The following is a 55,407-nucleotide window of genomic DNA, read 5'->3' as shown; positions in this document are numbered from 1 at the left end:
CCCTCTGGCTTGACCGCATGCGAGATCCGCCAGGCCTCGAGAAAGCGGTATCGGATGTCGGCGCCGACTGGCGGGATCAGGTCGTGGAATTTGGCGCCCAGCAGCACCTTCATGGCATCGTCGTCGCTGGCGGCGACTGCCTCGCCAAAGGCGTTCATGGCGGCCTCGGGGGTTTTGAAGGGCTTCTGCGCGTGCGCGGCGTGCATGCCGGCAACGGTCAGCGCGAGCGCAAGCGCCACCGCGCAGGCCGGGCGGCCAGGCAGGGATCGGGCAAGGCTTAGTGGTGACGTCATGATCGAGACTCCCTGGTCCGCTAGCGCCTGCCACCGCGTCCGCCACCGCCACGGCCGCCGCCGAAGCCGCCGCCACCACGGCCCCCGCCGCCGCTGAAGCCGCCGCCTGCGCGGCCTCCGGCCGATTGCATGCTGGCGCGTCCGCGATCAAAGTCGCGCTGCGACGCCGCGCCGCCGCCCACGCCCTGGAAGGCGTTGTCCCGCCCGCCACCGCCGCCGCGGTCGGCTACGGTGGTGGCCCGTTCACCGCCGCCCCGCGACCGGTCGGCGGCCCCCGCGCGGTCCGATGCACCGGCCCGGTCAGATACGCCGCCTCGATCGGAGACTCCGGCCCGGTCAGAGACCCCGGCCCGATCACCGCCCCGTTCGCCAGCGAGATCACCGGCCCGGTCTCCCGCCCGGTCTCCGGCCCGATCCCCGGCACCCGGCCGGTCCTGCCCGCCTGCCCGGTCGCGCGCCGCGCGGTCGGACACGCCGGCACCGCCCTCGCGGCCGCGGAACTCATTGCGCCGGTCCCCGCCTGGCACATCGCGCGAGAATTTCTCGCGGGTGGCATTGTCGCGGTAGGCCACGCCCTGGCGGTGACTGGCGTCGTGCTGCCAGCGCCCGCCCGCCTGTACCTTGGTGCGGTCGAAGTTGCGGTCGATATTGGTGGCCCGGTTGACATTGATGTTCACGTCGCCGCCGCCCCAGTTGCAGTTGCCGAAGATCGCCCCGGCGGCGGCCAGCCCGATGCCCCAGGCAAAGCCCGTGGCCAGCGCGGCGCCCGGGTAGTAGGCGGGATAAGGCGGCCAGTAGTACGGCGGGTAGGACGGATAACCCCAGGAACCGTAGACCACGGTGGGGTTGTAGGCCGGGACGTAGATGACCTGCGGGTCGGCCGGTTCGATGCGCACCACGGTCTGCACGCCCGGCGCCGCCGTGGTCGCGGGCTCGACAATGACCTTCTGCTGTTCGGTGGTCTTGAGGTTGCCGGATTGCTGGGCCTTGTTGCGCAGCCGCTGGACCGCGGCCAGCACGTCTTTCTCCTGAGCCAGGAAGGCATCGCCCAGCTTCTGCGTCCAGTCGAGCTTGTCGTTCATCGGCTCAAGCACCTGCGGGAAGGCCACCAGCGACTTCACGCTGACATCCCAGGGCTGGTCGGCCACGGCCTTGACCGCGGCGTCGCCCTTGACCTTGGGATTGGCCTTGACCCAGCGTGCCGCGTGCACGATCTCCAGCGGATAGGTGGAGGCCATCAGCACCTGCGACAACACGGAATCGGGATAGAGCGCGATCGGTGCGACCAGCGCCTCTAGCTCTTCGGGCTTGAAGGTGGGTGGCGGGTTCTGTAAGTCTTGGGCAGCGGCGCCGCCCGCTCCCGCTACCAGCGCGACCAACAGCCATGCGCAGCCGGACCTGAGCAGCCGCCTGACCAGAAAGGCCATGTTCCCTCCTCGCAGCCGGTGACGGAACCATCCGAGGCGTACTGGGGCAGCGCGCCGGGCTGGAGGATGTTCTCCAGCCGCGCGCCATTGCCAGCCGGCATACGGAGCGGATATTGCTCCATACGCGCTACGAAGGTAGTACGGAAGACATTGAAATTCAACCGAATTCCGGTCGCCGCCCGGCAAGGGTTGCGACAGGAAAACGGACCGGCATGAGGATTTCCCCCGATTTTGTTCCTATCGTAGAAACGAGCCGCCAGCGCGCATGCAAGCGGTACGCCCAGGTTTGAAGGTGCATGACCGGACCCTCAAGGCACCGGTACGTCAGTGGAGGAAGATCATGGCCAAGCGAAAAGGAAAGCGCCACGGCGACAACGGGAGCCAGGCGGAGCCGCCGCGCGAACCAGGCCCGGCTGAACGCCTCGATGAAAATCCGGACCAGCAGCAGCGCGAGCGCATGTCGGAGAAGGAATACCAGAAGGCGCTCTTCACCCTTCATGTCGAGCTGGTCAAACTTCAGCAATGGGTGCAGGCCAGCGGCAGCAAGGTCTGCGTGGTGTTCGAAGGGCGCGACGGTGCCGGCAAGGGCGGCGCCATCAAGGCCATCACGGAACGCGTCAGCCCGCGCATTTTCCGCGTGATCGCCCTGCCCGCTCCGACCGACCGCGAAAAGAGCCAGATGTACGTGCAGCGCTACCTGCCGCACCTGCCCGCCGCGGGAGAAATCGTCATCTTCGACCGGAGCTGGTACAACCGCGCCGGCGTCGAACGCGTGATGGGATTCTGCTCCGAAGCGCAGGCCGACGAGTTTCTGCGCGCCGTCCCACTGGTCGAACGCGCCATCGTGCATTCCGGCATCATCCTGATCAAGTACTGGCTCGAGGTCAGCCCGGAGGAGCAGACCCGCCGCCTGCAGGGACGCATCAAGGACGGCCGCAAGCTCTGGAAGCTCACTGACATGGACTTGCGTTCGTACAGCCGCTGGTACGACTATTCACGCGCGCGCGACGCCATGTTTGCCGCATCCGATACCGACTATGCCCCATGGCATGTGGCCAATTCCAATGACAAGCGCCGGGCGCGCCTGAACATCATCACGCACCTGCTGGCACAGATCCCGTACCAGGCGATCGAACGCAAGCCAGTCAAGCTGCCTGCCAGGCAGAAGGCGGGTGGATACCGGGAGCCCGACTATCCCTATCGGTACGTCGAAGAGCGGTACTAGCTACTTCGGCAGCTTGCGCGACCTCCAGTTGCCGTCCTTCTCCTTGCAGTACCACCCGGTCCAGGCTTCGGTTTCGCCGGCCCGGCGGAATTCACTGCGCAGTTGCCGGCAGCGGTCGCCGTGGTCGCGCCGGGACTGCAATGGCGTGAAGGAACCTTCGACCTGCCGCTCGCGCGTGTCGGGCGGCAGCCTGAACGTCATGCGGGCGCCGTCGGCGCCCTGCTCCAGGGTCCTGCGGAAGACAGCCGTCAACGCCGTGAGCTGGTCCTGGGTAAGCGTGCCGACGATGGTGCCGCCCAGGTAGTGGTCAAAATAGGCAACGGCCGGCCCCGCCGACATTGCACCCGCCAGCATTGCGGCACTGCATGCCAGCGCGTGCAGGATCGTGTATCGCCTGCTCATCTTGCCTCCTCCGCCATGGCACGCCCCCAATCGGGCAAGCGCGGAAGCACCGGATCCACATGCCCGCCAGCCGCGGCAGCGGCCTATTCGAAGCGCTCGGTCAGCACCATCGCGTCCACCTTGCGCTGCTTCCAGAACAGGTGGTTGATGCGCGGCTGCAGCAGCCGCAGCGCGGCCCCATCGACCGAATTGAAATGCAGCGACACCGCCGGGCGGGTGCCGTCTCCCGGAACGCGTTCGATCTCATCGCAGGCCGGGAAGCCGTAGCGACCGATGAACTCCTGGATTTCCTCGTCGGTTGTCGCCGTATCGATATTCACAAGCATCAGCACACTCATTGACGTCTCCTGAAGTCTCGGGATGCCAGACAGCCCGGTTCCGATGCGGCCATGAATCCGCGGACCCATCTCCCCTTCCTATCTTTAAGCCAGGCCGGATCGGAAGGCAAACTTTGATTCCCGATAAGGAGTCCAGGGCAGATTCCGTCACCTGCGGCGGATTCGATCCGGCTGGCGCCGGACCGCGCCGACGCTAGCGCCCTGCCGCGCGGTAGCGCATCGCGAATTGCCACCCCAGTTCGGCCAGCGGCACCGCCTTCCTGCCTGTCTCCACGGCATCTGCCGCGGCGGCGTTGCCGCTCCTGGCACGCTGCCCGATGCCGTGCATGATCGCCGCGAGCCGGAAGAAGTTGTAGGCAAGGTAAAAGTCCCAGTGCTCGAGCGCGTGCGTGCCGTTGGTCTCGCCGTACCAGCGCAGGTAGGTTGCCTCGTCGGGAATGCCCAGCGCCTGCAGGTCGAGCACGCCGATGACGCGGGGCTCGGTGGGATCGCCGGCGACAGGCGGTCGTACGAGACGTACTGGTTGCACCACATGGTGTCACCGCCGGTGGGGATGGTGACCGCCGACAGGATCGAGATCTTCGGCGGCACCTCGGTATAGATCGAGTCGGAATGCCAGGCCTCGGTCGAGGCGGTTTCCTTCGGGATCCTGGTGACCTGAGCCAGTTCCGGGAACTCGGTCAGGCCCCTGAGCAGCGGGTTGCCCTGCACCGGCTTGCCCCAGCGCCGGGCGAACGCGACCTGTGCAGCCGGCTGTAGCTGCTGGCCGCGGAACACCAGCACGCCATGCTCCAGGAATGCCCGGTGCAGGATCTCGAAGCTGGCATCGTCGAGCGGCTGGTTCAGGTCGACACCGGTCACGGCTGCGGCCACGGAGCCGGTCAGCGGCTTGATCTGGATTGTCATTCATCATGTCTCCTCTTATCTATCGCTTCTCTGTGGAATCAGTCGACCAGCAACACGATCTTGCCGACGTGCTGGTCTTGCTTCATGTACGCATGCGCGGCGTCGATGTCGGTCATGGCAAAGGTCCGGTCGATCGGCAGCCGCACGCGGCCCGCGCGCAAAAAAGGGCAGCATGTCGCACGCGCAGGCCTGGATGCATTCCAGCCGCTCCTGTTCCGTGCGGGTGCGGAAGATCACGCCGATCAGCTGCAGGCGCTTGAGCCAGAGCTGCGCCAGGTCGATCTGGGCGGTCGCCGAGCCCAGCCGCGCGATATTCACCAGGCGGCCCTTGACCGCGAGGCTCTTCATGTTGGCCTCGAACACCGGGCCGCCGACGGTATCGATGATGATGTCGACGCCCTTGTTGTCGGTGGCCTGCAAGACCGCCTCGACCTGGTCGTCCCGCGAGGCATCGATGCCGACATCCACGCCGAACTGGCTGATCTTGTCCAGCTTGGCCGCCGAGCGCGAGGACGCGATCACGGGCCTGGCGCCCATCAGCGGGGCTGATGGCAAGCTCGCCGTACATGCTGGTGGTCAACCCGTCCGTGGGCGGCTCGGTCAAGGAACTGGTGGCACGGGCCAAGGCGGAGCCCGGCAAGCTCAGCTATGCCTCGCCCGGCCCGGGCACCCAGCAGAACGTGATCAGCGAGGTGTTCAAGGAAACCGCGCATATCAACGTCGTGCACGCGCCGTACAAGGGCGGACCCCAGGCGCTGACCGACATGGTGAGCGGCCATATCCACATGATGTTCCACGGCGTGCCGGCGGTGATGCCGTTCGTCAAGGGCGGCCAGCTCAAGGGCATCGCCGTGGCCGGCAAGCAGCGGCTGCCGTTGTTCCCCGATGTGCCGACCATGGCGGAAGCAGGCTTTCCGGGCATCGAGGCCAGCGAATGGTATGGCCTGGTCGCGCCTGCCGGCACGCCCAGGGAGATCGTTGCGCTGCTGAGCAAGGAAATCGACAAGGCGCTGAATGCGCCAGGTGTGCGCCAGCAGCTTGCCAGCAAGGGCTATGAGCCAGCCAGCCAGAGTTCTCCGGACCAGTTTGCGACATTCATGGCGGCAGAGCTGAAGAAATGGGCGCTCGCCATCAAGCAGACCGGGTTCCGGCTGGAGTAGCCGGCGCGCGGCGCAACCAGCCTGGACCGTAACGGTTCAGGCTGGCTTGCCGACGTAATCATCCACCGCACTGCCCACCGTGGGGTGGAAGTTCTTGTCGCCAATCGCCTCCATCAGCTCGAAGCGCTTGAGCTTGTCGCGCACCGGGTCCTTCATCTCGGCAAAATGCAGCGCGATGCCGCGCTCGCGCAGGATGCCGCTCAGTTCACGCAGCATGTCGGCCGAGGTGACGTCGACGCTGGTCACCGGTTCGGCCGCCACCACCACCCTGCGCACGGGTGTCGGCGATTCGTCGATCGCTTCCATCAGGCGCGCCTGGAACAGCTCGGCATTGGCGAAGAACAGCGGCGCATCCCAGCGGAACAGCAGCAGCCCGTCGATGCGCTCGGCATCCGGGTAGCGCTTGGTGTCGTGGTAGCCGCGCAGGCCCTCGACACGGCCGAGCACGGCATAGTGCGGCCGCCAGCCGTCCCACAGGAATTCGATCACTGCAAGGACCACCGCCAGGATGATCCCCGGGATCGCCCCGAACACGGCGACCGCGGCAAAGCAGACCATCGACAGCCAGAACTCCCACTGCTGGATGCGGTAGATGCGCTTCAGGTCCGCGAACTCGAACAGGCCGATCGCCGCTGCGATCACGACCGCAGCCAGCGCGCTGTTGGGCAGGTACTGCAGCAGGTTGGGCGCGAACATCAGCAGCACCGCCACGGCCAGCGCGCCGACCACACCGGTGAGCTGGGTCTTCGCGCCCGCGGCTTCGGCCACCGGCGTGCGCGATGCGCTGCTGCTGATCGGAAAGCCCTGGAAGAATCCCGCAGCCAGGTTGGCGGCGCCCAGGCCGACCATCTCCTGGTTCGGGTCGACGCGGGTGTTGGTGCGCGCGGCAAAGGTGCGCGACAGCACGCTGGTATCGGCGAACGAGATCAGCGCGACAGCAATGCTTCCCAGCAGGATCGCAACCAGGTCCGCGCCACTGACCCAGGGTACGACAAAGCCCGGCAGCCCTTGCGGGGTCTTGCCCAGCACTTTCACCCCGTGCTGGTCGAGATCGAACATGCTGACGGCCAGCGTCGCGACGATCACGGCAATCAGGATGCCGGGCACGCGCTCGAAGCGCTTCAGCAACAGGATCAGCACCAGGCTGCCCGCGCCGACCGCAAAGCTGTACCAGTTGGTCTCGCCGGCCAGGATCGCCTGGCCGAGGCTGACCATCTCCCGCAGCGGGCCGGCGTCTTCGATCGAGATGGCGAACAGCTTGGGCAACTGGCTGACCAGCACCGTGAGCGCGATCCCGTTCATATAGCCGTAGCGGATCGGCTTGGACAGCAATTCGGTAATGAATCCCAGCCGCAACAGCCCCATCACGATGCAGACCACGCCCGACACGATCGCCATCATGCTGGCCACCATGACCGCTCGCCCCGGATCGCCACCGGAGACCTGCAACACCACCGCCAGGATTGGCGCCGCCAGCGCCGAATCCGGCCCCAGCACGAGGATCCGGCTCGGGCCAAGCAGGGCATACACCAGCAGCGGGACCATGGTGGCGTAGAGCCCGTAGACACCGGGCACGCCGGAAGCCTCGGCGTAGGCGATGCCGACCGGCACCAGCATGGTCGTGAGCACCAGACCGGCGGCGAGGTCTTTCGGCAGCCAGGCCGGCTGATAGTTCTTCAACACCAGCAGTCCCGGGAGCCAGCGCAACCATCCGGGTGCCTTGTCGACTTCGCGCTGCGCGGCGGGGGTCAGGTTCTGGGGCTGCATGGGTCGGGTTCTGCCCTGGGCAGGCAAGGAGTATGCATCGACTATAGGAGGTCGCGCTTCGACAAATGTGCGTCGAAGCAAAGAAAAAAAGGATTTTGGATTGCGCTGGCGGCGCCAGGCCGAGGCCCCCGCGAGCCGCTCCGATGCTGCATCGCAACACCTCCTCGTGCTGCCATGCTGCCTGCGCAGGTCTCCGCGCTGTCGACAACCATCAGTTTCTGACAATCCCGCGACGGGCACATATGATGGTTGTCTGGCGGGCATGCCCCGTTTATCCATCACCGGGGAGAGAACGATGCCGATATCCAAGAGATGCCTGGTAGCCGGCCTGGTGGCACTGGGCTGCGCCTCGGCGGCGCTGGCGCAGCGCGCATCGACCGAGGGTGCCGCGAGCGCCATATCGGATGCCGTTCAGGGCGGGACCAATCCCTATCGCCCCCCGTCGGCCGCCACCCAGGATCCCGAAGAGGCCGCACGCGCGAAGTGCGAGGAGCTGAAGGAGCAGTACAACGCCACATCAAAAAGGCGTTCGTACCATTCCGCCCCGGGCACGCAGAACGCGCAGGGCCGGACCATCCCCAAGATCGAACGCGACAAGACGCGCAAGCAACTGCAGCAGGCGTACCGCGACAATTGCACGTAGCCTGGATCTGTCTGAACGGCGTGGTGGAAGTGGCGGACGGTTCGCTGCAGGATGCAAATCGGAGCCTGCGCCCTGCCGGCCAACGTCAGCCCTTCAGTTCGATCAGCAGATCCTTCGCCGCCACGCGATCCCCCTGCTGAACATGGACTGCGGCGATTTCGCAGTCCCGCTCGGCCGCGATATGGGTCTCCATCTTCATCGCCTCCAGCGCCAGCAGCGTCGTGCCCGCGGCCACGCGCTGCCCCGGCTGCACCGCCACCGTCACGATCGAGCCGGGCATAGGCGCGGCCACATGCAGCGGGTTGTCGGGCTCGGCAACCGGACGGCTATGGCGCGCTGCCGCCGCTTGCGTGGGGCTGCGCTGCTCGACCAGCGTGGTGCGCGACTGCCCGTTCAGCTCGAACTGGACCTTGATGACACCCTCTTCGGCATCGGGGTGCGTGCCTTGCAGCGAGACCAGCAGGGTCTTGCCGGCGGCGATGTCGATCGCCACTTCTTCCTGCGGCTGCAGGCCGTACAGGTATGCCGGCGTGGGTACCACCGAGGTGTCGCTGTAGTTGCGCACATGCGCGTGGTACTCGCCGGCCTGCTTCGGATACATCAGGTACGAAGCCAGCTGGCGGTCGTCGAGCGGCTGCTCGCACGCCGCTTCGGCCGCGGCGCGCGCCGCGTCGAGGTCGACCGGCGGGATCTGGTCGCCGGGCCGGTATGGCACCGGCGGCTCGCCGCGCAGCACCTTGCGCGACAGTTCCGCGGGGAAGCCGTCGGGCGGAAAGCCCAGCTCGCCCTTGAACAGCGACACCACCGATTCAGGGAAGGCGGTTTCCTTGGCGGGATCGCACACATCGGCGGCGCTCAGGTCGTTGGCCACCATCATCAGTGCCAGGTCGCCGACCACCTTGGACGTCGGCGTCACCTTGACGATGTCGCCGAACATCTGGTTGACCTCGGCATAGGCGCGCGACACCTCGGTCCAGCGATGCTCGATGCCGAGCGAGCGCGCCTGCTCGCGCAGGTTGGTGTACTGGCCGCCGGGCATCTCGTGGCGGTACACGTCGGCGGTGCCGGCGCGGATTTCGGATTCGAACGGCGCGTAGTAGCGGCGCACCCCTTCCCAGTACATCGACGCTTCGTGCAGGCGCTCCAGGCTGAGGCCGGGATCGCGCTCGCTGCCGGCCAGGGCCGCGGCGATGCTCGACAGGTTGGGTTGCGAGGTCAGCCCGCTCATGGCGTCGAGCGCGCCGTCGACCGCATCGCAGCCGGCCTCGATCGCGGCCAGCGCCGAAGCGGCCGAGATGCCGCTGGTGTCGTGGGTATGGAAATGGACCGGCAGCCCGGTCTCTTCCTTGAGCGCCCTGACCAGTGCCGCCGCGGCCTGCGGACGGCAGATGCCGGCCATGTCCTTGATGCCCAGCACATGCACGCCGGCCTGCTTCAGCTCGCGCGCGATGCCGACGTAATACTTCAGGTCGTACTTGGCACGCGACTTGTCGAACAGGTCGCCGGTATAGCAGATCGCGCCCTCGCACAGCGCACCGCTCTCGCCAACGGCATCGATCGCCACGCGCATGTTGCGCACCCAGTTCAGCGAATCGAACACGCGGAACACATCCACGCCGGCACTGGCCGCCTGGCGCACGAAGAAGCGCACCACGTTGTCCGCATAATTGGTGTAGCCGACCGCGTTGGAGCCGCGCAGCAGCATCTGGAACAGCACGTTGGGAACGCGCTCGCGCAGTTGCTCAAGGCGCTGCCACGGGTCTTCCTTGAGGAAGCGCAGCGCCACGTCGAAGGTGGCGCCACCCCAGCACTCCAGCGAGAACAGCTGCGACAGTTCGCGCGCATAGAACGGCGCGATCGGCAGCATGTCGGCGGTGCGCATGCGCGTGGCGAACAGCGACTGGTGCGCGTCGCGCATGGTGGTGTCGGTCAGCAGCACCTGCTTCTGCTCCAGCATCCAGCGCGAGAACTTCTCCGCGCCCAGCTCGCGCAGCCGGTCGCGCGTACCGTAGGGCAACGCGCCGCTGGTGTCGAAGGCGGGCAGGACCGGTGCGGGCAGCGGCAGCGATGGCAGCGTGCGGCCGCTCATCTCCGGGTGCCCGTTGACGCTGACCTCGCCCAGGTAGCGCAGCAGCTTGGTGGCGCGATCCAGGCGCTTGGTGAACGCCAGCAGTTCCGGCGTCAGGTCGATAAAGCGCGTGGTGACGTCGCCGGACCGGAACGCGGGATGGTTGATGACGTTCTCGAGGAACTGCAGGTTGGACGCGACGCCGCGGATGCGGAACTCGCGCAGCGCACGGTCCATGCGCCGGATCGATTCGGGCGCGGTCGGCGCCCAGGTGGTGACCTTGACCAGCAGCGAATCGTAGTACGGCGTGATCACCGCGCCGCCGTAGGCGGTGCCGGCGTCCAGGCGCACGCCGAAGCCGGCCGCGCTGCGGTAGGCGGTGAGGCGGCCATAGTCCGGCAGGAAACCGTTCTCCGGGTCCTCGGTGGTGATCCGGCATTGCAGCGCATGACCGTTGAGCGAAATCGCTTCCTGCACCGGCACGCCCGCGGCGCGCACGACGATCTCGCCGTTTTCATTGCGCGTGTTCTCGGTCATGCCGATATGGCCGCCTTCGGTCACGCGGATCTGCGCCTTGACGATATCGATCCCGGTGACCATCTCCGTGACCGTGTGTTCGACCTGGATGCGCGGATTGACCTCGATGAAGTAGAACTGGCCGGAGTCGGCATCCATCAGGAACTCGACCGTACCGGCATGGGTGTAGCCGACTGCGCGCATCAGCCGCAGGGCCGATTCGCACAGCGCGGCCCGGCCGGCATCGTCGAGGTATGGCGCGGGCGCCCGCTCCACCACCTTCTGGTTGCGCCGCTGCACGGTACAGTCGCGCTCATAGAGATGCACGAGGTTGCCGTGCGTGTCGCCGAGCACCTGCACTTCGACATGGCGCGCGTTGCGCACCAGCTTCTCGACATACACCTCGTCGTTGCCGAACGCAGCCAGCGCCTCGCGCCGCGCCGCGGCCAGCGCCCCCTCAAGGTCCTGCTCGCGTTCCAGGACCCGCATGCCGCGGCCGCCACCGCCCCAGCTTGCCTTGAGCATCAGCGGATAGCCGATGCCGGCAGCCAGGCGTTTGCACGTATCCAGGTCATGCGGCAGCGGATCGGTTGCCGGCATCACCGGCACGCCCGCGTCGATTGCCGCGTTGCGCGCCGCCACCTTGTTGCCAAGCTTGCGCATGACCTCGGGCGACGGGCCGATCCAGCGGATACCCGCGTCGATCACGGCCTGCGCGAAGTCCGGGTTCTCTGAAAGGAAGCCATAGCCCGGATGAATGGCATCGACCTTCGCCTGCCTGGCAATGCGCAGGATATCGTCGATGTCGAGGTAAGCCGCCAGCGGCTTCTTGCCCTCGCCGACCAGGTAGCTCTCATCGGCCTTGAAGCGATGGAGCGCGAGGCGGTCTTCCTTCGAATAGATTGCCACCGTGCGCACGTTCATCTCGGCGGCCGCGCGCATCACGCGGATCGCGATCTCGGAACGGTTGGCAATCAGCAGGGAGCGGATAGGGGCGTAGTCCATGGGATGCAGGGAAGCGAACCAGCCGCGCGCAACCGCCGCGGCAGGGTCAGGTGATCGGGGATGCAGCACGGGCGCAAGGCTTGCCCGGGCTGCTAGTCGTATTGGGCAAATGGGGCGTGCGAGTCCATCCAGTCATAGTGCGCCGATGCAGCGGCCCACGCCCAGTTGGCACGCTTTGGCAATGGCTGGTTCCGATCGCCATGCTCGCTTCGGTTCTGGCCGGCAAGTGGCTGATCGCCGTCCCCGGCAAGCTCGCGGCTGTGCGCGCGGGCTCCGATTCTTCCGTAGTACATCGTGGTGCCTTCCTCATCAAGACCAGGTTCGCCTGCCCACGACGCAGCGCGATGCAGGGCGACGGCAGGTTTGCAGGCACGATGAAATACGCGCCCGTCCCGTCCTGCTGCCGCAAGAACCGGGCCACGGCCGGTTCAGGCACCATCCCATTGATTTGGCGGAGGATTTTCTTCCGAGGCCGGCCTAACGAATTTCAGAAATGAAATTTTTCATTTCATGGATGCCGCGGCCAATGCGCGATGCAGCACCTGTGGCGCGCGGCAACCGGGAGTGCCGGCGTGGGCAACGTGGCCAGGCTGACGACGCCCGCCCGGCCACGAATGCAGGCCTTCAGCAGGCAGCGGCCTGGGGCGCCGCCAGTGCGCAGTATGCGGGGGCGCCGGCCGTGGCAAGGCGGGCACAGTACGCCGGTTCTTCCGTCCTGGCGATGCGTGCGCAATACGCGGGCTCTTCCGCCCTGGCCATGCGCGCGCAGTACGCGGGCTCGTCCGTCCTGGCGATGCGCGCACAGTACGCGGCCTCTTCCGCCTTGGCCATGCGTGCGCAGTATGCCGGCTCCTCCGTCCTGGCGATGCGTGCACAGTACGCGGCCTCTTCCTCCTTGCCCATGCGTGCGCAGTATGCCGGCTCCTCGGTCCTGGCGATGCGTGCACAGTACGCGGCCTCTTCCGCCTTGGCCATGCGTGCGCAGTAAGCGGCCTCGTCGGCCGCCGCCCGGGCGCAATATGCCGCAGACGTCAGCGGGCTGCCGAATTCGCGCATGCTCAGCGCATCGCTCGCAGCGGCCATTTGCAGGAGGCGGGCCTCGTCTTCCGGACCGTCGATGCCGACGTAGGGGTCGTGGTGAAGGACATAGCCGAAGATGCGCTCGCAATCGCTGGCATAGCGCCTGGTGTCCAGGATGTGGGCATGCCAGAAGGCATCCACCTGCTCGCTGGGGACGGCGGGCGTGTCCGGATGCTTCGCCGCCAGCTTGAGGAATTGCCGGTAGCCGCTCTCCGCCTGCTCCAGCGATTCCGGCGACCAATGCGCATGCTTCTGATGCAGCAGCTTGGCCTTCATCCTGGAAAAGTCCAGGGCGTCGATGGCCTGCCACATGATTTCAATAGTACGGTCCTGCATGATCTAGCTCCCTGTTATTGGACTGCTTAAGCACGCACCGGACTGACGGGCAGTCAGGCGCGCATCGGTTGCGGTCCATGCTCGAGAGCGGGACCGTTCTCCATGCGGCTGGCCAGGAAGGCAGTGATCTTCGCTGGCGGCAGCGGATGGCTGAAGTAGTAGCCCTGCACTTCGTCGCAGCCTTCGCGGCGCAGGAATTCGAGTTGCACCTCGTTCTCCACGCCTTCGGCGACCACTTCGAGGCCAAGCCGGTGGCCAAGGCCGATCACCGCGCTGGTAATCTGCGTGTCGCTGCGGCTTTCCGGTATGTAGCGGACGAAGCTGCCGTCGATCTTGACCGTATCGATCGGGAAGCGGCTCAGGTACGCGAGCGAGGAGTAGCCGGTGCCGAAGTCGTCGATTGCCAGCCGGACACCGGTGCGCTTCAGGCGCGAGAGCCAGCTGGACGCCTGTTCGGCATCGCGCATGACCATGCTCTCGGTGAGTTCAAGCTCCAGCAGGTTGCCGGGCAGCCCGGCTTGCCGCAGGGCATCGATGATGGTCAGCCTGAGCGACTTGTCGGCGAACTGCCGTGCCGAAAGATTGACTGAAACACGCACCGGCGGCAGTCCCTGCGCGCGCCATGCGGCATTCTGCCGGCACGCTTCGCGCAGGGCCCAGGCACCGATCTCGACAATGGCGCCGCTCTGCTCCGCGAAGGGAATGAAATCTCCGGGCATGACCAGGCCGAGTTCCGGGTGGCGCCAGCGGATCAGTGCCTCGACCGCCGTGCACGCCCCCGACGCGAGCGCAATGCGCGGCTGGTAGTAGAGGATGAATTCGTCCTGCTCGAGCGCGCGGTGCAGGTGCGACTCCATGTCGATGCGCCGCTGCAGCGACGCGCTCATGCCCCGGCAGTAGAACTGGTAGCCGTTCTTGCCGAGCTGCTTGGCACCGTACATGGCCAGGTCGGCATGCTTGAGCAGGGTCTGCCAGTCGCTGCCGTCCTCGGGGAAGGAGCTGATGCCGATGCTTGCCGTCATGCGCAGTTCCGACTCGTTGACGACGAAGCCTGGCGCGAGCGCAGCCTGGATCCGGGCGATGGTCCGGTCCAGGATCGTCGAATCTCCCTTGGGGTCCAGCAGCACGACGAATTCATCGCCGCCGAAGCGGGTGATCAGCTCCACCTCATCCAGGCTGCCGCGCAAGCGGTCGGCCATCTCGCGCAGCACGATGTCGCCGGCGTTGTGGCCGATGGTGTCGTTCACGACCTTGAATTCGTCCAGGTCCACGAAAATGACATGCAGGGCCTGGCCGCTGGCGCGGGCACGGGTCAGCGCCTGCTCGAACTCGGCCTTGAACATGAGGCGGTTGGGCAGCCCGGTAAGGGCATCGTGATTGGCGATGAAGCGCAGGTTTTCCTCGGCCTGGCGCCGCAACAGGAAATGCCCGGTCTGATTGGCAATGCCGCTCGCCATCGCGAGCGCATGCGTATCGGGGCTGCGCTTGCTGCGGGAATAAAGTTCGACCACGCCGAGCGTCACGTGGCCCCGGCTCAGCGGGAAGGCGAACACCGTCCGGATGCCGCCGGCGTCGAGCCACCTGGCTTGCGGATGCCGGGCCATCGCGCTCCGGCTTGCATACCATTGCGGCGCCTGCAAGACCACGGCGCCGGCCGGCAATGCGGGGCGCTCGGCGAGCCAGGGCTGCAGCGTCTTGACGCGGGCCAGGTAGACCGGCGGCAGCTTCAGCCCCTGGCTGTCATCGCCAGGCCAGAAGGCACCGGCCTCCCAGTCCATGCCTTCGAGCAGCGTGTGGACGATCTCCTCCAGCACCTCGATCTCGCTGGTGGCGGTGGCCAGGTGCAGGGCAATCTGGTGTTCCTGCGTCCTGGCCTGCTCGGCGGACCTGCGCTGGCTGATGTCCTGCGCGGTGCCCCGCAGCACGGCGCTGTCCGCCGCCCCATGCGCGTGGCCGATCAGGTGCAGCCAGCCCCGGCGTCCGCGCCGCGACCGGTAGGGGCACTCGAACTCGAACGGCTGGCGATCCTGCAGGGCTGTCCGCATCCTTTCCCGCAGCACGGCGCGATGGCCGGCGTCGATCGCCTGGAACAGCGCTTCCGGAGTCGGCTTGTCGCCGCGCAAGCCTAGCAGGCGCGCCATCTCCTGGGAAAAGTGCGCGCTGTCCTGGTCCAGGTCGATGCGCCAGTCGCCCAGGTGGGCAATCTGCTGTGCCTCGGCAAGCGCGGCCTGGCTGTCGCGCAGGCTGTGCGTCATCTGGTCGGCCACGGCCACGGCGCGAGCGCGCGAACTCGACAACGCGTAGGCCAGCCACCCCAGCAGCACGCTGATGATCGCGCCGGAAATCACCACCAGCCCCGGCAGGTAGCGCTGCGGACCACTGATGGCCTTGGCATCGGCAGCAAATGCAATCACCCAGCGCCGTCCGCCGAAATTCCGCACCACGCTCTTGGCCAGGTCATGCTGGCCCGGGGCCGCCTGGCCGTCCGCCAGTACTGTCGCGCCATGCGCGGCACTGGCGTGGACGGCGCTGCCGCCGGCAACCCGGCTGCGTTCCCTGGCCGCCAGGCCGGTCACGCTGTCATAGAGCAGGTTGGCTGCGGAAGGCGGAACCGCAGCCTGCGCGAAGTCTCCGGCATCATGCACGCGGAACCGGATCCGGCGCAGGTTCTCATTGCTGACCAGGTCCTTCAGCAGGTCATCCACCCGGATCCCCGCGCCAACCGAGCCGACATAGGCGCGCCGGCGCGCTTCCACGGAATCCAGCTCGGGCACCTTGCGGTACACCGGCAGGCGCAGGGCGATGCCCACATGCGGGTTCTTTGCCTCGCTGAAGATCAGGCGCCCGCTGCTGACTGACTGCCCGGTATCGCGCGCGCGTTCCAGCGCGGCCAGGCGGCGTGGCTCGGCGCCCATGTCGATGCCGATCGACGCCAGGTTGAGGGCGAGCGGTTCGACATAGGTCAGCACGAAATGCCCCGGCCGCTGGCCGGGAGGGCGGACGTTGAACGTCACGCCCGCCTCGCGCAGGATCGGATCGCTGCGCTGCCGGGCGACAAAGGCGTCGATCTCGGCCGCCGGCACGTAGGGCGCGTAGTTCAGCGTCTGGAAACCGGGATAGCGCTGCGGCAGGTTCAAGCCGCTGACGAAATCGCGAAACTCGCCGCGCGAGACATGGTCGCTGGCGCCGAACAGCGCCTGCATGGTCACCAGTACATCGGTATAGAGGCGGATCCGTGTATCGATCTGCTGGATCACGTCGCCGGTATCGTTCTCAAAACGCAGGCGGACGTCCTTCTCAAGCAGGTCGGTGCAGAACGCATAGACGACAGCCGTCGTCATCAAGCCAAGCAGCAAGGTGCCCGCGGTGATGGTGCGCGACCCAAGCCGTCCAAGCGGGCGCAGCGCGCGCGCAAGCGTCTGGCGCAAGATTGTTTCCCCCCGGATGTCGATGGCAACCATGCGGCCGAACGTCCGTCACCAACGACTGATGCTAATAGTGCACTTATTGGCTGGGGTTTCTATTCGAAACCCGCGCTCTTATATGTCTTAACAATCTATAACAAGCGGGGAAAAACGGGCCCTGATTATCGCGACGTAAACACCCGACTTAAGTGGGGTTGCAGTTTTGCGAGATGCGGATCAGGACGACGGCTGCGGCACGGCGTGGCCCAGCGCCACCGCCAGCAGGAACTGCTCCTGCGATGGATCAAGCCCGAGGACGTCGTTCAGAAGCGTGTCGAAGACGCCGCCGAACGGGCGCGCGCTCAGCCCCAGCGCGGTGGCGGCAAGAATCAGGTTCTGCGACAGATGGCCGGACTCAGCCACCAGCATGCGATAGCCCCCCTCGCCATACTTGTACTCGTGCCGGGGAAAGTACCCGGTCAGGCAGATCAGCGCGGCACAGCCCGAGATCATTTCCCGTTCCGCCGGCAACATGGCTTCGATCAGGCGCTCGCGGGGCAGCGGCCGCACGCATTCCAGTTCCCCCTCATCCGGGCAGAGGTGATAGATGGCTGGGGGGAGCCCTTCCACATTGAGTATGACCGGGTAGATTTCGACCGCGTAGAGCCCTCCGCTTGACGGATAGGCGCGTAGCGTGGCGTCGCGCGAGGCTCCGCTCAGGATGCCGGTCGCGCCACAAGCGATCTGGAGCAGCGCGTCGAACGGCTGGCGGGAAACCGGCAGGCCGGTATAGGCGCGCTGCGAACGCCGGGCCCGCGTGATGGCATGGAAGGCCTCGAGCTCTGCGGGGACGGATCGCCCGAGCGTCGTTCTTGGCGCGCCAGGATAAGCGCGATGCCCACCGTCAGTTGCCAGATGCAGGACGGCATCGCGGTCCAGGCCGCCGCCGGCAAGCACACCCTTTTTTGTGAGGGTATGCGGATGCCGCGCTGATGTATGACGACAAGTCGGTCACGGGCCTGCAGGTGCAGGCCCTGCTCGACGAGCAGCTGTACCTGGTGGGGCGGCCAGGCACGCTGCCACAGGCCGGGCCGCTTTCCGTCATGGACCTGGAGGGACTGGCGCTGGTGCTGCCGAATCCGCCGCATGGCCTTCGCAATGTGGTGGAGCATGCTTATGCCGTTTCCGGTATTGACCTCGTTATTGCCGCCGAAACCAATTCGCTCAGCATGCAGAAGTCGCTGGTAGCGAAAGGCTTCGCCCATACCATCCTGCCAAGTTCCGCCATCTCCGACGACCTGGCGCGTGGCACCCTGGCCGCCGCGCCCATTGCCTCGCCGGCCCTGTCTCGCCGCATCCTTCTTGCGCGGCTTGCCACACGCACCCAATCCACCGCCGCCTCCTGTGCGACCGCCGCGCTCGTGTCGCTGATGAAGCGCCTGGTGCAGGACGGCATCTGGCGCGGTGCGACATGGATCGGCGCGTAAAAAAAATCGCCATGGCATCGCGGCTGCTCACGGGGTGCCAGCGGATCGCGAACGGATTGGCCGGCGGCGCCTCCGTAATGATCCAGACACTCCTGGCCTGCCTGGCAAGAGGTTCGGACCTGGATTTGTCATCGAAAAATGCAAGGCATTCGCTTCGGTGGATCAGTGGTCATGATGTTAGAACTGATACTCATCGAAGGTGAAATTCAACTTGCTGATCTGAAGGATCAGTTAACGTGATACCGGGCGCCGCGACGCAATCCGGTATGTCAGGGACGATTTGGCAAGAAGGCCGGATCGCCGCACCAGGACAGCGCGGTTCAGCGCTTGGATGTCGTCGTCGGACCAGCCGCGGCCAATGCCTTCAGCTCGCGGGTGTTGAAGAAGTGCTCGCGCACACAGGCGCCGTCCCTCGACGTCGAGGTCTGGTGGTCGGCGTCGATGCATTCCATCGTCCGCCGCGCCAGGATGCCGGCCTTGTCGCCATTCACCGCATGATCCATGCCCCGCATCACGCCAGGCGCGCCCGGGCATCAAGCCGGATCCAGGACGTCCGACCTCGGCTGGAACCGGTGGATATGAATCGTCTGCCAGACGCCGGCCTGATAGAACGGATCGGACCGGTTAAAGGCGATCACGTCCTCCTTGCTCCTTGCCCGGACCAGGAACAAGCTACCGATCATGTGCTCACCCCCGTCGGACATCAGCGGGCCGCGCAGCACGCATTCGACAGGCGCCGCGGCCAGGTAGGCACGGTGCGCGTCATGGCTTGCCAGCCGGCGCGGCAGCGCGTCGGCATGGTCCAGGCAATGGATGATGAAGTACGTGTCGTCCGGGTCCATCGGTGCTGCTCCGCATGCTGCCATCAGGAGACTCCTGGCACGGGCGGCGCGCTCGCGGCCGGCATCGGCGTCGAGGCCCAGGCCAGCATCTGCCATGCGCCCTGATGGCGCCTCCACACGCTGAGAAAGCGGTTGTCGAGCGTGCGCTCCGCCCCGTCCACCACGGCCCTGAGCAGGGCCTTGCCCTGCATCACGGCCAGGTCGCCGTAGATCGCCTGCCCCACCTCCGCCAGGCTCGCATGCAGGTAGCGCACCCGCCCGCTGCGGATCGAGCCAAGGTACTCCGCCTTGCTCTCGCGCAATGCCGAGGAGTGCGTATAGGAAAGCTCGTCAGCCAGCAGGGCATCGAGCGCAGCCAGGTCGCCGGACAGCATGGCGCGATACCGCGCCTGATCGGCTTGCGTGAGTGCGGCAAGGTCCGCGGGTTCGCCCAATGCCATCGTCGTGGTCTCCAGGTCAGCCATGAAGGTAAGCCTTCACCAGGGTCTTGTCGTTCAGCAGCGCCTGCCATTCGCCGCGCCGGACTTCATGGATCACGCGCCCCACTGACAGCACGTAGGCGCGATCCGTCATGTCCGCGGCGATCGCCACGCTTTGTTCGACCAGCAAGATGCTCAGCCCACGCGCGCGCAGCTGGTTCAGCACCGCCAGAATCTCCTTGACGATGCGGGGCGCCAGGCCGGTGGTGAGTTCATCCATGATCAGGAGGTCGGGCTGGAGCAACAGTGCGCGCGCGATCGCCACCATCTGCTGCTGCCCGCCGGACAGCAGCCCGACCGCGCTGTCGGCACGTTCGCGCAGCAGCGCAAACAGATCGCATACATCGTCATAGGTGTAGCGCAGCGCGCCGCCGCGGGCGCGCTTGCCGGCATGCTCGGCCAGGCGCAGGTTGTCGCGCACCGACAGCTCGGCGAACAGGTTGCGGTTTTCCAGCACTACGCCGATGCCATGCCTGAAGCGGCGATGCCCGGGGACATGGCCGATCTCCGCCCCGTCCTTGACGATGCTGCCGGCCATCGGCCGGATCAGGCCGGCCAGCGTGCGCACCAGCGCGGTCTTGCCGGCGCCGTTGGCGCCCACCACCGCCACCGCCTCGCCCGGCGCGACCGTCATGTCGACATCGTGCAGCACCGGCACCGCGCCGTAACCGGCGCGCAGGCCTTTCACGTTCAGCATGGTCAGACTCCCAGATAGGCTTCACGCACGCGCGGATCGGCCTGCACCTCGTGCAGCGCCCCGCTGGCGATGATTTCACCGTAATAGAGGACATGGGCCGTGCCGCAGATCGTCATCAGCCCCATGTCGTGCGAGACCAGCAGGATGGTCATGCCCTCCTGGTGCAGACGCACGATCCATGCGCGCAGCAGTTCGATCTCTTCGCTGTTCAGCCCCGACGACGGCTCGTCCAGCAACAGCAGTCCCGGATTGCCGATACAGGCACGCGCCAGTTCGACGATGCGCCGCTGGCCGGCCGGGAGGGTGCCGGCCCGGAGCTGCAGCAAGCGCTCCAGCCCGAATTTCCCGGCACATGCCAGCGCCGCATCGTGCATGGCCGCCAGCTCGCGGCGCGACGCCGGCGTGCGCAGCATCGCCTGCAGCACGCCCGCGTGGGTGGCCTTGTGGCAGCCTGCCATCAGGTTCTCGAGCACGGTCATGTGCTCGAACACCTGCGGCGTCTGGAAGGTGCGCACCAGGCCGGCGCGGCTGCGCTGCTGGACGGTGTCGGCGGTGATGTCCCGCCCCGCGAGCGACACCTTGCCCCCCTTCGGGCGCAGGAAGCCGGAGACGATATTGAAGCAGGTGGTCTTGCCGCTGCCGTTCGGGCCGATCAGGCCGACGATATGGCCGGCCGGCACGTCGAAGCTGACATTGCGCAGCACCTCCAGCCCGCCGAAGCTGTGCGCGACCGCGTCGAGGCGCAGCAATGCCTGCGCCGGGCGCACGGCTTGTGGCGCCGTGCCAAAAGCAGGAACGGGATGGTTCATCTTGCCTCCTTCAGTCCAAGCATGCGCTGCAGCGCACCAGCGATGCCGCCCATCATCCCGCCGGGCATCAGCGTGACCACCAGCACCAGCACCGTGCCGAACAGCACCTGGTGGAAATCCCCCAGCCCGCTCAGCAGTTCCGGTACGAGCGAGACGAACAGCGCGCCAAGGATCACGCCATAGGTCGAGCGGGCCCCCGCCACCACCGGCACCAGCAGGAACACGATGGAACGCTCCGCCGTAAAGCTCTGCACGCTGACGAACGACACGTAGTGGGCAAACAAGGTTCCGGCCAGCGAGCCCAGCATGGCCGACAGCACGAACATCGAGGTCTTCAGCCGGTGCATGTCCACGCCCAGCACCTGCGCCGCCGGCGCGGCATCGCGCATCGCCCGCATGGCCAGGCCCGGGCGGCCCTTGACCAGGTTGTCGACCAGCCACAGCAGCACCGCGAGCAGCGGCCAGACGAAGTAGTAGTAGCGCTCCGGGGTGTCCAGCACATAGCCGAACCAGGACAGCTTGGGAATGCCGCCGATTCCCAGCGTGCCGCCGGTCAGCCAGTCCCACTCGAAGAACAGCACGTTGGCGATGCTTCCCACCGCCAGCGTCGCCAGCGCCAGGAAGAAGCCGCCCAGGCGCAGCACCGGCACGCCGATGGCCGCAGCCAGCGCGGCGCTGATGACCAGTCCGGCAGCCGCACCGGCCAACGCCGGCCAGCCCAGCGCCGTGGTGCAGTACGCCGAGGCGTATGCGCCGATGCCGTAGAACGAGGCCTGCGCCAGATTGACGATGCCGCACTGCCCCAGCAGCAGGCCCACGCCAAGGCCGCCCACGGCCAGGATGGCGGCGAAGTTGAGCAGATCGACGTGATGCCGCGACAGCAGCTGCCCGGCCGCCACCCACAGCAACACGCCAGCCAGGATGAACGCGCGTGACGGGTTCATGGTTATCCTCCCTTGCGCCCGGCCCGGCCCAGCACGCCGTTGGGCAGCAGAATCATGATGACGATCAGGATCGACAGCGCGATCACGTCGCGATAGCCAGACGGGAAACCCACCACCGCCAGCGATTCGGCCAGGCCGAGCAGCAGGCCGCCCGCCACGGCCCCGAGCGGATTGCCCAGGCCGCCGAGAATGGCCGCGGCGAAGCCCTTCAGCGTGAGGCCGATGCCCATCTGGTAGTTCATCGACAGCAGCGGCGTGACCAGCACGCCGGCGATCGCGCCGAACCCGCCGCCGAGCAGGAACGTGTACGTGCGCATGCGGCGCACGTTGATGCCGGTGGTGGTGGCGCCATCCGGATCGAGCGAGGCAGCGGTCATGGCCAGGCCCGCCAGGGTCCTGGTGTAGAACAGGCGCAGCGCACCGACCAGCAGCACCGCAATGCCGGTCAGCGCCAGCGCATGCACGGGCGTGGTGGCGCCGAACAGCTCCACCACCCCCTCCCCGCCAATCGCCGGCAGCAGGTGCGAATCCCGGCCGCCGAAGTAGAGCGCCGCGGCCGACAGCGCAAAGGCCAGGCCAATGGTCAGCAGCAGGAAGCTCTCTTCGCCGGCGCCGCGGCGCAGCATCGGCCGCACGAACAGCACGTCGATGGCCAGGCCGCTGGCGGCACCGGCGGCAATGCCGCCGGCAATCGCCAACGCATATGGCAGGCCCAGCGCCTTCAGCGCGAACACCGCCACCAGCGCGCCGATCACCGCGAACTCGCCCTGCATCGCATTGACGATGCGCGTGCCCTTGAAGATGATGGCCATGCCCACGCCGATCAGCGCGTAGACAAAGCCATTGGTGATCCCGGACAGGATCGCCTGGAATACGAGGGTGGTGGACATACCAGCTCCTTTCCCGCGACCGTCGCAGGCTATGGTTTGGCCTTGTAGGGCAGCCGCTCGAACTGGCCCTTCTGCAGCTTCGAGTACGTGAAGCCGGCCAGCGTCATGCCGCCCATATCGGGCGCGGCGAAGTCGTAGCCGCTGGTGACGCCCTGGTAAGGCCGGCGCAACGCGCTGCACAGCTTGTCGCCCGGCGCATCGGCACCGGCCGCCTTCAGGCCCGCGGCCAGGGCCATGACCGCATCCCAGCCCACCGCCGAGAAATGCTTGGGCAGCTTGCCGTACTCCTTGCGGAAGGTCTCGACAAATTCCTTCTGCCCGGGCAGCGGGTCTTCGGACACGATGAACTCGGGATGGATGATGTTGTCCGCGGCCTCGCCCATGGCCTTGACGGTCTCGTAGGTAGCCGTGCCATGCACGGAGATGATGGGAACGCCGACCTTCAGCTGGCGCACGTTGCGGAACGGCGCGGGCGAGGTCGAGATGACGATGATCGCATCCGGCGTGGCCGCCTTGATCTTGGCCGCCTGGGTGGTGACATCGGTGGCGGCGATCTCGAACTTCTCCACCTGTATGAAGCTGACGCCGTACTCGCGGTCCAGCGTCTTCAGGCTGGTCCATACCACCTGCCCGTAGCCCGAGTCATGCAGCACGCCGACGCGCTTCAGGCCGTTGTCGCGCGCATAGGCCAGCACGGCACGCGCGTTGAGCTCCTGCGACGGCGTCAGGTGGAACACACAGTGGCGTTCACGCTCCACCGCGGGCCCCAGTCCCGAGAACGAGAACAGGGGCACCTTCTGCGCCTGTGTGATGCCGCCGATTGCAACCGTCTGTGCAATGCCCGATGGCCCGACGATGGCGCGAACCTTGTGCGTATGGAGCAGCGCGTTCGCCTTGGCGACGGCGGAATCCGGGCTGGAGCCGTCGTCTTCGACAATCATTTCCAGCGGCCGCCCGCCAATGCCCCCACGGGCATTGACGACCTTCTGCGCCAGCAGCGCGCCTTCGCGCTCGGCCTGGCCCACGGCGGCAAGGCCGCCGGTGATCGAGAACAGGCCGCCGATGCGGACCGGTTCGGCGCCGGGCTTGCCCTGGGCCAGCACCGGCGGCATCGCCAGCGCCAGGGCAAGCCCGGCGGCGACGAACAGGGCGCGTGGCGCCCGGGTGATCGGGTTGTGTTTCATGTCTCCATCCTTTTTTATAGCTATCGGGTTGGCCCGATTACACTGCGCCGGGCTCGCCTGCCCACTCGAGCACATCGGCCAGCGCGGCGATGTCGAGATGGTCCTGCCGGCGCTGCTGCATCAGCGCCAGGTATTGCCGCACCAGCGACGACATCGGCAGCGCGACCACGTTGTCGCGGGCCACCGCCAATGCCAGGTCGAGGTCCTTCACCACCAGCGAGATCGGGCCGACGGCGGCGTAGTCGCGCTGCTTGAGCTGCTCTGCCTTGGTGCGGTAGTGGGCGCTGCCGACGATGCTGTCGTTGATCGCATCGACCATCAGCGCGCGGTCCAGCCCGGCGCGCGCGCCGAATGCCAGCCCTTCGCCGATCACCGCGGTGCTCATGAACACCATCATGTTGATCATCAGCTTGATGACGCGGGCCTCGTCCGCGCCGCCCACGTAGGACTGGCGCGCGGTCAGGCACGCCAGAATGGGCTGCACCGCGTCGAAGGCCGGCCGCGGCCCGGACACGAAGCAGCTCAGCTGCGCGCTGGCCGCCAGCGATACCGTGCCCGACACCGGCGCGCGCAGAAAAGCGGCGCCGCGCTGCACGAGCGCGGCGGCCACCTCGGCCGAGGCGTCGGGCGAGACCGTGCTCATGTCGACAAAGACCTTGTCCGCCGTTGCGGCCCCGGCAACGCCGCCAGGGGCCAGGAACAGGTCGCGCAGCCCGCCATCGTCGAAGATCGTCGAGAACACCACATCGGATTCCGCCACCAGTGCCTGCGCGGACGGCGCCACCGCGGCCCCGGCAGCGGCCACCGCCTCGCACTGCGCCGGCACACGGTCGAAGACCTTGAGCAGGTAGCCGGCTTTCAGCAGGTTCAGGCACATCGGCCGGCCCATGGCGCCAACGCCGATCCATCCAAGCCGCGGTGATTGCACCGTGTGTGCGTTGCTTGTGTTGGTCATGGCCCGCCCCCTACTCGACCCTGACGCCGGACAGCTCGACCAGCTTGCGGGTCTGGCGGGTCTGCGTCTCGATGTACTGCGAGAACTGCGCCGGGCTCAGCTTCATCGGCACCATCCCCTGCGCGGCGAAGTGCTTCTCGACGAAGTCCTTGTCGTCCAGGATCTCGCGGATGGTGGCATTCAGCTTGTCGACCACTGCGCGCGGCACCTTGGCCGGGGCCAGCACGCCGTAGACGGCCGAGATATCCATGTCCTTGTAGCCGGCTTCGGCAAAGGTCGGCACCTGCGGCAGCGCGCGCGTGCGCTTGTCGCCGCTGACGGCGAGCACCTTGAGCTTCTTTGCCGCAACAAAGCTCTGGATCGTCGGCAGCGCCGGGAAGGTCATCAGGATCTGGCCGCCGACGACGTCTGCCACCGCCGGCGCCGAGCCCTTGTACGGCACGTGGACCAGGTCGGTGCCGGCCAGCTTGTTGAACAGCGCGCCCATCAGGTGCGGCTGGCTGCCGCTGCCGAACGAGCCGTAGCTGAGGGCTTGCGGGCGGCCCTTGGCATACGCGGCCAGGTCCTTGACGCTGTCCACCGGCAGGCTGCCCGAGACGGCCATGACCAGCGGCACGTAGCCGATCGTTGCCACCGGGGCAAAGTCGCGCGCGACGTTGTACGACACCGACGGCAGCACCACCGGGTTGAGCACGAAGGTGGCATCGTTGGTGAGCAGCAGCGTGTAGCCGTCGGGCTGCGCCTTGGCCACCGCGTCGGCGCCGATCACGGTATTGGCACCGCTCTTGTTTTCCACCACCACCGGCTGGCCCAGCTTCTCAGACATGCGCTGCGCCAGTTGCCTGGCGATGATGTCGGTGGTTCCGCCCGGTGCGTAAGGCACCACCATGCGGATCGGCTGCGTGGGATAGGTCTGCGCCAGTGCGGCGCCCGTGCCTGCCAGGCAGGCCAGGCCGAAGGCTGCGGCACGCAGCGCGTGAATCGTATGAAATTGCCAGGACATAAGGTCTCCATCCATTGTCTGTGTCGACGGTGCCGGCTCGGACGGCCGGCTGCCGTCAGGGGATCATTCAGTCAAAGAGCCAGGGCTCCAATTGCCGCCGCGCCTGTTCGTAATCCCGGATCTGCCCGGCATGGCGCAGCGCCAGCGCGATATCGTCCAGGCCGTTCAGCAGGCAGTGCTGCTTGAACGGATCCAGCGTGAAGGCAATGGCCTCACCCGACGGCGTCACCACCTGCAGCGCGGCGAGGTCCACCTGCAGCCGGTAGCCCGGCGTGGCCGCGATCTCGGCGAACAGGCGCTCGACCACGTCCGGCGCCGCGACGATCGGCAGCAGGCCGTTCTTCAGGCAGTTGTTGTAGAAGATGTCAGCAAAGCTGGGCGCGATCAGCGCGCGCAGGCCGAAGTCCTCCAGCGCCCACGGCGCATGTTCGCGCGATGAGCCGCAACCGAAGTTCTCGCGCGCCAGCAGGATCGAGGCGCCGCGGTAGCGCGGCTGGTTCAGCACGAAATCCGGGTTGAGGGGCCGGCTGCTGCAGTCCTGTCCGGGCTCGCCGTGGTCGAGGTAGCGCCAGTCGTCGAACAGGTAGGGGCCGAAGCCGCTGCGCCGGATCGACTTCAGGAACTGCTTCGGCAGGATGGCGTCGGTATCGACATTGGCTCGGTCCAGCGGCGCCACCAGGCCGTCCAGCGTGGTAAAGGCTCTCATTGCTCGGTTTCCTCCGGTGGTCTACAGCGAGCGCACATCGATGAAGTGGCCCGCCACCGCGGCCGCGGCCGCCATCTGCGGGCTGACCAGGTGGGTGCGCCCGCCCGGCCCCTGCCTGCCTTCGAAGTTGCGGTTAGAAGTGGAAGCGCAGCGCTCGCCGGCCGCCAGGCGGTCATCGTTCATGCCCAGGCACATCGAACAGCCCGGTTCGCGCCATTCGAAGCCGGCGGCGATGAACACCTGGTCCAGCCCCTCGGCCTCGGCCTGCGACTTGACCAGCCCGGAGCCCGGCACCACCAGCGCCTGCCTGATGCGCGGCGAGACATGGCGCCCGCGCAGCACCGCCGCCGCGGCGCGCAGGTCTTCCAGGCGCGCATTGGTGCATGAGCCGATGAATACCTTGTCCAGCGCGACCGCCTCGATCGGCGTATTCGGCAGCAGGCCCATGTAGTCCAGCGCCTGCTCGATGCTCTTGCGCCGCACCGGGTCGCGCTCGTCGCGCGGATCGGGAATGCGCTCGCCGACGGCCACCACCATTTCCGGCGAGGTGCCCCAGGTCACATGCGGGCGGATCGCGGTGGCATCCAGCTCCACCACGGCATCGAAGGCGGCGCCCGGATCGCTGCGCAGCGTGCGCCAGTAGCCGGTGGCGGCGTCCCACATCGCACCGGCCGGTGCCTGCGGGCGACCGTCCAGGTAGGCCAGCGTGGTTTCATCCACCGCCACCATGCCGGCGCGCGCGCCCGCTTCGATCGCCATGTTGCACACGGTCATGCGCGCCTCCATGCTGAGGCCGCGGATCGTGCTGCCGGCAAACTCGATCACGTGACCGGTGGCGCCGGCGGTGCCGATGCGGCCGATCAGCGCCAGCGCGATGTCCTTGGCGGACACGCCACGGGGCAGCTCGCCCTCCACCCGCACCAGCATCGACCTGGGCTTCTTCATCCACAGGCATTGCGCAGCCAGCACCTGCTCGACTTCAGAGGTGCCGATGCCGAAAGCGAATGCCGCGAACGCGCCGTGCGTGGACGTGTGCGAGTCGCCGCAGGCAATGCTCATGCCGGGCAAGGTGGCGCCGCGCTCCGGACCGACCACGTGCAGGATGCCCTGGCGCGGATCGTCCATGCCGAAGTTGACGATGCCGGTGTCTGCGCAGTTCTGGTCCAGGGCCTCGACCTGCGCGCGGCTGACGGGATCGGCAATGCCCAGCTTGCGCGCGGTGGTCGGCACGTTGTGGTCGGCCGTTGCCAGCACGGAAGCGGCGCGCCACACCTTGCGCGCGTTCAGGCGCAGGCCTTCGAAGGCCTGCGGGCTGGTCACCTCGTTGACCAGGTGGCGGTCGATATAGATCAGCGCGGGTCCGTCCGGCTCCTGGTGGATCACGTGGCTGGCCCAGAGCTTGTCGAGCAGGCTCGCCGGGCGGTCGGGTTCAGTCATGGGGGTCTCTCCTTGTATTTCTCGTGGCGGATGCGGGTTACCTTGCGCCCACCCACTCAGGCACCGGATGCAGCTCGGTGCTCTTGCCGGCCTTGACCACCTGCCCGGAAATATCGTGTCCGACCAGCGCCGGCAGCTCGCGCGCCGCGCCAAGCAGCCGGTCCAGGTCGACACCGGTGTCGATGCCGGAAGACTCCAGCATGTGCACCAGGTCTTCCGTGCAGATATTGCCGGTCGCGCCCGGCGCAAAGGGGCAGCCGCCCAGCCCGCCCAGCGACGCATCGAAACTGTCCACGCCCGCCGCCAGACCGGCCAGCACATTGGCCAGGCCCATGCCGCGCGTGTTGTGGAAATGCAGGGTCAGCGGCACGCCCGGGAACCAGCGCAGGAACGCCTCGACCAGCTTGCTCACCTGGCGCGGGTCGGCCATGCCGGTGGTATCGGCCAGCGTGATGCTGTCCATGCCCAGTTCCAGGTAGCGGCCCGCGGCCCACTTCACCCGTTCCGGCGCGATCTCGCCTTCGAACGGGCAGCCGAACGCGGTCGCCACGCAGCCGCTGACAGCCAGATCGGCCGACTGAGCCAGCTGCATCACGCCGCGGAACTGCTCAAGCGACTGTTCGCAGGTCATGCGCATATTGGCCAGGTTGTGCGTCTCGCTGGCCGACATCACCAGGTTGATCTCGTCGAGATCGCACTCCAGTGCGCGCTCGCAGCCGCGCGCATTGGGCACCAGCGCGGTGTAGACCACGCCCGGATGGCGGCGGATGCCTTTCGCGACCGCCTCGGCATCGCGCAGGTTCGGGATCGCCTTGGGCGAGACAAAGGAGGTGATCTCGATCCTGGCCAGGCCGGTTTCCGAGAGGCGGTCGATCAGCGCGATCTTCTGTTCGGTGGGGACGAATTCAGGCTCGATCTGGAAGCCGTCGCGCACGGACACTTCATTGATGCGCACGCGCCGGGGGGCATTAGGAAGCCACATGGTTCTTTCCTTTCTTTCCTTTTCGTAGGGGGCGGGCCTCAGACCACGCCGGCGGCGCGCAGCGCGCGCAACTCGTCGCCGGCAATGCCGATGCCCGCCAGGATCTCTTCGGTGTGCTGGCCCAGTTCGGGGCCGATCCACCTGGTGCGCCCAGGCGTTGCGCTGAGCTTGGGCACGATGCCGGACAGCTCCAGCGGCGAGCCATCGGGCAACTGGTGCGGCTCGATCATGTCGCGCGCGCGGTAGTGCGCGTCGCTGCTGATCTCCGCCGCGGTGTAGATCTTTCCGCAGGGCACGGCCGCGGCTTCCAGCGTTGCCAGCACCGTGTCGAGGTCATGCGCGGAAGTCCACGCGGTGATGGCGTCGTCGAGCATGGCGTTGTGCTGCACGCGCCCGTCGTTGTGCGCCAGGCGCGGGTCTTGGCCCAGGTCGTCGCGGCCGATGGCGGCCATGAAGCGCCGGAAGATGGCGTCGCCGTTGCCGGCGATGATCACGTACTGGCCGTCCTGGCACGGATAGGTATTCGACGGCGAGATGCCCGGCAGGCTGGCGCCCGAACGCTCGCGCACGTGGCCGAACTTGGCGTACTCCGGCACCAGGCTCTCCATCACGGCAAACACCGACTCATAGAGCGCCACGTCGACAAACTGCCCTTCGCCCTGGTTGGCGCGCAGGTGGTGCATGGCCAGCAAGGCGCCGATGACGCCATACAGCGACGCCAGGGTGTCGCCGATGCTCACGCCCGAGCGCACCGGCGGCCGGTCGGGATAGCCGCTGACATAGCGCAGCCCGCCCATCGATTCGGCAATCGCGGCAAAGCCGGGGCGGTCCTTGTAGGGACCGGTCTGGCCGTAGCCGGAGATGCGCACCATGACCAGCGCGGGGTTCACCTTGCGCAGGTCTTCCCAGCCCAGGCCCCATTTCTCGAGCGTGCCGGGGCGGAAGTTCTCGATCACGATATCGGCTTCGGTGACCAGCTTGCGCACGATCTCCTGGCCCTGCGCCGAACGCAGGTCCAGCGTCAGCGACTTCTTGTTGCGGCTCTGGCTATACCACCAGAGCGAGGTGCCTTCATACAGCTTGCGCCACTTGCGCAGCGGGTCGCCGTCCTTGGGCGATTCGATCTTCAGCACTTCGGCGCCGAACTGCGCGAGCAGTCCGCCCGCATACGGGCCTGCGATCAGCGAGCCGAGTTCGATCACGCGGACGCCCTGCAGCGGCATCGTTCCGTTGTTCGCTTCGTTAGCCATGGCGGTTTGCTGCTCCTGTGGATACGGTGGTCTGTGATGCAAGATTGGAAGAACCCGCGCGCACGGTAAAGCAACCATTGGCGAGCCCGCCATCGCGAAAAACGATGGCAGCGCTGGCGCGCTATTCGTCCTCGCGCAGCCGGTCCACCAGCAGCCGCGCCACCGCGGACAGGCCCTCATACGCACGCACGCCGATTACCAGCTGGCGCGCGGCCCACGCTTCATCGAGCGCGACGGTGCGGATGCCAAGGGTCTGCTGGTAAGGCCCGGCGCTGGACCTGGGCAGGATCCCCAGGCCCAGTCCCGCCTGCACCATCAGGCACAGCGCGTCGTAGCCGGGCACGTGGATGCGCGGCTTGAACACGCGGCCCGCCTCGCTGGCGGCCTTGGCCAGCTGCAGGTGGATCTGGCTGCCTGCGTGCAGGCTGACAAAGTCGTAGTCGAAGGCCTCGCGGATGGTCACCGAGTGCCGCCCGGCCAGCGGATGCGCGCCGGGCACCACCACGACCAGTTCGTCGCGCCGGTAGGGGAACGTCTCCAGTTCCGCACCCACCGCACCCGCGGTGAAGATGCCGATGTCCGCGGCATTCTCGGCCACCGCGCGCACGATGGCGGTGCTGACGCGCTCTTCCAGGTGCACGTCGATCAGCGGGTACTCGGCCAGGAACGACTTGAGCTGCGCCGGCAGGAACTGCGTGATGGCCGAGATATTGGCCATCACCCTCACCTGCCCGCGCAAGCCGCCGCCGTAGTCGCGCATGCGCACCAGGATGTCATCCAGGTTGTGCAGCACGCCGCGCGCCAGGTGCGCCAGCTCCATCCCGGCCACGGTCGGCTGCACGCCCTTGTTGCTGCGCATCAGCAAGGCCGTGCCCAGCCCCTGCTCCAGTTCGCTCACGCGCTTGCTGACCGCGGCCGCGGCGAGGTGCGCGTGCTCCGCCGCCGCGGCGATGGAGCCGGTTTCGGCCACGGCGACAAACAGGCGCAGCGAAGTGGGGTCGAGTCTCATGATGCGGTGTCTCCCGGATCCGGTGGCCTGCGGTGGCCCCGGTCCTTGTGTTGCAGGCGGTCTGTTGCAGCTAAAATGCGGTCATGACCTCCGCCGCCAAACCATCCGCCCCCGTCGACAACGACACTCCGCCGAAGCTCGAGGAAGGCCACCGCGACTACGTCGCGGCGCTGGCGCGGGGCCTGGCGGTGATCCAGGCATTTACCGAGACCACGCCGGAACTGACGCTGAGCGAAGTGGCGCAGGCCACCGGCATGACGCCCGCGACCGCACGCCGCGCGCTGCTGACGCTGCAGGCGCTGGGCTATATCGGCGCCAACGGCCGCCGCTTCGTGCTGCTGCCCAAGGTGCTGTCGCTGGGCGCCGCCTTCCTCAGCTCGATGAACCTGCGCGACATCGTGCAGCCGTTCCTGCAGGAGGTGGCCGAGCGCTTCCGCGATTCGGTCTCGCTTGCCATCCTCGACGGCGACAGCGTGGTCTACCTGGCGCATGTGCCCAGCCGCAGGCGCATCGCCTTCCGCGCTTCGGTGGGTTACCGGCTGCCGGTCCATTGCACCTCCCTTGGCCTGGCCTTGCTGGCGCACGCGCCCAAGGCCCAGCAGAACAAGATCCTCGACAAGGCGCCATTCCAGAAATTCACCCCGCTGACGCTCAGCGATGCCGACGCGCTGCGCGCGGCGCTGGCACGCGCGCTCGAGCAGGGCTATGCCATCCAGGACAGCCAGCTGGAGCTGGGCGTGCTGTCGATCGCCGTGCCGGTGCGCGACCCGCAACAGCGCGTGATCGCCGCCATCAACTGCTCCACCGAAACCGAGCGCACCAGCCCCGACGAACTGGTCGCCACCCGGCTGCCGGCGCTGCGCGAAGCCGCCGCGTCGATCGAGGCGGCGATCCGGCGCGCGCCGGCGCTGGCGCACTCCATTACCGCCGCCTCCTGAACCGCCTCGCGCGCCGGCTTACTGCGCCGCTTCAGGCTGCAGCACGATATCCAGGTTGACCAGCTGGTAGCCGTCGCGCTCCGGGTGCGGCAGCGCGTCGACGATGTGGTCGTCGATGGTCGAGAAGATGCAGTCGACCGGATTGGCCGGATCACCGGCGAAATACAGCTGCGACGTCAGCGTCCGGTAGCCCGGCTGCATCACCCGGTAGTGGATGTGCGGCGCGCGCTGCCGGTTGCGGCCCAGCCGCTTCATCAACACGCCCACTTCGGTATCCTCGCGCCCGATGATGTAGCCACCCGGGCGGATGGTGAACACCTGGAAGCTGCCATCCGCCTCGCAACGCAGCTTGCCGCGCAGGTTGTCTTCGGACTGCGAGTCGTCTTCGTTCTCATAGCGGCCGAACTGGTTGGGCTGCCATACGATCATCATCGCGCCCGGTACCGGCGTGCCGGTGGCGGCATCCAGCACGCGGCCGCGCACCTCCAGCCGCTGGCCAGGCTCGTCGTCGGTGGCGATATGGCACGGGTTGGAGCCTTCGGCGATCTCGTCCTTGGGGAACGGGCCGGTCACGTTCTGCGGCGTGGCGTGGTCATCGGTGCGTGCCAGGTCCAGCGCGCGCATGGTCAGCCCCATCATGTCGCACAGCATGATCAACTCATCCTGCTGGGCCACCTTGCCCATCCAGGTGGCGATCCGGTAGAGCTGCTGGTCGGTCAGCTTGAGTTCGTCCAGCATGGCGTGGGAGTGCTTCAGCGCCACGCGGAACTGCGCCTGCAGGACCGGGTCCGCGCCGCGCGCATCGCTGCACATGGCATCGAAGGCGCGTTGCAGGGTGTAGTTGTCGGGGTTGTTCATCGTTGTCTCCGGTGATTCTGTGTCAGTGGCCGGCGGCGGCCATGTCGATGGCGCGGGCGAACAGGGTTCCATCCGCTTTCAGCTTGTGCTTGGCCGGCTTGTGCGTCGGGGTGTGCGGAATGGCATCCACGGCGACGACATAGCGCGGCAGCTTGTGCACGGCCAGCCGGTCCCGAGCCCAGGCGAGCAACTCGCCCGGCTCGACCGACTGCCCGGGACGGAACTGCACCGCCAGCAGGATCTCTTCTTCGCCCAGGTCCGCCGGCACGCCGATGGCCGCCGCTTCCTCGACTGCGGGGTGCTCGCCGAAGATCCGGTCGAGCTCGGCGCCGGACACGTTCTCGCCCTTGCGGCGGATCACGTCCTTCTTGCGTGCGACGAAGACGTAGTAGCCATCACTGTCCTGGCGCACCAGGTCGCCGGTGGCAAACCAGCCGTCGCGGAACGCGGCCTCGGTCTGCGCGGCGTCGCGGTAGTAGCCCTGCATCAGCGTCGGGGTGCGGATCAGCAGTTCGCCCGCGGCGCCGGGTGCCACGTCGTGGCCGTCGTCGTCGACGATGCGCGCCTCGGGCACCGGCACGGCCGGGTCCGGGTGCGGCGAGATCAGTCCCATGGTGCCGAGCTTGTGCGGGCCGTTGAACGGATTGGCGATGACGCCGGGGATTTCCGTCATGCCGTAGCACTCGATCAGGCGCGGCACGTGGAATTCCTGCTTCATCACCCGCACCATCTCCTGGGTCTGCGGCGCAATGAACATCTTGGTGATGCGATGGCCCGGCACGAATTCCGCGCGCGGGCGCCGCGCCAGGATGCTGCCGGCAGCAGCCACCAGATTGACCTCGGTCGCGCCGCTCTCGGCCGCGAAGCGCCAGAACGACGACGCCGAGAAGCGGCGCATCAGCACCAGGCAGCCGCCGCAGGCCAGCGCCCCGCCCACCGAATACATCAATGCATTGATATGGAACAGCGGCATCACGCACATCACGCGCTCGTCCGGCTGCAAGTGCAGGCGGCCGACAAAGGCCTCGGCCGTCAGCACGTAGCCGCGATGGCTGTGCATGGCGCCCTTGGGAAAGCCGGTGGTGCCTGAGGTGTAGATGATCAGGGCGGTACTGCGGTCGCTGTCGACGCCCGGCGCAGCGTTGGCCGGCTGCACCGCATGCGCCGCGATCGACGCGGCCAGCGTCGGCACGCCGTGATCGCCATCCTCGTTGGCGCGCAGCCAGACGTCACCGCCCAGGTCCGCGGCCACGGCCGCGCCGGTTGCGAGCGTGCCGGGCGCGCAGACCAGGCCGCAGACCTGCGCGTGCCGGAATACGTACAGCGCCTCGTCGAGCCGGTATTCGGGATTGGCCGGCACCATGGTCGCGCCGATACGGGCCAGCGCGAACATCAGCACCACGGTGGACGGATGGTTGGTCGAGAGCACGCCGACACGGTCGCCGGGGCGGACTTGCATCGCCTGCGCCAGCCAGTCCGCGGTGAGGGCGATCCGTTGGTCGAGCTGGCGATAGCTCCAGGTCTCGCCCTCGAACACAAGCGCCGGCTTGGCCGGGTGCGCCGCCACGCGGGCGGCAAGGAAACCAGTGAGTGTGGCATCGTGGGCGCGGTACTGCCTGAGCACATCGAGCGGCGCCACCAGCGCGTCGCCGGCAGGGAGTGCGGGCGGCTTCATGATGCTTGCGCCGGCGCGGCGCTGTAAGTGATGGCGTGTTCGGCGGCGTCGGCCAGGATAAAGCCGATGGGTTGCGCACGCTCTTCCTGCAGGTGGGCGATCAGGCTCGCCACGCGGGCCAGCATCGGCACACCCTTGAGCGCGCTGGCGGGATAGCCGGCATCGAGCAGCACCGCGGGGATCGCGCCCGACACATTGAGCGGCAAGGCCTTGCTGTAGTGCTCGGGAACCGCCGCGGCCACCGCCTCGAGCGCGGCGACGTGGTCGCCCGCGATGCCGAGTTCACGCGCGAACGCCAGCAGGCGGTGCGCACGCGGATCGCCCTGCTTGTGCGTGGGGTGGCCAAAGCCCGGCAGCGGCTGCCGTGCCTGCCGCAAGGCCCGCACCACCGCGTGCGCGCTGTCTGCCAGCGTGCCGGCGTCGCGGCCGGCCAGCACTTGCGCCAGCATCTGCCCGGCGGTTTCCGAGGCCCCCAGGATGACCGAGCCGCAGCCCAGCACGCCCGCGGCCACCGCGCCCTGCAGGGCGTCGGGGGCGGCGGCGAGCGTCATGCGCGCGGCCTGCACCGACGGCACCAGTCCGTGTTCGGCAATGGCGACCAGGCAGGCATCGGTGATGGCCACCAGCTTTTCGTCCGGCTGGCGGCCGGTAAGCAGGAACAGAAAGTAGGCCGTAAAGCCGATCTTGCCGATCAGTTCCTGGCTGAGATCCTTGCCATGCACCGACACCCCGTGGAGATTCACATGGGCAATGGCGGTGTGGCCGGTGCGTTTGGCATCCGTCACGTTGTCTCCTATTTTTGCGCTACGCGCAATCTAATGCGGTATACGAATTATTTTAGGGCGTGCCACGATGCATTGCAAGGTCGGGAATACCTGCACCGGGAGCCAGCCGGCACTGCGCCAGACGCAGCGCCGGCACATCATCAGGCACGGTCCGACGGATCGGTCTCCCCGATCCGGGCGAGCGCGCCATCGGTGAAGGGATCGACTTCGCGTACCGCGCCGTCCAGATACGGATCGACCTTGCGCGCTGCGACCTTGCGGAACTGCTCGTCCACCAGCCGGCCCGGCTGCGAACGCTGCGCCGACGCGGCCGAGGGGATCGAGCCATGTTCCGCACGCGCACCATCAGCATAGACATCGGGCGACCGCACCGCGGCCTGGGCCGCCGAAGCCATCACCAGCACGACTGCTGCGCCAAACATTGCCGTTTTCATCACTTGCTCCTGTTAAGCATCGAAGAGAAGAGCGCCGGTTCTGGCCGGGGTCTGGGTTCCAGTCCTTCAGTGCGTCGCTCATGGTGAGCAAATATAGTTAAAACCGTACCGTACGGTATTTTCCAATTCGAAATGAGTCGTTCTGATTTTTTGAAGCCATGAGCCTGTCACATTGGGAAACGCAGCAGCCTGCCGGCTTTTGGTAGACTGCGCAGAGTCTCCCCCGGCATGGGGCGCGACGCCACGCCTGCACCAGATGAGCTCTCCAGAAAGCGCTTCCCCCCCTGTGGTCCACCACCCGCCCGTGCGCATCACGCGCCGCGGCGAAGAGAAACGCGCGCTGATCCTCAGCACCGCCGCGGACATGTTCCTGGAACATGGCTATGACGGCGTCAGCCTGGATGACATCGTCAAGGCGTGCGGCGGCTCCAAGACCAACGTGTACAGCTATTTCGGCGGCAAGGATGGACTCTTCGTCGCGGTGGTGGAGCGGCTATGCGAGCGCTTCCTGGAGAAGACAGAGAAAGGACTGGACCTGTCGCGCTGCAACGCCGCGCAGGGCCTGCACAGGATTGCCCACAGCTTCCTGCATTCGCTGCTGGAAGAACGGCACCTGGCGTTCCTGCGGCTGATCTTTGCGGAGTCGCGGCGCTTTCCGGCGCTGGGCAATGCCTGGTACACGCGCGGCCCGGAGGCAACGTGCGCCTATATCGCGGCCTTCCTGTCCGCGCAGCAGGCCAACGGCATCCGTCTTGCGGCAAGTCCCGAGGCCAGCGCCCGGCTCTTCCACGGCATGGTGCTGGCCAGCGTGCTGCACCGGACGCTGGCCACCGGCATGCGGCCGGACGAAAGCGAGACCGGTGCGCTGGTCAACAACGCCATCGCGGTGATCGTGCCGAAGGACTGAAATCGCAGCGCGGATCGCTCATCGCGCCGGGATGTCCGAGATGCCTTGAATGCGCCATCCTCTGACACAAGGCATCTGATGGGCCAGAAAAACAAAAACCCCGGAAGACCGCGATCTTCCGGGGTTTCGCCGCCATGACTGGCGGAGACGGAGGGATTCGAACCCTCGATCCAGGTTTTGGCCCGGATGCTCCCTTAGCAGGGGAGTGCCTTCGACCTCTCGGCCACGTCTCCCAAACTTGCGTTGTGTGAGGGAGCCACACAACGAAGCGCGTATTCTAGCGGCGCCGCACGTGTTGGTCAACGAAAAATCGATCACTCAACACAAAAATCGCGACCCCGCCAGAAGTGTTCACGAACGGATCACGCCTGTTCCAGTTCGAAAGCCTTGTGCAGCGCGCGCACGGCCAGTTCCATGTACTTCTCGTCGATCAGCACCGAGATCTTGATTTCCGAGGTGGAGATCATCTGGATGTTGATGCCCTCTTCCGACAGGGTGCGGAACATCTTGCTGGCGATGCCAACGTGCGAGCGCATGCCCACGCCCACCACCGACACCTTCGACACCTTCGGGTCGCCCGACACGCTGCCGGCGCCGATATGCGACTTGACGCCGTCGTTCAGGATGGCCAGGGCGCGCTGGTACTCGCCGCGCGGCACGGTGAAGGTGAAGTCGGTCTTGCCGTCGACGGACTGGTTCTGGATGATCATGTCGACGTCGATGTTGGCGTCGGCGACCGGGCCCAGGATCTGGTAGGCGATGCCCGGCTTGTCCGGCACGCCCAGAACGGTGATCTTGGCTTCGTCACGGGCAAAGGCGATGCCGGAGATGACGGCTGCTTCCATGGTGGAGTCTTCCTCAAAAGTGATCAGCGTGCCCGAGTGCATTTCCTGCTCGAGCGGCATAAGCGGGTCGGTCAGCGACGACAGCACGCGGGTCTTCACGCGGTACTTGCCGGCGAACTCCACGGAGCGGATCTGCAGCACCTTGGAGCCGAGGCTGGCCATTTCCAGCATTTCTTCGAAGGTGATCTGGTCCAGGCGGCGGGCGTCTTCGACCACGCGCGGGTCGGTGGTGTACACGCCGTCGACGTCGGTGTAGATCAGGCACTCGTCGGCTTCGATCGCGGCGGCAATGGCCACGGCCGAGGTGTCCGAGCCGCCACGGCCGAGCGTGGTGATGTTGCCGTCGTCGTCGATGCCCTGGAAGCCGGTGATCACGACCACGCGGCCGGCGTCGAGGTCGCCGAGGATGCGCTCGTCGTCGATCGATTCGATACGGGCCTTGGTATAGGCCGAGTCGGTCTTCACCGGCACTTGCCAGCCGGTGTAGCTGACCGCGTCGATGTCTTGGCCGTGCAGCGCGATGGCCAGCAGTGCCACGCTGGCCTGTTCGCCGGTGGAGGCGAGCATGTCCAGTTCACGCGGATTGGGCTGCGGCGAAATTTCCTTGGCGAGTCCCAGCAGGCGATTGGTCTCGCCCGACATGGCCGAAGGCACCACGACTACGCGGTGACCGGCGCGGTGCCACTTGGCCACGCGCTTGGCGACATTCTTGATGCGTTCCGTGGAACCCATCGAAGTGCCGCCGTATTTGTGAACGATGAGAGCCATCTTCTTGTCGACGCCAGCGATTGTGCAAAGCCCTTGAAAATACACGAACAAGCCCTGTCAGGCAAGGCGGGAGCGGGGTTCTGGCTGCAGATCGGAAGTGATGCCGGCGCCGATCCGGGGGCTTCAGTGCGTCGGCGTCGCCACTGCCGCGGGCCGCGGATGCCATTCGACGCGCCAGCGCGGCGCCGCCGGGGCGTCCGGCCAGCGGCGGTGCATGCCCAGGCCGGCGGCCAGCACCAGGGTATCGCCAGACCACAGCAGCGGCAGCCAGGCGCGGCGCCAGGCCGGGATGCCGGCTTCCTGGCAGGCTTGCTTCAGGGCCCGGGCCGGGCCGCCCGGGCGCAGCACGATACGCTCGCCGCCGCTGCGGGCGGCCAGGCGCAAGGGCTGGCGCAGCGCCGCTTCGGGCACGCCGAAGGTGTCATCACGGAAGAAATGGAGTTCGCCGCGCCAGGCAGGCACGACGATACGGGCCTCGCCGCGCCAGTCCAGCGTCACGGGTGCCGGCGCGGCGATCGGTGGCGGCGTGCAGGCCAGCACGCGGTCGCGGAAGCGGCGCAGGACCAGCCCCTCATGCGCGATCGCGGGCTCGCCGCCAGCGTGGGCGACCAGTTGCTCGCGCATCGCCGCCAGCCTGGCAGTGGAAGGCGCGCGCACGCCGAGGTCGCGCAGCCAGAAGCGCAGCACGGCATCGGCATGTGCCACGGGCAAGGCGCGCAGCCCTGCCAGGTCGAGTTCGGCAAGCGTGTCGGCATCGCGGCCGGGGCGTGCCAGCGCCGCCAGCGAGGCGGCTGCCAGTTCATCGATCAGTGCGCCTGCCTGGGCGAAATGCGCTGCCGCCTGCACCACGTTGGCCGACAACGCCGGGAAGGCCGCGACCAGCGCCGGCAGGTGCGCGCGCAAGGCATTGCGCGCATAGCGTTCATCGGCATTGGACGGGTCGTCGACCCATTGCAGCGCGTTGGCCGCGCAGTAGGCCTCGATCTCGGCGCGGGCCACGTCCAGCCAGGGGCGCAGCAGCGTCACGCCGCTGCGCTCGTCGAGCGGGCGCAGCGCTGGCATGCCAGCCATGCCGGCCACGCCGGCGCCGCGGAACAGCCGCAGCAGCACGGTCTCGACCTGGTCGTCCTGGTGGTGGGCGAACAGCAGCAGGCGCGCGCCGCTGTCGGCGCACATCGCCGCCAGCGCGGCATAGCGCGCGCGGCGCGCGGCCGCTTCCACGCCCTCGCCCGCTTCGGGCTGCACCGACACCCGCCGCACGAAATAGCCGACCTGCCACTGCGCGCACTGCGCGGCGCAGAAACGGTCCCAGTCGTCGGCATCCGCCTGCAGGCCGTGGTGGACATGCAGCGCCACCACGCGCGCGCCAACGCCCCACTCCGCCGCGGCCGCGCGGGCGGCATGCAGCAGCGCGACCGAATCGCGCCCGCCCGACAGGGCCACCGCGATCGTCGCCGCGCCCGTGCCGCCGCCAGAAACAACAAAGGCCGCACCGGCCTGGAGGGCCTGTGCGACCTTGTCGGTCAGCCGGGCGGACGGGTCAGTCCTGGGTGCCGGTTTCCTTGAACTTGCCATAGGCGAGCAGGCGCTCATAGCGGCGAGCCTGCAGCTCCTTCACGCTCATGCCCTGGAACTGACGCAGCGACTCGGCCAGCGAGCGCTTGAGCATCGCCGCCATGCCCTTGTAGTCACGGTGCGCGCCGCCCAGGGGCTCGCTCACGATCTTGTCGATCAGGCCCAGCGCCTTCAGGCGGTGCGCGGTCAGGCCCAGCGCCTCGGCGGCTTCCGGTGCCTTCTCGGCGGTCTTCCACAAGATCGAGGCGCAGCCTTCCGGCGAAATCACCGCGTAGGTGGCGAACTGCAGCATCTGCACCACGTCGCCCACGGCAATCGCCAGCGCGCCGCCCGAACCGCCTTCACCGATGATGGTGGCGATCAGGGGCACCTTCAGGCCGGCCATCACGTACAGGTTGTGGCCGATGGCTTCGGACTGGCCGCGCTCTTCGGCGTCGATGCCGGGGAATGCGCCCGGGGTGTCAACGAAAGTGAAAATCGGCAGGCCGAACTTGTCCGCCAGCTCCATCAGGCGCTTGGCCTTGCGGTAGCCCTCGGGCTTGGGCATGCCGAAATTGCGCATGGCGCGCTCTTTCGTGTCACGGCCCTTCTGGTGGCCGATGACCATGCACGCCTGGCCGTTGAAGCGCGCCAGGCCGCCGATGATCGAAAGATCGTCGGCAAAGGTGCGGTCGCCGTGCAGCTCGTGGAAATCGGTAAAGATCTCGCGCACGTAGTCCAGCGTATAGGGACGCTGGGGGTGGCGGGCGATTTGCGCAACCTGCCACGGGGTCAGGTTGGCGTAGATGTCTTTGGTCAGCTGCTGGCTCTTGCCGGCCAGCCGCGAAATTTCTTCGGAAATATCAACAGCCGAATCGTCCTGCACAAAGCGCAGTTCTTCGATCTTTGCCTCGAGTTCGGCAATGGGCTGCTCAAAATCCAGGAAGGTGGTTTTCATAAAATCACACGTACCTGTCTGTGAAGGGGCGCATTCTACCGGAATTTGGTCGCTATCTTAGCGCCTGCCAGATAGCCCGGACTGCACCTGCCACTAAATTTTCTTGCTGTGATGCCTAATACGTCACTGGCAGCGGGTCGAGACTGCGCCACATATACCACGTGGCCACAGTTCGCCATGGCTCCCAGTTGGCCGCCACCTCGCGCGCCTCGCTGCGCGTGACCGGCTCGCCACTGAAGTAATTGGCGGAGATCGCGTTGATCAGGCCGATGTCATCGAGCGGCAGCACGTTGGGCCGCATCAGGTTGAACATCAGGAACATCTCGGCGGTCCAGCGGCCGATGCCGCGGATCTGCGTCAGCTCGGCGATCACCGCTTCGTCGTCCATCTGCGCCCATTCGCCGACATGCACCGTGCCCGCCTTGAAGTGGTCGGCCAGGTCGACCAGGTATTCCCCCTTGCGCTTGGACAGGCCGCAACCGGCCAGCTTCTCGGGACCGGCGCGCAGGAACTGTGCCGGGGTCAGCCTGGGGCACAGGGCATGCAGCCGCTCCCACACCGACTGCGCCGCCTTGACCGAAATCTGCTGGCCCACCACCGCGCGCGCCAGCGTGACGAACGGATCCCCGCGCGACACCAGGTGCGCCGGGCCGTAGGTGGGGATCATCTTGCGCAGGATGCGGTCGCGCTTCATCAGGTCGGCGCAGGCCTCGTCCCAGTAGGCGGGGCGCACCGCGTCGATGACGGTTTCGACCGGCAGCGGCACCGCATCCGCCTCGGGCAGCACGGCCTTGGCGTTGCGCGTGCCCCTGGCCGTGTCCTTGCCGTCAGGCAGCGGCGCCTCCTTGGCGCCAGCCTTGCCCGGGCGCGGACCGGCCGCCTTCACCCGGCCCCTCGTGGCGGGAGGCGTGGCGATGGCTGGCTTGCGCGCGGCAGCGTTCAAGCACGCCTCCACTCGGTGGCACCGCCCGGCTTGTCTTCCAGCACGATGCCAGCTTCCAGCAGTTGCGCGCGGATGCGGTCCGCTTCGGCAAAGTTGCGCTCCACCTTGGCGGTCTTGCGCGCGGCGATCAGGGTCTCGATCTGTTCCGGCGAGATGCCGTCGTCGGACCTGCCGCCTTGCAGGAAGGTATGCGGGTCGCGCTCGAGCAGGCCCAGCGTGCCTGCCAGCCCCTTGAGCTGGCGCGCAGCCGCGGTCGAGCCGGTGCGGTTGATCTCGCTGGCCAGGTCGAACAGCACCGACATCGCGATCGGCGTGTTGAAGTCGTCGCCCATGGCCTCGGCAAAGCGCCTGGCGTGCGGCTCGTCCCAGTCCACCGCGCAGCCGCCCGGCTGGCTGTCCTTGAGCGCCGTGTACAGGCGTGTCAGGGCGTGGCGCGCATCGTCCAGGTGCGCGTCGCTGTAGTTCAGCGGGCTGCGGTAGTGCGCGCGCAGGATGAAGAAGCGCACGACCTCGGCGTCGTACGACTTCAGGACCTCGCGGATGGTGAAGAAATTGCCAAGCGACTTGGACATTTTTTCGTCGTTGATGCGCACGAAGCCGTTGTGCATCCACATGTTGACGAAGGGCTTGCCGCTGGCGCCTTCAGACTGCGCAATCTCGTTCTCGTGGTGCGGGAACTGCAGGTCGGCCCCGCCGCCATGGATGTCGAAATGCTCGCCCAGCAGCGTGCAGCTCATGGCGGAGCATTCAATGTGCCAGCCCGGGCGGCCGGCGCCCCACTTCGAGTCCCACTTGCTCTCGGGCGGCTCGCTGGCCTTGGCGGACTTCCAAAGCACGAAGTCGAGCGGGTCCTGCTTGGCGTCGTTGGCGCTGACACGCTCGCCGGCGCGCAGGTCTTCCAGCGACTTGCCCGAGAGCTTGCCGTAGCCGGCGAACTTGCGCACCGAATAGTTCACGTCGCCGTCGCTGGCCTGGTAGGCCAGGCCCTTGGCTTCCAGCTTGCCGATCATGTCGAGCATCTGCGGCACGTAGTCGGTGGCGCGCGGCTCGTGGTCGGGGCGGATCACGCCCAGCGCGGCGGCATCCTCGTGCATGTACTGGATGAAGCGCGTGGTCAGCTCGCCGATGGTCTCGCCGTTCTCGGCCGCGCGGCGGATGATCTTGTCGTCGATGTCGGTGATGTTCTGCACATACGTCACCTCGTAGCCGGCGGCACGCAGCCAGCGGTGCACCATGTCGAACACCACCATCACGCGAGCGTGGCCAACGTGACAATAGTCGTACACCGTCATGCCGCACACATACATGCGGACCTTGCCGGGTTCGATTGGCACGAATGGCTGTTTCTCACGCGCGAGCGTGTTGTAGATGTTCAGAAGCTGCATGAAACGAAGTGAGTGGTGAGAGGAGACTGCCGCGGTTCGCACAGCAGGCAGCGCGGGCCGTGGCGCCGGTTGCCCGGCGCCTGGCAGGCCGCCGGTGGCAACGCGGCCACTGGCGCAATTCCGTCGCGCCCCATATCTTACCGGAAGGCGCTGCGCTGGTTGCCTCCGGCACGGCGCCGCCAGCGCCGCGCGAGATGCCGCGCCCGCTGCCCCGATGTCATCGCCTTCGTGCCGGACTTGCCGCTTTGCTAGAATGCCGCGGAGTATAACGGACCTGTCCTCAATGAGCCTGCCGCTGCCCTCCCCGTCTTCTGCCATGTTCGCCGCCCCCGCGCGCCGACGCGGCCATCGCGCCGTACTGCCCCTGCTGGCGGCCCTGGCCGCCGCGCTGGCGGCCCCTGCCTACGCGCAGAACGGCCCGCTGTCGCTGGCCGCGCCGGCGACGCCGGTCGGCGGCATCCAGTCGACCGATCCTGGCATGAGCGAGGCCCAGCAGGCCGCCAACGCGCGCCGCTACGACGAAGCCATCAAGGGCTTCGACCGCGTGCTGGCCGCCAACCCGCGCAATGCGCAGGCACGCTTCCAGCGCGCCTGGGCCCTGGCCCAGTCCGGCCGCGAAGACGCCGCCATCCAGGCCTTTGCCGAAATGGCGCAGGAGTTCCCGGAACTGCCCGAGCCCCACAACAACCTGGCGCTGCTCTACGCCAAGCGCGGCGACCTGAAGCGCGCCGAGGCCGAGTTGCTGCTGGCCACCGAAGTCAAGCCGGGCTTTGCCATCGGCTATACCAACCTGGGCGACGTCTACCGCCGCCTGGCCGAGCAGGCCTACGCCGAAGCGCTGCGCCGCAATCCGGGCGATGCCCGCGCCAGCGCCGGCCTGCGCCAGCTGAACCCTGATGCCGCGGCGCCGGCCAAGCCGGCGGCGCCCGCCGGCACCGGCCGCAAGGCAACGCCAGCGCAGCGCCAGGCACCTGCCAGCGCCCCTGCCGCGAACTGACGGCCACCCATCCCAAGGCCCGGGCGCGGCGCGCCCGGACCATGTGCATCATCCAGACTTACCGGAGTTCCTTCATGATCCGTTCCCGTCGCATCGTCCTGGCCGGCCTGACCGCAGGCGCCCTGGCACTGTCCTCGTTCAACGCAATGGCTCAGCAAAAGGCCGCCGAGCGCGTCCAGTTCGTCACCAGTGCCGGCAAGTTCACCGTCGAGCTCTACCCCGAGGCCGCGCCCAAGACCGTCGCGAACTTCCTGGAATATGTGAAAAGCGGCTTCTACAGTGGCACCATCTTCCATCGCGTGATCAATGGCTTCATGGTGCAGGGCGGCGGCTTCGACCGCGACATGAAGGAAAAGCCCACCCGTGCGCCGATCCCGCTGGAAGCCCGCGGCGGCCTGAAGAACAAGGCCGGCACGGTCGCCATGGCACGCACCAGCGACCCCAACTCGGCCACCGCGCAGTTCTTCGTCAATGTGGTGGATAATCCGAATCTCGACTACCCGCAGCCGGACGGCAACGGCTACGCAGTGTTCGGCAAGGTGGTGGAAGGCATGGAGACGATCGACAAGATCAAGAGCGTGCCGACCACGGCCTACGGCCCCATGCGCAATGTGCCGGCCGCGCCGATCGTGATCGAGTCGGCCACCGTCGTCAAATAACACCACCGAACAGAGGAAATCCCATGTCCAAGGTCCAGCTCCACACCAACCAGGGTGTCATCACCATTGAACTCGACGCCGAGAAGGCCCCGAAGTCGGTCGAGAACTTCCTGTCATACGTGCGCAAGGGCCACTACGACAACACCATCTTCCACCGCGTGATCAAGAACTTCATGATCCAGGGCGGCGGCTTCGAGCCCGGCATGAAGCAAAAGGGCACCGACGCCCCGATCGAGAACGAAGCCGGCAACGGCCTGAAGAATGACCGCTACACCGTGGCCATGGCGCGCACCAACGCCCCGCACTCGGCCACCGCGCAGTTCTTCATCAACGTGGTCGACAACGACTTCCTGAACTTCTCCTCGCCCACGCCGCAGGGCTTCGGCTATGCCGTGTTCGGCAAGGTCGTGGAAGGCACCGACGTGGTCGACCAGATCAAGGGCGTGCGCACCGGCAGCTCGGGCTTCCACCAGGACGTGCCGCTGGAAGACGTGGTGATCGAGAAGGCCGTCATCGTCGAGTAAGCCGATGCCTGACGATTGCGGTTCCGTGCGCATCCACGTGCCGGCATTCCCCTTCCGACACCGCGCATGACCGCGATCCCCCACACGCCGGTGGCCGGTCCCTTCGAGGCACAGGCGCCGGCGTGGTTCATTTCAGACCTGCACCTGACGCCCGGCATGCCCCGCACGCTGGCGGCCTTCGAGCGCACGCTCGAGCGCGCCGCACAGCACGCGCGCACGCTGTTCATCCTGGGCGACTTCTTTGAATTCTGGATCGGCGACGAAGAAACCGACTCGCCCTTCGCGCAGCGCGTGACCGGCGCCCTGCGCGCACTGGCCGCGCGCGGCGTGGCCGTGTACCTGATGCACGGCAACCGCGACTTCCTGCTGGGCCAGCGCTTCGCCAGCGCGGCCGGTGCCCGCCTGCTGCCCGACCCCGCCGTGATCCACTGTGCCGGCCAGCGCGTGGTGCTGAGCCACGGCGACATGCTGTGCATCGACGACGAACGCTATAACCGCTTCCGCCGCTGGACCCGCAAGCGCTGGGTGCAACGCGTGTTCCTGGCACTGCCGTTGAGCGCGCGCCTGTCGATCGCCCGCAAGCTGCGGGCAGACAGTGAAGGCAACCGCGCCAGGCAGTTGAGCGCGGGCGCGGCCGTGCCGGTGATTTATGGTGATGTGGCGCCCGCGGCCGCGGCCGAGTTGCTCGGCGCCGCCGGTGCGTCGCTGCTGGTGCATGGACACACGCACCGCCCGGCACGGCATGAAGACGCCGCCGGCGTGCGCTGGGTACTCACTGACTGGGACCTGGACGGCGCCCATCCGCGCGCCGCGGTGCTGCAACTGGATCGCGACGGCTTCCGCCTGTTGCCGCAGACCGACTGAGCGGCAGCGCCGGCCCGGCCCCTGCCCCGCTCACTTCATCAGCCTGCGCAGTTCGCTCGCGTCGAAGGGATCGTTCGGCGTGTTCTCCAGGTGTTCGCCAAGCCGGTCGAGCGCGGCCAGCACCGCCTCGATGCGGTCGTGCTGGCGCCCCGCATTGTCGATCAGGCTCTTGAGCGCCAGCGACACCGGATCGTCCGCATTGGGCGTGATGCCATAGGCCGAGAACTCCTGCTTGGCACCCTGCTGCGCCGATGGCGCATCCGGCAGGATGATGCGGGCGGGGATGCCCACGGCGGTCGCGCCCGGCGGCACCGGCTTTAGCACCACGGCGTTGGAGCCCACGCGCGCGCCGTCGCCCACCACGAATCCGCCCAGCACCTTGGCGCCCGCGCTCACCACCACGTTGGCGCCCAGCGTGGGATGCCGCTTCTGGCCCTTGTACAGCGAGGTGCCACCCAGCGTCACGCCCTGGTAGATGGTGCAGTCATCGCCGATCTCGGCGGTCTCGCCGATCACCACGCCCATGCCGTGGTCGATGAAAACGCGCCGGCCCAGCTTGACCGCCGGATGGATTTCGATGCCGGTGAAAAACCGCGCCCAGTGCGAGATCCAGCGCCCCAGCCAGTGGAAGCCGGCGTTCCAGCATCGATGCGCAAAGCGGTGGAACACCACGGCATGCAGGCCGGGGTAGCAGGTCAGCACTTCCAGGCGGCTGCGCGCAGCGGGATCGCGCAGCATGATGGTGTCGATATCTTCCTTCAGGCGAGAGAACATCTTGGTCGTGTCGTGTTGCCGCGCCGTGCGCCGCGCCACGCGGGCTGGTGCCCGGGGCAGGGTCGCCGGCGAGGTCAGTGGCCGGTGGGGACGGGATCAGGGAGTGTAAGTGATTTGCCGGACCCGCTTGGGGTGCCGGTGTTTGGCCCCTGATCCGTCAGGGACATTGCGGCGATGCTGCGGTCAACATCGCCCGGGCCTGCGCAAACCCGCAGCCGCAAGGCGACAGCGCGCGCGATTGCCGCGCGTGCCTGCGTCGCCCTGCATCGAATCGCTCCGGTTTGCTGCCACTGTCCTCGCTCCTGTCACCGGTCCTTGCGCGGGCCCGGCTGGTTCTGCGCGGCGATCAGCATATGCTTGGCGATGCCGCGCAGGATATTCACTTCCTCGCGCTCCAGGCCGCTGCGCGCCAGCAGCCGGCGCAGCCGGGTCATCAGCCTGCGCGGGTTGGACGGATCGAGAAAGCCGATTGCCTCCAGGCCCGTCTGCAGATGGCCGAACATGGCCTCGACCTGCTCGGCCGTGGCCGGCTCACCAGCATAGCCGATATTGGCGCCGGCGTCCGGGGCCGCCTCCAGCAGCGCCAGCCGCATCTCGTAGGCGATGAGCTGCACCGCCTGCGCCAGGTTGAGCGAGGTATAGGCGGGATTGGCGGGGATATGGGTGACTGTGTTGCAGCGCTCGACCACTTCATTGGGCAAACCATAGCGCTCGTTGCCGAACACGAAGGCAACGCCGCCGCTGCCAGACAGCGTCTGGCGCGCGCGTTCCGCGGCGGCGCGCGGCAGCAGCCGCGGCGGGCCGAATTCGCGGTGGCGCGCGGTCATCGCCACGGTCAGCGCGGCGCCGGCCAGCGCCGCGTCGACCTGGTCGACGATGAGCGCGCCCGCCAGCACATCGTCGGCACCGCTGGCCATGGCGATGGCGTCGGAGTGCCGCAGCACATCCGGCTCGCGTGGCGAGACCAGCACCAGGCTGCCGAAGCCCATGGTCTTGATCGCGCGCGCCACCGAGCCCACGTTGCCCGGGTGGCTGGTTTCGACCAGCACGAAGCGCACGCGGCCGAAAGCGTTGCCGCCGGTATCACCGCTGTTGCCATCGGCAGCGGGCTGGCTCGTATCAATTGCCGGGTTCATATACAATTCGGGGTTCTTCTTTGGCGCGGCGCCAGGTTTTTGCTTGCTCGCGAGACTCTCGCGGCACATTTGCAGCAGAACCGGCGACGCCCGACGTTCTTCTACAATCCGTTGTGTTGTCAGCTGCCCATGAGCGGGCGTGCGGCGCTTTTGCGCCCCGCCGCGTCGTCGTGGCCGGCCTGGAGAGATTCATGCATCCGATGCTCAATATCGCCATCAAGGCGGCCCGCAAAGCGGGATCCATCATCAACCGCGCGTCGCTCGACGTCGATCTGGTGCGCGTCTCGCGCAAGCAACACAACGATTTTGTCACCGAGGTGGACCGCGCCGCCGAAGCCGCGGTCATCGAGATCCTGCGCACGGCCTACCCGGAACACGGCATTCTAGCGGAAGAATCCGGCCAGTCCTGGGCCGAGGGTGAAGACTCCCACGAGTACACCTGGGTCATCGACCCGCTGGACGGCACCACCAACTTCATCCACGGCTTCCCGCAATACGCGGTCTCGATCGCCCAGTTGCACCGCGGCACGCCCGTGCAGGCCGTGGTCTACGACCCGACCCGCGACGAGCTCTTCACCGCCAGCAAGGGCGCCGGCGCCTTCCTGAACAACCGCCGCATCCGCGTCACGCGCCGCGACAAGCTGGCCGACTGCCTGATCGGCACCGGCTTCCCGTTCCGCGACCTGGAAGGCCTGGACGAATACATGGAATTGTTCGCGCTGATGACCCGCAACTGCGCCGGCCTGCGCCGGCCGGGCGCCGCCGCGCTGGACCTGGCCTATGTGGCCTGCGGCCGCCTGGACGGCTTCTTCGAGCGCGGCCTGCAGCCTTGGGACATGGCTGCAGGCATGCTGCTGATCACCGAATCGGGCGGCCTGGTCGGCAACTACGCCGGCGAACCGCGCCAGATGGAACAGGGCGAAGTGCTGGCCGGCAACCCCAAGGCATTCGCCCAGATGGTGCGCCTGCTGTCGCCGTTCTCGCTGGACAACGCCAAGCCCGCCGCCTGACACCGGCACATGGCCTGACGGCCAGATCAGCCACCCCCGACGCCCGCCGCACCCCGGCGGGCGTTTTGCATGGTGCGCCGCGCCTGCCACCGCGCCCTGCACTGCAGACCTTTCTCATTCCCCGGACGGCCATGATCCTCGTCAAGGTCGCCCCACCCTGCCCTCCCCAAAATGAAACCATGCGCCACGCCCCGTGCGCGCGGATCCAGCAGGAGAGCCAGCATGTTTCCCGAATACCGCGACCAGATCACCACCCTGAAGACCCAGGATGCCCGCTTCGCGCGCCTGTTCCACCGCCACAACGCGCTGGACCAGGAAATCCACAACATGGAGTCGGGGCTGGTGCCGGCCTCCACCTTCGAGATCGAGCGGCTGAAGAAAGAGAAACTCCTGCTCAAGGACCAGCTCTACGCGATCCTGCGCAACACCCCAGCCTGACGGAGGACCGCAGATGACAGATCGCGACACCATCCAATCCTCCCACACCGCCACCGCGCCACGTGCCCGCGCCACGGCCAGGGGCGACGTGCTGCCCACCAACTCGGCGCTGTCAGCCCAGCGCAAGGAGGTCGAGAGCGCCGTCAACGCCTCGGTGCAGCTGGCGGCCAGCAGCATGCAGGACATCCTGGCCAGCCGCGCAGGCAACGGCGCCGACATGCTCGACGCCATGCGCACGCTGCTTGACGGCCTGGCGCCCGACGAGGCCGCGCAGCTGCGCAGCCTGATCCTCGAAGGCGATCCCGCCGTGTGGCAGGCCGGCCGCAAGCGCCATCCGGACGACGAGCTGTCCGCGGGCTGGCGCGAAGGCGCGTACCCGTACCAGAACCTGATGTCGCGGCGCAATTATGAAAAGCAGAAGTACCGCCTGCAGGTGGAGCTGCTCAAGTTCCAGGCCTGGGTGCGCGAGACCGGCCAGCGCGTGGTAATCGTATTCGAAGGGCGCGACGCCGCCGGCAAGGGCGGCACCATCAAACGCTTCATGGAACACATGAACCCGCGCGGCGCGCGCGTGGTGGCGCTGGAAAAACCCACCGAGGCCGAGCGCGGGCAATGGTACTTCCAGCGCTATGTGCAGCACCTGCCGTCGGCCGGCGAGATCGTGCTGTTCGACCGCTCCTGGTACAACCGCGCCGGCGTGGAGCACGTGATGGGCTTCTGCTCGCAGCGCGAATACCAGGACTTCCTGCAGCAGGCGCCGGACTTCGAGCGGCATCTGGTGCGCAGCGGCATCCACCTGTTCAAGTTCTGGTTCTCGGTCAGCCAGAAGGAACAGCGCCGGCGCTTCCGCGAGCGCGAGATCCACCCGCTCAAGCAATGGAAGCTGAGCCCGGTCGACCTTGCCTCGCTGGACAAATGGGACGAATACACCCAGGCCAAGGAGGCCATGTTCGCCCACACCGACACCGCCGATGCGCCGTGGACGGTCATCCGCTCGGACTGCAAGAAGCGCGCGCGGCTCAATGCGCTGCGTGCCATCCTGTCGCGCTTCCCCTACGGCAACCGGGACACCACTGCCATCGGGCAGCCCGACCCGCTGATCGTGGGACGCGCGCTGGCCAACTGAACCTCGCCCCCTACTCCCGCACTTCTTCCGTTTTCCCCTTTACCAAGGCCCCTATGTTCAAGCACATCCTGCTGCCCGTCGACGGTTCCGAGCTTTCCCACAAGGCCGTGTCCGCCGCCATCCAGTTTGCCCGCACCGCCTCCGCGCGCCTGACGCCCTACATGTGCGTGGAGACCTATCCCTACATGGTGGGCAGCGACAGCACCCATGAGAGGCGCGAGGTATTCCAGCAACGCGTGGAAGCACTGGCGCGCCAGGAACTGGTCAAGATCGAGGCCGCGGCGGCAATGGCCGGCGTCCCGTGCGCGGGCCACGTCTCGGCCGCCAGCGCCCCGTATCACGGCATCATCAACGCTGCCCGGGACCTCGGTTGCGATGTCATCTTCATGGCCTCGCACGGCCGCAAGGGCATCAGCGGCCTGCTGCTGGGCAGCGAGACGCAGAAGGTGCTGACCCACAGCGACGTGCCGGTGCTGGTGTTCCGCTGACGGCACGCCGCTGACCCCGCCGCCGGGCCAGATCCGGCCCGCGCGGCGCGGCAACCGCTGCCCCGTGCTGTACCATATCGCCCATATTCGAAAACGCCCCTTCGCGCCCCGGCCCCAGGCCGCCGGATGACCGCCCGGACGCCCCGCGCGGCCGCCATCCGGCTTGCGCAAGGCGGCGATCCGAGCGGAGCGGGCGGCATCACGCAGGCCCACCGCCAGACAGGCTAAATGGCAATGGGATTGCAGAAAAAAACCGACCCGGAACAGGCACAGGCAGATTCGTCCGCGAGCCGCCACACGCCCATGATGCAACAATATCTCCGCATCAAGGCAGACCACCCCGACACCCTGCTGTTCTACCGCATGGGTGACTTCTACGAACTCTTCCACGACGATGCCGAAAAGGCCGCGCGCCTGCTCGACATCACGCTGACCGCGCGCGGCGCCTCCAACGGGGTGCCGATCCGCATGGCCGGCATTCCCTTCCATTCCGCGGACCAGTACCTGGCGCGCCTGGTGAAGCTGGGCGAATCCGTGGCGATCTGCGAGCAGATCGGCGACCCGGCCACCAGCAAGGGGCCGGTGGAGCGCAAGGTGGTGCGCATCGTCACCCCGGGCACGCTGACCGATGCCGCGCTGCTGCCGGACAAGGCCGATACCTTCCTGATGGCGGTGCACCAGCAGACCACGCGCCGCGGCGTCAGCAAGACCGGGCTGGCGTGGCTGAACCTGGCCAGCGGCGAGCTGCGCCTGATGGAATGCGAAGCGGCACAACTGGGTCGCGAGCTGGAGCGCATCCGCCCGGCCGAGCTGCTGTATGCCGATGGCATCGAGTTGCCCGCGCTGGCGTGCGCGCGGACCCGCCTGCCCGAATGGCATTTCGACCAGGACGCCGGCACGCGCCGGCTGCGCGAGCAGCTGGGCGTGGCCAGCCTGGACCCGTTCGGCTGTGCCGGGCTGGGTGCCGCGCTGGGCGCGGCCGGCGCGCTGCTGAACTACGCCGCGACCACGCAGGGCCAGTCGCTGCGCCATGTGCAGGGCGTGAAGGTCGAGCGCGAATCGGAGTACGTCGGCCTGGATTCCGCCACGCGGCGCAACCTGGAACTGACCGAGACCCTGCGCGGCGGCGAGTCGCCGACACTGTTCTCGCTGCTGGACACCTGCTGCACGGCGATGGGCAGCCGCGCGCTGCGCCACTGGCTGCACCACCCGCTGCGCGACCCGGCGCTGCCGCAGGCACGCCAGCAGGCCATCGGCGTGCTGATCGACCAGGGCACCGATGCCCTGCGCACGGCGCTGCGCCGGCTGGCCGACGTTGAGCGCATCACCTCGCGGCTGGCGCTGCTCAATGCGCGGCCGCGCGACCTGTCCTCGCTGCGCGACACCTTGCGCGCGCTGCCGGACGTGCAGGCCTGCATCCGCGATGACCAGGGCAGCACCTTGCTGGCGCAGACCCTGCACGACCTGGCCGTGCCGCAGGACTGCCTGGACCTGCTGGTGCGCGCCGTGGCCGAAGAGCCGGCCACCGTGGTGCGCGACGGCGGCGTGATCGCGCGCGGCTACGATGCCGGACTGGATGAACTGCGCGACATCTCCGAGAACTGCGGCCAGTTCCTGATCGACCTCGAAACGCGCGAACGCGCCCGCACCGGCATTGCCAACCTGCGCGTCGAGTTCAACCGCGTGCATGGCTTCTATATCGAGGTCACCAACGGCCAGGCCGACAAGGTGCCCGACGACTACCGCCGCCGCCAGACGCTGAAGAATGCCGAGCGCTACATCACGCCTGAGCTGAAGGCCTTCGAGGACAAGGCGCTGTCGGCACAGGATCGCGCGCTCGCGCGCGAAAAGCAGCTCTACGACGGCCTGCTGCAGGCGCTGCTGCCGCATATCGGCGAGCTGCAGCGGGTGGCCGCCGCGCTGGCGCGCCTGGACGTGCTGACGGCGCTGGCCGAGCGCGCGCAGACGCTGGACTGGTCCGCGCCTGAGCGCGTCGCCGAGAACGTGGTCGACATCGTGCAGGGCCGCCACCCGGTGGTCGAAGGCCAGCTCGCGGCCGAGTCGGTGGCTTTCATCGCCAACGACTGCCAGCTCAATGAAGCGCGCAAGCTCTTGCTGATCACCGGCCCGAACATGGGCGGCAAGTCGACCTTCATGCGCCAGACCGCGCTGATCGTGCTGCTGGCCTGCGTGGGCGCCTACGTGCCGGCGCGGCGCGCGGTGATCGGGCCGATCGACCGCATCTTTACCCGCATCGGCGCCGCCGATGACCTCGCGGGCGGCCGCTCCACCTTCATGGTCGAGATGACCGAGGCCGCCGGCATCCTGCACCACGCGACCCCGGCTTCACTGGTGCTGATGGACGAGATCGGGCGCGGCACGTCGACCTTCGACGGGCTGGCGCTGGCCTGGGCGATCGCGCGCCACCTGCTGTCGCACAACCGCAGCCACACCCTCTTCGCCACGCATTACTTCGAGCTGACGCAACTGCCGCAAGAGTTCCCGCAGGCAGCCAACGTGCACCTGTCGGCGGTCGAGCATGGCGATGGCATTGTCTTCCTGCACGCGGTGCAGGACGGCCCCGCCAGCCAGAGCTACGGCCTGCAGGTAGCGCAGCTGGCCGGCGTGCCGCAGCCGGTGATCCGCGCCGCGCGCAAGCACCTGGCCTGGCTGGAGCAGCAATCGGCCGACGCCACGCCGACGCCGCAGCTGGACCTGTTCGCGGCACCGCCAACGCCGGAGGACGACGAGGACGACTTCGGCGCCGCCCCGGCGGCCGTGCCCGCGCCGCTGGCGCCCGCGCTGGCACCCGAACAGGCCGCGCTGGTCGATGCGCTGGCCGACCTGGACCCCGACACCCTGACGCCGCGCGCCGCGCTGGAGGCGCTGTACCGGCTCAAGGCACTGGCAGGCGAGGCGCTCGACGCCGCATGAACGCTGCACGCCGTGCCCTGCTTGCCATGCTGCTGCCGCTGCTTTGCACGGCCGGCATGGCATCGGCCGCGCCCGCGGGCCGCGCCAGCAAGACACCGGCCAGGCCAAAGCTGACGCGCATCGCGCTGATCGCCGACCTGCCCCAGTGGCCGGCCGCGGAGGCCAACGCGGCAGCGCTGCTCGACTACTTCGGCGAGCGCAAGCTGGACCTGGTCATTCATGCCGGCGGCATCAAGGGCGATACGGAATCGTGCAGCGATGTGGTGCTGGGCAACCGCCAGCAACTGCTGGACCAGTCGCCGCTGCCGCTGGTCTACGTGCCCGGCGAGACCGACTGGTCCGAATGCCGGCTGCCGGTCAACGGCGGCTTTGACGCGGTCGAGCGCCTGAACCGGCTGCGTGAGCTGTTCTTCCCCGAGGACGCCACGCTCGGCCGGCATCCGCGGCCGCTGCTGCGGCAATCGGACCAGGCGCTGTTCCGCAGCTTCCGCGAGAACATGCGCATGGAGGTGGGCGATATCCTGCTCGTCGGCATGAACCTGCCTGGCGACAACAACCACTACCGCAACGAAGGCGGGCGCAACGGCGAGTTCGAGGACCGGCGCGAAGCCAACCGCCAGTGGCTGGCGCGCGCGTTCTCGGTGGCGCGGCAACGCGACCTGAACGGCATCGTGGTGGTGGTCCACGCCGACCCGCATTTTGCCAACGGCTGGGAGAAGAAAGGCCGCCCGACGCTGCTGGACGGCTTCATGCGCCACCGCACCCGCGATGGCTACCTGGAATTCAAGCGCCAGCTGCGCGAGCTGGCCGGTCGTTTCCGCGGCCAGGTGCTGCTGGTGCATGCGGGCGGAAACGGGGCCAACGGAGCCGACAACGGCTTCGGCATCGACAAGCCGCTGCGCGATGCGGCCGGCAAGGTCATGCAGAACTTCACGCGCGTGTCACTGCCCGCCAACACGGTCTCGCAATGGGCCGAGCTGGTGATCACGCCTGGCGCGGCCTCACCGTTCGCGGTCATGCTCAGGGACGCACCGGCACCGCGCTGAGACCGCTTGCCGGCCGACAACGAAAAAGCCGGCTGCGGCCGTAATGCCGTTCAGTTAAGGTCCTTCTTCAGGTACCGAACGGTGTAGCGAGAAGGTCGCGACTTAACGATCCGTGCG

General features: G+C 67.5%; 52 protein-coding genes, 1 tRNA gene and 3 pseudogenes (1 of these 56 only partly in view). 17 read left to right on the top strand and 39 right to left on the bottom strand.

Annotation, left to right across the window (positions count from 1 at the left end):
• Positions 1–293, bottom strand: partial view of a DUF2950 domain-containing protein gene (locus AC3WVS_RS26765; protein ID WP_492321018.1) — the beginning only. Its footprint begins 625 nt before the window's first position; 293 of the gene's 918 nt are visible here — the first part of the coding sequence; its start codon is at positions 291–293; the stop codon falls past the left edge of the window.
• A gap of 20 nt (positions 294–313) precedes the next feature.
• The gene (locus tag AC3WVS_RS26760) at positions 314–1,720 is read right to left on the bottom strand and encodes a DUF3300 domain-containing protein (RefSeq protein WP_492321017.1); all 1,407 of its coding nucleotides are present in this window, start codon (positions 1,718–1,720) and stop codon (positions 314–316) included.
• 340 nt (positions 1,721–2,060) lie between these two features.
• Here AC3WVS_RS26760 and ppk2 (AC3WVS_RS26755) point away from each other — a divergent pair, with 340 nt between their 5' ends.
• Positions 2,061–2,945, top strand: a complete 885-nt coding sequence (gene ppk2, locus AC3WVS_RS26755; RefSeq protein ID WP_492321016.1) for a polyphosphate kinase 2 — start codon at positions 2,061–2,063, stop codon at positions 2,943–2,945.
• Here ppk2 (AC3WVS_RS26755) and AC3WVS_RS26750 read toward each other — a convergent pair whose 3' ends face one another.
• The 5 genes and pseudogenes from AC3WVS_RS26750 to AC3WVS_RS26730 all read right to left on the bottom strand — a co-directional run.
• A complete protein-coding gene (locus tag AC3WVS_RS26750) occupies positions 2,946–3,347 on the bottom strand; it encodes a hypothetical protein (protein ID WP_492321015.1) in 402 nt (133 codons plus the stop codon).
• A gap of 83 nt (positions 3,348–3,430) precedes the next feature.
• Complete coding sequence (locus AC3WVS_RS26745) at positions 3,431–3,685, bottom strand: hypothetical protein (protein ID WP_010808930.1); 255 nt, start codon at positions 3,683–3,685, stop codon at positions 3,431–3,433.
• A gap of 193 nt (positions 3,686–3,878) precedes the next feature.
• Positions 3,879–4,160, bottom strand: a pseudogene (locus tag AC3WVS_RS26740) (phosphotransferase family protein); the annotation flags it as partial.
• A gap of 10 nt (positions 4,161–4,170) precedes the next feature.
• Positions 4,171–4,591 (bottom strand): annotated as a pseudogene (locus AC3WVS_RS26735) (TauD/TfdA dioxygenase family protein); the annotation flags it as partial.
• A 38-nt stretch (positions 4,592–4,629) separates the two neighbouring features.
• Positions 4,630–5,137, bottom strand: a pseudogene (locus AC3WVS_RS26730) (zinc-binding dehydrogenase); the annotation flags it as partial.
• 2 nt (positions 5,138–5,139) lie between these two features.
• On the opposite strand from AC3WVS_RS26730, the gene AC3WVS_RS26725 reads away from it, so the two are divergent.
• Positions 5,140–5,751 carry a tripartite tricarboxylate transporter substrate-binding protein gene (locus AC3WVS_RS26725; protein WP_492321014.1) on the top strand — a complete coding sequence of 204 codons (612 nt, stop codon included), beginning with the start codon at positions 5,140–5,142 and terminating at the stop codon, positions 5,749–5,751.
• A gap of 36 nt (positions 5,752–5,787) precedes the next feature.
• Here the strand turns inward: AC3WVS_RS26725 and AC3WVS_RS26720 are convergent, their stop codons facing one another.
• Positions 5,788–7,518, bottom strand: a complete 1,731-nt coding sequence (locus AC3WVS_RS26720) for a SulP family inorganic anion transporter (protein ID WP_492321013.1) — start codon at positions 7,516–7,518, stop codon at positions 5,788–5,790.
• Between the two features lie 295 nt (positions 7,519–7,813).
• Between AC3WVS_RS26720 and AC3WVS_RS26715 the strand changes: the two genes are divergently transcribed.
• Positions 7,814–8,161, top strand: a complete 348-nt coding sequence (locus AC3WVS_RS26715) for a hypothetical protein (RefSeq protein ID WP_010808933.1) — start codon at positions 7,814–7,816, stop codon at positions 8,159–8,161.
• Positions 8,162–8,246: 85 nt separating this feature from the next.
• On the opposite strand, the gene AC3WVS_RS26710 is transcribed toward AC3WVS_RS26715, so the two are convergent.
• Positions 8,247–11,750 (bottom strand): pyruvate carboxylase, encoded by a 3,504-nt coding sequence (locus AC3WVS_RS26710; RefSeq protein ID WP_492321012.1) that lies wholly within the window; start codon positions 11,748–11,750, stop codon positions 8,247–8,249.
• A 200-nt stretch (positions 11,751–11,950) separates the two neighbouring features.
• Here AC3WVS_RS26710 and AC3WVS_RS26705 point away from each other — a divergent pair, with 200 nt between their 5' ends.
• Positions 11,951–12,247 carry a hypothetical protein gene (locus AC3WVS_RS26705; protein WP_492321011.1) on the top strand — a complete coding sequence of 99 codons (297 nt, stop codon included), beginning with the start codon at positions 11,951–11,953 and terminating at the stop codon, positions 12,245–12,247.
• A gap of 127 nt (positions 12,248–12,374) precedes the next feature.
• Here the strand turns inward: AC3WVS_RS26705 and AC3WVS_RS26700 are convergent, their stop codons facing one another.
• The 3 genes from AC3WVS_RS26700 to AC3WVS_RS26690 all read right to left on the bottom strand — a co-directional run bounded on the left by AC3WVS_RS26700 (position 12,375) and on the right by AC3WVS_RS26690 (position 17,527).
• Complete coding sequence (locus AC3WVS_RS26700; RefSeq protein WP_492321010.1) at positions 12,375–13,166, bottom strand: glycine-rich domain-containing protein; 792 nt, start codon at positions 13,164–13,166, stop codon at positions 12,375–12,377.
• A gap of 53 nt (positions 13,167–13,219) precedes the next feature.
• Complete coding sequence (locus AC3WVS_RS26695) at positions 13,220–16,627, bottom strand: bifunctional diguanylate cyclase/phosphodiesterase (RefSeq protein ID WP_492321009.1); 3,408 nt, start codon at positions 16,625–16,627, stop codon at positions 13,220–13,222.
• Positions 16,628–16,807: 180 nt separating this feature from the next.
• On the bottom strand, positions 16,808–17,527 hold the full coding sequence (locus AC3WVS_RS26690) for a SagB/ThcOx family dehydrogenase (RefSeq protein WP_492321008.1): 720 nt from the start codon (positions 17,525–17,527) through the stop codon (positions 16,808–16,810).
• Positions 17,528–17,562: 35 nt separating this feature from the next.
• On the opposite strand from AC3WVS_RS26690, the gene AC3WVS_RS26685 reads away from it, so the two are divergent.
• Positions 17,563–18,057 (top strand): LysR substrate-binding domain-containing protein, encoded by a 495-nt coding sequence (locus AC3WVS_RS26685; RefSeq protein ID WP_492321007.1) that lies wholly within the window; start codon positions 17,563–17,565, stop codon positions 18,055–18,057.
• A gap of 320 nt (positions 18,058–18,377) precedes the next feature.
• Here the strand turns inward: AC3WVS_RS26685 and AC3WVS_RS26680 are convergent, their stop codons facing one another.
• From AC3WVS_RS26680 to AC3WVS_RS26610, 15 genes are all read right to left on the bottom strand, one after another.
• Positions 18,378–18,560, bottom strand: a complete 183-nt coding sequence (locus AC3WVS_RS26680; RefSeq protein ID WP_492321054.1) for a hypothetical protein — start codon at positions 18,558–18,560, stop codon at positions 18,378–18,380.
• 30 nt (positions 18,561–18,590) lie between these two features.
• Entirely contained in the window at positions 18,591–18,899 is a 309-nt protein-coding gene (locus tag AC3WVS_RS26675) for a YciI family protein (protein ID WP_492321006.1), read from the bottom strand.
• A 23-nt stretch (positions 18,900–18,922) separates the two neighbouring features.
• Positions 18,923–19,363 (bottom strand): nuclear transport factor 2 family protein, encoded by a 441-nt coding sequence (locus tag AC3WVS_RS26670; protein WP_492321005.1) that lies wholly within the window; start codon positions 19,361–19,363, stop codon positions 18,923–18,925.
• A complete protein-coding gene (locus AC3WVS_RS26665; RefSeq protein ID WP_492321004.1) occupies positions 19,356–20,075 on the bottom strand; it encodes an ABC transporter ATP-binding protein in 720 nt (239 codons plus the stop codon). The genes AC3WVS_RS26670 and AC3WVS_RS26665 overlap by 8 nt, the downstream gene beginning before the upstream one ends.
• Positions 20,076–20,077: 2 nt before the next feature.
• Entirely contained in the window at positions 20,078–20,884 is an 807-nt protein-coding gene (locus tag AC3WVS_RS26660; RefSeq protein WP_492321003.1) for an ABC transporter ATP-binding protein, read from the bottom strand.
• Complete coding sequence (locus tag AC3WVS_RS26655; protein WP_492321002.1) at positions 20,881–21,828, bottom strand: branched-chain amino acid ABC transporter permease; 948 nt, start codon at positions 21,826–21,828, stop codon at positions 20,881–20,883. Before AC3WVS_RS26655 ends, AC3WVS_RS26660 begins: the two co-directional genes overlap by 4 nt.
• Before the next feature lie 2 nt (positions 21,829–21,830).
• The gene (locus tag AC3WVS_RS26650) at positions 21,831–22,718 is read right to left on the bottom strand and encodes a branched-chain amino acid ABC transporter permease (RefSeq protein ID WP_492321001.1); all 888 of its coding nucleotides are present in this window, start codon (positions 22,716–22,718) and stop codon (positions 21,831–21,833) included.
• Positions 22,719–22,747: 29 nt separating this feature from the next.
• On the bottom strand, positions 22,748–23,902 hold the full coding sequence (locus AC3WVS_RS26645) for an ABC transporter substrate-binding protein (RefSeq protein ID WP_492321000.1): 1,155 nt from the start codon (positions 23,900–23,902) through the stop codon (positions 22,748–22,750).
• Positions 23,903–23,939: 37 nt separating this feature from the next.
• The gene (locus AC3WVS_RS26640) at positions 23,940–24,857 is read right to left on the bottom strand and encodes an NAD(P)-dependent oxidoreductase (protein WP_492320999.1); all 918 of its coding nucleotides are present in this window, start codon (positions 24,855–24,857) and stop codon (positions 23,940–23,942) included.
• 10 nt (positions 24,858–24,867) lie between these two features.
• Positions 24,868–25,860 carry a Bug family tripartite tricarboxylate transporter substrate binding protein gene (locus AC3WVS_RS26635; RefSeq protein WP_492320998.1) on the bottom strand — a complete coding sequence of 331 codons (993 nt, stop codon included), beginning with the start codon at positions 25,858–25,860 and terminating at the stop codon, positions 24,868–24,870.
• 67 nt (positions 25,861–25,927) lie between these two features.
• Positions 25,928–26,566 (bottom strand): 3-isopropylmalate dehydratase small subunit, encoded by a 639-nt coding sequence (gene leuD, locus AC3WVS_RS26630; protein WP_492320997.1) that lies wholly within the window; start codon positions 26,564–26,566, stop codon positions 25,928–25,930.
• 21 nt (positions 26,567–26,587) lie between these two features.
• The gene (gene leuC, locus AC3WVS_RS26625) at positions 26,588–28,003 is read right to left on the bottom strand and encodes a 3-isopropylmalate dehydratase large subunit (RefSeq protein WP_492320996.1); all 1,416 of its coding nucleotides are present in this window, start codon (positions 28,001–28,003) and stop codon (positions 26,588–26,590) included.
• Between the two features lie 37 nt (positions 28,004–28,040).
• Positions 28,041–28,985 (bottom strand): hydroxymethylglutaryl-CoA lyase, encoded by a 945-nt coding sequence (locus AC3WVS_RS26620; RefSeq protein ID WP_492320995.1) that lies wholly within the window; start codon positions 28,983–28,985, stop codon positions 28,041–28,043.
• Between the two features lie 38 nt (positions 28,986–29,023).
• Positions 29,024–30,235 (bottom strand): CaiB/BaiF CoA transferase family protein, encoded by a 1,212-nt coding sequence (locus tag AC3WVS_RS26615; protein ID WP_492320994.1) that lies wholly within the window; start codon positions 30,233–30,235, stop codon positions 29,024–29,026.
• Between the two features lie 121 nt (positions 30,236–30,356).
• Positions 30,357–31,244, bottom strand: a complete 888-nt coding sequence (locus tag AC3WVS_RS26610) for a LysR family transcriptional regulator (RefSeq protein ID WP_492320993.1) — start codon at positions 31,242–31,244, stop codon at positions 30,357–30,359.
• A gap of 83 nt (positions 31,245–31,327) precedes the next feature.
• Here AC3WVS_RS26610 and AC3WVS_RS26605 point away from each other — a divergent pair, with 83 nt between their 5' ends.
• Entirely contained in the window at positions 31,328–32,182 is an 855-nt protein-coding gene (locus tag AC3WVS_RS26605) for an IclR family transcriptional regulator domain-containing protein (RefSeq protein WP_492320992.1), read from the top strand.
• 18 nt (positions 32,183–32,200) lie between these two features.
• Here the strand turns inward: AC3WVS_RS26605 and AC3WVS_RS26600 are convergent, their stop codons facing one another.
• The 4 genes from AC3WVS_RS26600 to AC3WVS_RS26585 form a co-directional block, all read right to left on the bottom strand.
• The gene (locus AC3WVS_RS26600) at positions 32,201–33,040 is read right to left on the bottom strand and encodes a dioxygenase family protein (protein WP_492320991.1); all 840 of its coding nucleotides are present in this window, start codon (positions 33,038–33,040) and stop codon (positions 32,201–32,203) included.
• 22 nt (positions 33,041–33,062) lie between these two features.
• Positions 33,063–34,715, bottom strand: coding sequence for a class I adenylate-forming enzyme family protein (locus tag AC3WVS_RS26595; protein ID WP_492320990.1), 1,653 nt, complete (start codon positions 34,713–34,715; stop codon positions 33,063–33,065).
• Complete coding sequence (locus tag AC3WVS_RS26590; RefSeq protein ID WP_492320989.1) at positions 34,712–35,500, bottom strand: citryl-CoA lyase; 789 nt, start codon at positions 35,498–35,500, stop codon at positions 34,712–34,714. The genes AC3WVS_RS26595 and AC3WVS_RS26590 overlap by 4 nt, the downstream gene beginning before the upstream one ends.
• Before the next feature lie 140 nt (positions 35,501–35,640).
• On the bottom strand, positions 35,641–35,934 hold the full coding sequence (locus tag AC3WVS_RS26585) for a hypothetical protein (protein WP_492320988.1): 294 nt from the start codon (positions 35,932–35,934) through the stop codon (positions 35,641–35,643).
• Between the two features lie 256 nt (positions 35,935–36,190).
• Between AC3WVS_RS26585 and AC3WVS_RS26580 the strand changes: the two genes are divergently transcribed.
• A complete protein-coding gene (locus AC3WVS_RS26580) occupies positions 36,191–36,841 on the top strand; it encodes a TetR/AcrR family transcriptional regulator (protein WP_492320987.1) in 651 nt (216 codons plus the stop codon).
• 139 nt (positions 36,842–36,980) lie between these two features.
• Here AC3WVS_RS26580 and AC3WVS_RS26575 read toward each other — a convergent pair.
• From AC3WVS_RS26575 to cysS, 6 genes are all read right to left on the bottom strand, one after another.
• Positions 36,981–37,074, bottom strand: a tRNA-Ser gene (locus AC3WVS_RS26575).
• A gap of 129 nt (positions 37,075–37,203) precedes the next feature.
• Positions 37,204–38,454 (bottom strand): aspartate kinase, encoded by a 1,251-nt coding sequence (locus AC3WVS_RS26570; protein ID WP_492320986.1) that lies wholly within the window; start codon positions 38,452–38,454, stop codon positions 37,204–37,206.
• Between the two features lie 123 nt (positions 38,455–38,577).
• Positions 38,578–40,029 (bottom strand): tRNA lysidine(34) synthetase TilS, encoded by a 1,452-nt coding sequence (gene tilS / locus AC3WVS_RS26565; RefSeq protein WP_492320985.1) that lies wholly within the window; start codon positions 40,027–40,029, stop codon positions 38,578–38,580.
• Positions 39,995–40,966: an acetyl-CoA carboxylase carboxyltransferase subunit alpha gene (locus AC3WVS_RS26560; protein ID WP_010808961.1), complete on the bottom strand. Its 972-nt coding sequence runs from the start codon at positions 40,964–40,966 to the stop codon at positions 39,995–39,997. The genes tilS and AC3WVS_RS26560 overlap by 35 nt, the downstream gene beginning before the upstream one ends.
• A 115-nt stretch (positions 40,967–41,081) precedes the next feature.
• Complete coding sequence (locus AC3WVS_RS26555) at positions 41,082–41,909, bottom strand: DNA-3-methyladenine glycosylase family protein (RefSeq protein ID WP_492320984.1); 828 nt, start codon at positions 41,907–41,909, stop codon at positions 41,082–41,084.
• Complete coding sequence (cysS, locus tag AC3WVS_RS26550; protein WP_011614939.1) at positions 41,906–43,294, bottom strand: cysteine--tRNA ligase; 1,389 nt, start codon at positions 43,292–43,294, stop codon at positions 41,906–41,908. Before cysS ends, AC3WVS_RS26555 begins: the two co-directional genes overlap by 4 nt.
• A 283-nt stretch (positions 43,295–43,577) precedes the next feature.
• Here cysS and AC3WVS_RS26545 point away from each other — a divergent pair, with 283 nt between their 5' ends.
• The 4 genes from AC3WVS_RS26545 to AC3WVS_RS26530 all read left to right on the top strand — a co-directional run bounded on the left by AC3WVS_RS26545 (position 43,578) and on the right by AC3WVS_RS26530 (position 46,338).
• Positions 43,578–44,291, top strand: coding sequence for a tetratricopeptide repeat protein (locus AC3WVS_RS26545; protein ID WP_492320983.1), 714 nt, complete (start codon positions 43,578–43,580; stop codon positions 44,289–44,291).
• Positions 44,292–44,365: 74 nt separating this feature from the next.
• A complete protein-coding gene (locus tag AC3WVS_RS26540) occupies positions 44,366–44,950 on the top strand; it encodes a peptidylprolyl isomerase (RefSeq protein WP_492320982.1) in 585 nt (194 codons plus the stop codon).
• Positions 44,951–44,973: 23 nt separating this feature from the next.
• Positions 44,974–45,474: a peptidylprolyl isomerase gene (locus AC3WVS_RS26535; RefSeq protein WP_010808966.1), complete on the top strand. Its 501-nt coding sequence runs from the start codon at positions 44,974–44,976 to the stop codon at positions 45,472–45,474.
• Between the two features lie 66 nt (positions 45,475–45,540).
• Complete coding sequence (locus AC3WVS_RS26530) at positions 45,541–46,338, top strand: UDP-2,3-diacylglucosamine diphosphatase (RefSeq protein ID WP_492320981.1); 798 nt, start codon at positions 45,541–45,543, stop codon at positions 46,336–46,338.
• A gap of 30 nt (positions 46,339–46,368) precedes the next feature.
• On the opposite strand, the gene cysE is transcribed toward AC3WVS_RS26530, so the two are convergent.
• Positions 46,369–47,112, bottom strand: coding sequence for a serine O-acetyltransferase (gene cysE / locus AC3WVS_RS26525; protein WP_010808968.1), 744 nt, complete (start codon positions 47,110–47,112; stop codon positions 46,369–46,371).
• Positions 47,113–47,417: 305 nt separating this feature from the next.
• Positions 47,418–48,248: an RNA methyltransferase gene (locus tag AC3WVS_RS26520; protein ID WP_492320980.1), complete on the bottom strand. Its 831-nt coding sequence runs from the start codon at positions 48,246–48,248 to the stop codon at positions 47,418–47,420.
• Between the two features lie 191 nt (positions 48,249–48,439).
• Between AC3WVS_RS26520 and AC3WVS_RS26515 the strand changes: the two genes are divergently transcribed.
• From AC3WVS_RS26515 to AC3WVS_RS26490, 6 genes are all read left to right on the top strand, one after another.
• On the top strand, positions 48,440–49,258 hold the full coding sequence (locus tag AC3WVS_RS26515) for an inositol monophosphatase family protein (protein WP_010808970.1): 819 nt from the start codon (positions 48,440–48,442) through the stop codon (positions 49,256–49,258).
• A 222-nt stretch (positions 49,259–49,480) separates the two neighbouring features.
• The gene (locus tag AC3WVS_RS26510) at positions 49,481–49,696 is read left to right on the top strand and encodes an HP1242/YdcH family protein (protein ID WP_492320979.1); all 216 of its coding nucleotides are present in this window, start codon (positions 49,481–49,483) and stop codon (positions 49,694–49,696) included.
• 13 nt (positions 49,697–49,709) lie between these two features.
• Positions 49,710–50,822 (top strand): polyphosphate kinase 2, encoded by a 1,113-nt coding sequence (gene ppk2 / locus AC3WVS_RS26505; protein ID WP_492320978.1) that lies wholly within the window; start codon positions 49,710–49,712, stop codon positions 50,820–50,822.
• A 53-nt stretch (positions 50,823–50,875) separates the two neighbouring features.
• Positions 50,876–51,310 (top strand): universal stress protein, encoded by a 435-nt coding sequence (locus AC3WVS_RS26500; protein ID WP_010808973.1) that lies wholly within the window; start codon positions 50,876–50,878, stop codon positions 51,308–51,310.
• A gap of 234 nt (positions 51,311–51,544) precedes the next feature.
• A complete protein-coding gene (gene mutS, locus AC3WVS_RS26495) occupies positions 51,545–54,244 on the top strand; it encodes a DNA mismatch repair protein MutS (protein WP_492320977.1) in 2,700 nt (899 codons plus the stop codon).
• On the top strand, positions 54,241–55,290 hold the full coding sequence (locus tag AC3WVS_RS26490) for a hypothetical protein (protein WP_492320976.1): 1,050 nt from the start codon (positions 54,241–54,243) through the stop codon (positions 55,288–55,290). The genes mutS and AC3WVS_RS26490 overlap by 4 nt, the downstream gene beginning before the upstream one ends.
• Positions 55,291–55,407 lie beyond the last annotated feature (117 nt).

The organism is Cupriavidus sp. CPT47-8839-RL05A, from assembly GCF_058792255.1.
The sequence above is the reverse complement of the archived record's forward strand: the minus strand, read 5'-3'. Positions and strand labels throughout refer to the sequence as shown.

Bases quoted from the DNA above. Each gene is read 5' to 3' on its own strand.
- AC3WVS_RS26700 (WP_492321010.1), bottom strand. From the start codon at position 13,166: ATGCAGGACCGTACTATTGAAATCATGTGGCAGGCCATCGACGCCCTG.
- AC3WVS_RS26570 (WP_492320986.1), bottom strand. From the start codon at position 38,454: ATGGCTCTCATCGTTCACAAATACGGCGGCACTTCGATGGGTTCCACG.
- AC3WVS_RS26500 (WP_010808973.1), top strand. From the start codon at position 50,876: ATGTTCAAGCACATCCTGCTGCCCGTCGACGGTTCCGAGCTTTCCCAC.
- AC3WVS_RS26655 (WP_492321002.1), bottom strand. From the start codon at position 21,828: ATGAACCCGTCACGCGCGTTCATCCTGGCTGGCGTGTTGCTGTGGGTG.
- AC3WVS_RS26535 (WP_010808966.1), top strand. From the start codon at position 44,974: ATGTCCAAGGTCCAGCTCCACACCAACCAGGGTGTCATCACCATTGAA.
- AC3WVS_RS26635 (WP_492320998.1), bottom strand. From the start codon at position 25,860: ATGTCCTGGCAATTTCATACGATTCACGCGCTGCGTGCCGCAGCCTTC.
- AC3WVS_RS26515 (WP_010808970.1), top strand. From the start codon at position 48,440: ATGCATCCGATGCTCAATATCGCCATCAAGGCGGCCCGCAAAGCGGGA.
- AC3WVS_RS26750 (WP_492321015.1), bottom strand. From the start codon at position 3,347: ATGAGCAGGCGATACACGATCCTGCACGCGCTGGCATGCAGTGCCGCA.
- AC3WVS_RS26665 (WP_492321004.1), bottom strand. From the start codon at position 20,075: ATGCTGAACGTGAAAGGCCTGCGCGCCGGTTACGGCGCGGTGCCGGTG.
- leuC (WP_492320996.1), bottom strand. From the start codon at position 28,003: ATGACTGAACCCGACCGCCCGGCGAGCCTGCTCGACAAGCTCTGGGCC.
- cysE (WP_010808968.1), bottom strand. From the start codon at position 47,112: ATGTTCTCTCGCCTGAAGGAAGATATCGACACCATCATGCTGCGCGAT.
- AC3WVS_RS26685 (WP_492321007.1), top strand. From the start codon at position 17,563: ATGTATGACGACAAGTCGGTCACGGGCCTGCAGGTGCAGGCCCTGCTC.
- AC3WVS_RS26720 (WP_492321013.1), bottom strand. From the start codon at position 7,518: ATGCAGCCCCAGAACCTGACCCCCGCCGCGCAGCGCGAAGTCGACAAG.
- AC3WVS_RS26580 (WP_492320987.1), top strand. From the start codon at position 36,191: ATGAGCTCTCCAGAAAGCGCTTCCCCCCCTGTGGTCCACCACCCGCCC.
- AC3WVS_RS26715 (WP_010808933.1), top strand. From the start codon at position 7,814: ATGCCGATATCCAAGAGATGCCTGGTAGCCGGCCTGGTGGCACTGGGC.
- AC3WVS_RS26615 (WP_492320994.1), bottom strand. From the start codon at position 30,235: ATGGCTAACGAAGCGAACAACGGAACGATGCCGCTGCAGGGCGTCCGC.
- AC3WVS_RS26510 (WP_492320979.1), top strand. From the start codon at position 49,481: ATGTTTCCCGAATACCGCGACCAGATCACCACCCTGAAGACCCAGGAT.
- AC3WVS_RS26745 (WP_010808930.1), bottom strand. From the start codon at position 3,685: ATGAGTGTGCTGATGCTTGTGAATATCGATACGGCGACAACCGACGAG.
- mutS (WP_492320977.1), top strand. From the start codon at position 51,545: ATGGGATTGCAGAAAAAAACCGACCCGGAACAGGCACAGGCAGATTCG.
- AC3WVS_RS26650 (WP_492321001.1), bottom strand. From the start codon at position 22,718: ATGTCCACCACCCTCGTATTCCAGGCGATCCTGTCCGGGATCACCAAT.
- AC3WVS_RS26610 (WP_492320993.1), bottom strand. From the start codon at position 31,244: ATGAGACTCGACCCCACTTCGCTGCGCCTGTTTGTCGCCGTGGCCGAA.
- AC3WVS_RS26595 (WP_492320990.1), bottom strand. From the start codon at position 34,715: ATGAAGCCGCCCGCACTCCCTGCCGGCGACGCGCTGGTGGCGCCGCTC.
- AC3WVS_RS26680 (WP_492321054.1), bottom strand. From the start codon at position 18,560: ATGGATCATGCGGTGAATGGCGACAAGGCCGGCATCCTGGCGCGGCGG.
- AC3WVS_RS26620 (WP_492320995.1), bottom strand. From the start codon at position 28,985: ATGTGGCTTCCTAATGCCCCCCGGCGCGTGCGCATCAATGAAGTGTCC.
- AC3WVS_RS26600 (WP_492320991.1), bottom strand. From the start codon at position 33,040: ATGAACAACCCCGACAACTACACCCTGCAACGCGCCTTCGATGCCATG.
- leuD (WP_492320997.1), bottom strand. From the start codon at position 26,566: ATGAGAGCCTTTACCACGCTGGACGGCCTGGTGGCGCCGCTGGACCGA.
- AC3WVS_RS26760 (WP_492321017.1), bottom strand. From the start codon at position 1,720: ATGGCCTTTCTGGTCAGGCGGCTGCTCAGGTCCGGCTGCGCATGGCTG.
- AC3WVS_RS26605 (WP_492320992.1), top strand. From the start codon at position 31,328: ATGACCTCCGCCGCCAAACCATCCGCCCCCGTCGACAACGACACTCCG.
- AC3WVS_RS26540 (WP_492320982.1), top strand. From the start codon at position 44,366: ATGATCCGTTCCCGTCGCATCGTCCTGGCCGGCCTGACCGCAGGCGCC.
- ppk2 (WP_492320978.1), top strand. From the start codon at position 49,710: ATGACAGATCGCGACACCATCCAATCCTCCCACACCGCCACCGCGCCA.
- AC3WVS_RS26560 (WP_010808961.1), bottom strand. From the start codon at position 40,966: ATGAAAACCACCTTCCTGGATTTTGAGCAGCCCATTGCCGAACTCGAG.
- AC3WVS_RS26640 (WP_492320999.1), bottom strand. From the start codon at position 24,857: ATGACCAACACAAGCAACGCACACACGGTGCAATCACCGCGGCTTGGA.
- AC3WVS_RS26585 (WP_492320988.1), bottom strand. From the start codon at position 35,934: ATGAAAACGGCAATGTTTGGCGCAGCAGTCGTGCTGGTGATGGCTTCG.
- AC3WVS_RS26705 (WP_492321011.1), top strand. From the start codon at position 11,951: ATGCTCGCTTCGGTTCTGGCCGGCAAGTGGCTGATCGCCGTCCCCGGC.
- AC3WVS_RS26520 (WP_492320980.1), bottom strand. From the start codon at position 48,248: ATGAACCCGGCAATTGATACGAGCCAGCCCGCTGCCGATGGCAACAGC.
- AC3WVS_RS26530 (WP_492320981.1), top strand. From the start codon at position 45,541: ATGACCGCGATCCCCCACACGCCGGTGGCCGGTCCCTTCGAGGCACAG.
- ppk2 (WP_492321016.1), top strand. From the start codon at position 2,061: ATGGCCAAGCGAAAAGGAAAGCGCCACGGCGACAACGGGAGCCAGGCG.
- AC3WVS_RS26725 (WP_492321014.1), top strand. From the start codon at position 5,140: ATGGCAAGCTCGCCGTACATGCTGGTGGTCAACCCGTCCGTGGGCGGC.
- cysS (WP_011614939.1), bottom strand. From the start codon at position 43,294: ATGCAGCTTCTGAACATCTACAACACGCTCGCGCGTGAGAAACAGCCA.
- AC3WVS_RS26660 (WP_492321003.1), bottom strand. From the start codon at position 20,884: ATGAACCATCCCGTTCCTGCTTTTGGCACGGCGCCACAAGCCGTGCGC.
- AC3WVS_RS26490 (WP_492320976.1), top strand. From the start codon at position 54,241: ATGAACGCTGCACGCCGTGCCCTGCTTGCCATGCTGCTGCCGCTGCTT.
- AC3WVS_RS26670 (WP_492321005.1), bottom strand. From the start codon at position 19,363: ATGGCTGACCTGGAGACCACGACGATGGCATTGGGCGAACCCGCGGAC.
- AC3WVS_RS26695 (WP_492321009.1), bottom strand. From the start codon at position 16,627: ATGGTTGCCATCGACATCCGGGGGGAAACAATCTTGCGCCAGACGCTT.
- AC3WVS_RS26545 (WP_492320983.1), top strand. From the start codon at position 43,578: ATGAGCCTGCCGCTGCCCTCCCCGTCTTCTGCCATGTTCGCCGCCCCC.
- AC3WVS_RS26645 (WP_492321000.1), bottom strand. From the start codon at position 23,902: ATGAAACACAACCCGATCACCCGGGCGCCACGCGCCCTGTTCGTCGCC.
- AC3WVS_RS26675 (WP_492321006.1), bottom strand. From the start codon at position 18,899: ATGGACCCGGACGACACGTACTTCATCATCCATTGCCTGGACCATGCC.
- AC3WVS_RS26710 (WP_492321012.1), bottom strand. From the start codon at position 11,750: ATGGACTACGCCCCTATCCGCTCCCTGCTGATTGCCAACCGTTCCGAG.
- tilS (WP_492320985.1), bottom strand. From the start codon at position 40,029: ATGGCAAGTTCAAGGAAACCGGCACCCAGGACTGACCCGTCCGCCCGG.